The sequence below is a fragment of the Micromonospora sp. NPDC005173 genome, from assembly GCF_040608515.1.
Lineage (GTDB): Bacteria > Actinomycetota > Actinomycetes > Mycobacteriales > Micromonosporaceae > Micromonospora.
Genome location: NZ_JBEXIK010000022.1, coordinates 1 through 54,589, shown reverse-complemented (window position 1 = coordinate 54,589; position 54,589 = coordinate 1). Strand labels below are relative to the sequence as shown.

The window sequence follows — 54,589 nt, the reverse complement described above, 5'->3', positions numbered from 1 at the left end:
GATGACGCAGCGGAACGTGGAGCTGCTCCGCGAGCCGGAGGATCATATCGGCGCTCGGTCTGGACTTGCCGGTCTCGACCAGGCTGACGTGACGAGCCGAGACGTCCGCGGCAATCGCGAGGTCAAGTTGGCTGAGCCCCCGGCGCTGACGCCACTGCCGCAGGAGTTCCCCCACCGTGTACACGATCATGGAGCGTACTCATCTTCGAGCCGGACGCCATGAAGTCCGATGTCATCGACAACCGAAGCGGCCGCGGAAACACTGCGTTCATGACCACCGAGAACAAGAGCATCGTCCAACGGGCGCTGGCAGGACTGATCGAGACCGGCGACGTCGACGCGCTCGCACCGTTCCTCAGCGACGACTTCATCCACCACCGACCGGGCACGACCACCTCGACCAAGTCGGAGTGGCTCGCCGCCGTCGACGCCGCGCTGGTGCCGCTCGCCGGCATGCAGGTCGAGATTCATCAGGTGCTGGCCGACGGTGATCACGTCGTGGTGTACTCGCGGCGGTGGCTTCCCGACGCGGGACCGGAGATCGCGGTCGTCGACATCTGGCGGATTGGCGACGGGCTGATCGTCGAGGGGTGGGAGATCATCGAGCCCGTCGCTCAGGTGGCCGCCAACCTGGTGTGGTGGGAACCTGCTCAGCACTGAACATGCGTGAGCCACCTGCGATGCGGGCCTCGCTGAACGACAGGCCAGGTCCGCATTCCTGCCATGATCGGATATCTGGAGCGAAGCGCCGTAAACCCCTCCGTGGCGGTGCGAGAACCGAGGGCAGCGCCACCGATGTTGGCGGAGCAGCGACGGCAGCCGGTCACCGCCCAGGCCATCATGATCCACGAGTGGTGGTTAGGTGACCGGGGCCGCAGCGCCGATGCTGCACGCGGATCGGATCAGTCTGACGGCGCTGCGGCGGGTGACCAGCCAAACCGGTCAGGGCATGCGTCGGCGTACGGCCGCTAGCGTCACGATCGGGCCCTGAACAGGGTGAATGCGGTTCGGGTTCTGCCACATCTGGTCCACCAAGCAAAATCCCTTGTCAGCCATGCTGCCGACGACCCGGACGAACCGCATCAAGATTCGGACCGAGGCCCTCAGTCCGTACTGAGTCCGCAGTAGCACGACCCGCCGCCCGGTCGAGGCGGTCCGCCACCTGGTCCAGGTCGTCCTCGAACAGGTCCCCGTACACGTCCAGCGTCATCGCCGCCACCGCCAGACTGGCCGCAGTATGCCGCAGCTCGTGTGGTGTCAGGCCGGCGAGCCCGATCGACTCCGCAGCCCGATCGAAGACCCGGCGACGGAAGTTGTTGTTCCGCAACACCTCGCCAGCCGGGGACGTGAACACCAGCTCGTCGCCATTGCGGCCGGCGACCTGCGCGGACATCGGTTCTACCAGGCACCGGGGGAGCGGCACCGACCGGCGTTGATGCGTCTTCGGCGTATCGAACACCACCCGACGGTTGACCTCGGTCACCGACTCCGCCACCAGCGGCCGACGCTTCACCAGGTCCACGCGCCGCACCCGCAGCGCCGCCAGCTCGCCCAGGAGATCCGCTCTCATGGAATCGACGGGCCACGCACTAGCATCCGTTCTCGTGACTACGGGGAATTCCACGACGGAGGTGACCCGGCGACGAATGTCCACCCTCGTCGTCGTCGGGTCCAGCCTGCTGCTAGCGCTGAGCGGCCTGGCACGGCTGGGGCAGGTGGCCGCGGAGGCGGTCAACCAGGACGCGTACTTGACGGCGCACGAGCGGGTAGGCGCGCCGAGTACGTTCGCCGCCCTGCCGATGATGTTCCTCATCGGCGTCGGCCTGGTCGTGTCGCTGGTCGCGCTCGCCATCCTGCTGCTGGCGTTGGTCAACCTCGTCGGCAGGAACTGGACCCGGATCGTCACCTGGATCGTCGGCGGCGTGACGCTGGCGGTGGCGGGGTGCTGGCGGGCCCTGGCCCTCATCCCGGCCCCTTCAGGAGAGGTCCCGGAGGTGACCGAGTGGGACAGCGTCAAAGCGGTCGCCGGTCAGCTGATACCCGCGTGGGTTGAGCCCGTAGCCACCGTTACGGGGTTCGTGGCGTCGCCCTCGCTGCTGGTCGCCCTCGTGCTGCTCGCGCTGCCGCCCGCCAACGCCTTTTACCGGCGGCGCCACGTGCTCACCGACTGACCGAGGCTGCCCTTTCAAACGGCGGCTAGCCACCGGCGGCGCTGGTCCCATCGCCTCCATTGCAGCCCAGGTCGCGGGCAAGTTCGCCGATCAGCACCTTGGGCCGGCGCCGCAGCCACCATGGGTCAGTCACGCCGAACGGCCAAAAGGCCGCACCGTCGTCGACGGTTACCTCGCGGAACTTCTCGTCCAGTTGATCCACAATGACTTGCCAGTTCGCCCGCACGGGCTCGGTGAGCAAGGGCAGCGCCTGATCAAGCCATTCGCGGCAGACCAGGTCGTTCCTGTACTCGTCGGTACACCAGTCATAGCCTTCACGGATTTCCTCGATCAGTCCGGACCACCCTTCCACCATCTGCGGAAGGCTGAAGGCCCTTCGCCAACCCCGTTCGCGCAGCACTTCCCCTACGTGTAAGGCAGATTGGTAATCCTCGCGGCTGAGGTTCTGGCTCTCCATCGGCCCATCATGCATCCACGGGTCACCTGACCCCGGTCTGACCCAGCAGCACGCGCAGCGGCTATCCCCACCAGGAACAGCGACTCGTCCACAGCGCGAGGTGAACAGCTACCGGGATCGCGCCGCCCGTTCTTCCGGATCAGGGTGACGTGCCAGCCACGTGCCAGTAGCCGGTACCCCGAATGGGCACGAGCGGGCACGACCTGTGACCAGTCCCCCGTCCACGAGCAGGCGTTTCGGGCATCCGGGCCGGTGATCTTCGTCCTTCCAGACTGAAGGTGTGAGTATGCGGTTGATCGACTTGGTGGAGCGCCTAGACCAGTTCCCCGATGAGGCGACGATCTGCGCCGGCCGACCCTGGTCCCCGGAGGCACGCGCGGAGGCTCTGGTGGACGATGAGAACCCGCGGTCTGACTACCTGCTTGAAGTCCCAGACATCTGACGGCGGCTGGACGCCGTCGGTCACCATGGCGGCATGGGTAGATGGCAACGCCCGTACTCTCTCGACGCCGCGACCGGCTTCGCGATGCTGGGGCTGGTCGGGGTGGCTGGTTTCACCACGTTCCTCGCGATCGTGTATGTGCGCGAGCGGGCGGTGCCTGCGCCGGTTGCGGTCCTTTTCGGGGCGTGGCTGGCCGTTTGCTTCGCCGTCGCCGTACGGCAGACGATGCTTGGCGTCTACGTCAGCGCCGGCGGCATCCGGTCCCGGACCCTTCTGCGCACGACCACGGTGCCCTGGGAATCGGTGGCGGCTATCCACAGCGGTATCGCCACCATCGCAGGTCTGGACATGGGCCGCGCCGCGATCATCATTGAGCGAACAGACGGGGTGTCGGTCCAGACTGCGCTCCAGCGCGGTGACATGCTCCGGCCGTTCACGTTCCGGCCCGAGTTTGGGCGGCTGGCCACCTGGCCAGAGCACTATGACGAAATCCTGGCGACACTGCGGGCACACCACCGCGACGCGCAGCCCCAGCATCGTGCGCAGACCGGTGGGCCTGCGGGGCCCTCCACCGCCGGTGCCGGGACGACGAGCCCATCCGCCGGAGTCGGCTGGCGCCGCATCACCCGTGGTGGTCCAACTGCTGACCAGCGGCGGAACATCCACGCGCTGACCCGGCAACACCAGCGTGGTGCGCTCACCGACGCCGAGTTCGCCGCGGCACTGGCGAAGATCCAGCGCACCAGCGGTACCTAGCAGGCGCAACGGAGGCGGTTGGCCCGGTACCACGAGCAGACCTTCGTGACATCGTGCGACCCCGCAAATTGGTGCTGGAGCTGCTCCTGCCCGTCGGTTTAGAGGTCCGGCTGGAACTCGACCACACGTGGCAGCAAGTTCCGCCATTGGGTACCGACCGGGTGGAGCAACGCGGCGACGCCGTTCTTTAGGATCCACAGTCTTGGCGGCGATGAGGCTCTTCGTCGGCCTCTAACCGGTGGTTGTGGAGCACAGGGTGATGATCGAGATAGAGCGGCCAAGCACCCTCTGCTGTTCCTCACCAGCGGATGCGGCCGGTGGTCAAAGCGTGCAGGACGTCGCCAGTGGGACAGTCGGCACCGCGCTTTATCGGCGGCAGAAGAGCGCACGTGATCTTGGACGCGAGGTCCGCTGATCCAGTCGAATGCAAAGGGGCGCCGGGATTGGCGAGAGCGTTCGTACGCGGAGGATCGCGGTTCGTATTGTGCCTTTGCTTTGTGCGGTGCGAGCACGCCAAACCGTTTTGTGGCCGCGGACCACTGTGGCCCTGCTGTTGTATCGGCGCCGGGACAGTGCCCATGTCGATGCCGGGCCGGCGGCCACCGTTCAGTAGGCGGCAAGCTGCGGGGCCAGCGCGATCGCTACGAAGCGGATCGCTCGGCCCAGCAGGCACGTCGCAGCGAAGGCGACCGGGCGCATGGGTGTGCGGCCCAAGTAGACGCTGGCGGCCAGCAGCGGTGGAAATCCGGTGACGGCGCTGACCAGCAGCACCCCGGTCGCCTGGCGGGGGCGTTCCATCACCTCGACGAGTCGCGCACCGGCCGCCTTCGGACGCGCGAGCATCGTGCCCAGTCGGCCCGGTGGCTCCGGCGCGGTGGGCGGGCGTCTGCTGAGCCGGCGTTGCAGCCAGGTCGAGCGGATCGCGCCGCGCGCACCGAGGAAGATCAGGACCTTGCCGGCAGTCTGACCGGCTGCGGCGGCTACGCCGAGCGCCACGGGCGGCGTGCCGGTCGTCGCTACGACCGCGATCAGGTACGGCTCGGCCGGGGTGAACGGCAGGAAAGCCGACAGGAGCCCGACGGCCGCAGCCGCACAGGACGGCGATCATGGCCGGGTGTGCGGCAGGCCTGCCGGCAACTTGGCGGCGCAGACCAACGAGACGACCTTCACCGCGGCGACCCCGAGGGCGAACGTGACGGCCGCGGCCATCGGCGCGAAGATCGCCAGGATCACCACCGCGGCGGTGTTCAGCGCCTTTGCCGGCGGAGACCAGTTCCACCGGTAGATGCGGCGATCGACGCGGGCGAAGTAGCTCGGGCTCAGCAGCGGCCAGCGCAGGAACATCAGGCTCAGCAACTGGTCGATGACCATGAACTGGACGAGGAACACCGCGACCGGCAGGGCGGTGGCGGGCCGCAGCACGACCAGTGCGGCGGCACAGGCCGACGTGCAGGCACGGTCCGCGACGATGTCGAAGACCGCGCCGGTGCGCGTCTCCTGTCCCAGCCCCCGGGCGGCGACACCGTCGAGGATGTCACCGATCCAGTAGATCAGGTACGCGGCGACGAGCAGGTGGGCGCTGCGGTGGGTCAGCGCTGCCACGGCGAGCCCGACGGAGCTGGCCGTTCGTACGGCGGTGATGGCGTTGGGAACGTTGAGTAGCGTGACCGGCGGACTGAGGCCGAGGGCGGTCATTCGGCGTCCTTGAGGATGCGTTGCATGTCCGCGGTGCGCCGGTTCAGATCGTCCAGCTGCGCGCTCACGTCGGTGAGCAGGCGCCGTGTTTCGGCGGCCTGCTCGGCGTACTGCCGCTGCAGTTCGTTCGACACCGTAGCCCGCTTGCGGACGCCCGCATACCAGACAACCGAGATGAGCAGGGCGGCGATGACGACGAGGAAGACCGAGCCGACGTCCATCTAAATTTTTCCTTTCGGTACGGCGTCGCCGTCTCCGGCGTTGCTCAGGGTCGTGGCGGCAGCCGCCACCACGTCGGGCGTGAGGTGCAGCGAGAACGGCGTGGCCTCGTAGTACTTGAGTGCCTTGCCGTCCTCGGACAACTCCAGATGCGCGGTGACCAGCCCGGCCTTTTCCAACTTCTTGAGGTGCACCTGCAGCAGTGCGCGGCTGATGCCCAGATCGCGGGCGAGCTGTGAGACGTAGGCGCGTCCGCCGGTCAGTGCGGCGAGCACACGCAGTCTGTGCGGACTGGCCAGAGTGGCAAGGACCTCGATCAGCCGATCGCCGCTCAGCTCTCCCATAGCTCACCTTGGCTCATGCCAACTATTATTGGCACGAGCAAGCGCGTCCGTCAACTCCGAAGCGGGCCGACGCGCGAGGCGCAAGACCTCACCGACCCATGTGCGAGATCCGTGCTCCGTTCGGAGTCTTTCCTGCTCCCTGCGCCACGGCCCACACTGAGTGCATGGGCACGACTCAGGACCCGAATCCAGACCGCGACTGGTTGCAATGCAGCTACGTGGATACGAGCACCAACCCGTACTCCATCGACGCGCGGACGGAGATGATGGGCCGCCTTGCTCAGGGCACCGGAGGCAGCCGAGCCACCCGGACAGTCATGCGCGCCGTCGCCGGCATCACGCTGGTCGCGATCGCTTTGTCGATTGTCCTGGGGGTCCTGAACCTGGTGGGGTGAGCCGCCCGGGCCATCGACGGGCCAGTAGCAATCGGGTCGACCGGTTACTGGCGGGCACGAGAGGTGAGCGGGCGACGGTCAACGATGAGGGCTGACCGGGGGTGTCGTCGGCGATCGGGAAGGTCTCCACCCCGGCCCGGATGCCGTGCCGGGCAGCGAAGGCAAGCATGTCGCGGGAGTCTCGGTGCTCGTGCGGGTCGGCTACGGCACGGTGACCTTCGCGCGGCTGTAGCCGTCCTTGGTGATGGGCTCACCAGGCAGCGACATCGGTTGGGCGGTGAACGCTCCGACGGAGAAGTTGATGTCCGCGTGAGCGTTGTGGATGCGGACAACTCCTTCGGAGGGTTCGGTGGCGCCGGGCGCGGTGATCGTGAGGTCGGCGTTGGTTGGGTCGCCGACATAAGACTATGTGGACAGCCGGGAGGTCTGTGAGGCGGTCGTGGCCCTGCTGGTGACCGTGGAGTTGCCGAGGCCCTGGGCAGATGAAGAGGTGCTGACGTTCCATCGCTGGAGCCGCTGAGCATTGCACCGGCCTCGTTGCCCTGACGAGGCTGGTCTCTGCCCTTTGCTCGGCGGGTAGCATCGCGCGATGCAACCGACCTATGTGACGTTCGCCCAGAAACCGGCGTCGACCGCGAATGCCGTCCTGAGCATCAACCGCGGCATCGAGGCCGGGGGACATCTCAAGCTGGACGCCGACGGCTCCGTGGAGCTGACGTTCGACGTTCCGGCGGCGGACGCCAACGGGGAAGCCACCCTGGGGATCGTGGCGCTGGTGTCGAAGCTGGGCAGTGCGGTCGGGTTCGCGCCGCTCGACATCACCGTCAACGATCGGTGCCTGGTGCACGGCTGGCACATCCCGGGCGGGGGAGACCTCTTTCAGCAGATGGACTTTGCCGTACCCGCCGGCCGGCTGCGGCCGGGTGCGAACAAGCTCCGGCTGGCCAGTGCCGTTGACGCCCGCAGCATGCTCTGGCTCAACCGGATCACCATCGACGCGGTGTTCGACCGGGGCCGGTCCGCGCGGGCCATGGACCAGCGCGAGGCCGAGGAACCGGTGCTCCGGTACTCGACCCGCACACTGCAGGCCATGGGCGGCGCGTGGCAGCCCGGCCCGACGGTCATCGCGTACGTGGACCGCGGCGAGCAGAGCCTGCTCGCAGACCTCGCCTGGGCAGACGCTTCCGGCGCGGAGTACGCGGTCACCTTCACCGCCGAACTAGACGGCTTCTACGGCTGGTGCCGTCCGGCTGGTGCGGAGTCGCCGCACGAGTTGCGCGGCTCGCTGACCGGGCGGTGGCGGGCCGATCACCCCGACGCCGGCATGGCGAAACACTGGTACCACACGGAGGAGGGATGGGGCGGCGGCTGGTACCGCTCGAACGGGATCACCTTCGCGATCGGTGCCGACTCTTTGCCATTGGCCAGGGCGAGCTGGCGGGACAAGCGCGGCAACACCGGGACGGTCGCGTTCACCGGCCCCGGCGACGCATTCGTCGGCACCTACCAGCGGGTGGGCGAAGGCGCCATCGGCTACCGCGGCCGCTCGCCCGCACCGACCAAGGGCGAATAGCACCAGGCTGCTACCCGGGACGCCCACGTGTCACTCCTTGGCGGCGTCCATGAGGGCGTCGATCAGCGCGCGCAGTGCCGGCTGGGCCAGTGAGATCTCCCGGACCGCGGCGTAGATCCTCCTGATCGGCTCCGGGCGGCGGACCGGGCGGGTGGCGACGCCGGGATGGCGGGTGCCGAGCCCGAGTCGGGGGATCAGGCTGACTCCGAGGCCGGCTGCGACGAATCCCTGGGCCGTGGCGTAGTCCTCCGACCTCACGACAAAATCCGGACTGAAGCCTGCTGCGGCGCAGGCGTCGGTGATTGGCTCCAGGCAGGGGCCGGGCGGTTCGCTGCCGACCCAGGGTTCGCCGGCGAGGTCGGCCAGGTCGATCACCTGTTGTGCGGCGAGCGGGTGTTCGGTGGGCAACACAGCCTGATACGCGTCGTCGAGCAGGTGCACCACACGGATGCCCTGGCGGATTTCGTCGCTCGGCCGGCGGACCACAATGGCCAGGTCGGCGTTGCCCTGCTCCACCTCCGGCAGTGGATCATCCGGATCGGTGAGCTTGGGGTCTATCGCCACGCCCGGATGCTCGCGCCGGAGTCGGGCGAGGGCGGGTGCCAGCAGGGTCGGGCCGACCGAGGCGAAATAGCGGACGGTCAGCCGGCCCGTCCGCCCCGTGCGCAGGTCGGCCAGCGCGGTCTCCGCTTCGGCCACGCGCTGGCTGATGACGGCCGCGTGCCCGACGAGCAGTTGACCGGCCGCTGTGGGCCGCACACCCCGGCCGACCCGTTCGAGCAGCGCGATCCCGGCCTCCTTTTCCAGGGCCGCCACCTGCTGGCTGACGGCGGAGGGGGTGTAGCCGAGGTGCGCTGCCGCCGCGGTCACCGACCCGCTGGTGACCACCGCCCGCAGCACCTGCATGCGTCTCACATCAAGCATGTAGCACAACTTAACGTAAGTGCAGAATCTTTTGCTTGTCCTTACGGGTTGGGGTGCGGCACCGTTCATGGGGGCCGATCAAGGAGATCAGGGGTGACGGTGTCGTGGGCAGGACATGGGCGTGGGCGCGGGTGGGCGTGCTCGCCCTGCTGTGGGGATCGACCTTTCTCTGGATCGAGCTGGCCCTGGACGCACTGACTCCGGTCCAGGTCACCCTCAGCCGTTGCGTACTCGGATCGGCCACTCTGCTGGTCGCATGCCTGGCCTCGGGCCGGCGGTTGCCCCGGGGCCGGGGGACCTGGGGTCACATCGTCGTGGCCGCCCTGTTCTGCAACGCACTGCCGTTCGCCATGTTCAGCGTCGGCCAGCAGACCATCGACTCGGGGGTGGCCGGCGCACTGAACGCGACGACCCCGCTGTGGTCGCTGCTGATCGGCGTCGTCATCGGAACCGAGCGCGGACTCCGGCCGGCCCGGCTGGGCGGGCTCCTCCTCGGGTTCAGCGGGGTCGTGCTGATCTTCGCTCCGTGGGAGACGACCGGGCCGATCGGCTGGGGCGCCCTCGCCATCGTCGCTGCGGCGGCCAGCTACGCCGTCGGCTTCGCGTACATCGGCCGCAACCTGGTCGGCAAGGGCGTCCCCACCATCTCGCTGTCCGCGGCGCAGCTCATCGCGGCGACCGGCCTGACCGCGGTGACCTTGCCGGCCGGCGGTCTGACGTCGATCGAGATCGGCCCGAAGGCCCTGATCGCCGTCGTGATCCTGGGCGTCGTCGCCACCGGAGTCACCTTCCACCTCACCTACCGGAACATCGCCGCCGAGGGCGCCACCAACACGGCGACCGTCGGCTATCTGCTGCCGGTGGTCTCGGTGGCGTTGGGGGTCATCGTGCTCGACGAGGACTTCGGCCTCCGGATCGCCATCGGGATGGTGGTCGTGCTCGTCGGGGTCGGTCTGACCCGCCTACACGGCCGGCCGCCGGCACCGACAGACGTGATCCGTCGCCTTCCGCGACAGGAACAGGACGTACGCCAGTGACCGCATCCAGATGGCGTTCGCCGGCGACCTGACGGAAAGCCTTACATGGGCCAGTTGCTGGCGGCCAGCGTGCCCAGCAGCCGAAGCGCCTCAGCGCTTCGGCTGCGCGGCTCCGCGCGGTACACGATCAACTGCTGGCCGGGGGCGCCCCGCACGTCGAACGTGTGATACGACAGCGTCATTTCGCCCACCGCGCCGTGCCGGAACGTCTTCGTCTCGTGCGTCTTGCCCTGCACGTCGTTGCGCGCCCACAGCCGGCGGAACTCCGGGCTGGCCGCACCCGCCTCCTGGACCAGCTCCCGCACCCGCCGGTCGTGCGGGTCATGGCCGAGGGCCAGGCGCAGGTTCGCCACGCACGCCTCGGCGGCTCGCTGCCAGTCGACGAAGAACGTGCCGCCAGCCGGGTCCAGGAAGGTCATCCGGACGATGCTGTCCGCCTCGGCGAAGTCCGCGTAGAACGCATCCGCCAGCGCGTTGCGGGCCAGCAGGTCGAGCCGCCGGTCGATGACGATCGCCGGAGTGTCCGGCCAGGCGTCGAGCAGTTCCCGCAGGCTCTGCTCGACCCGGGGCCGGGCGGGACCCGGCGCGCTGCCGGGCGATATGTCCGCCAGTCGGAAGAGATGGTCGCGGGCGTCCGGTCCGAGGTCCAGCGCCCGGGCCACGGCGTCCAGCACCGAAGCTGACGGGTTGCGCTCCCGTCCCTGCTCCAGACGGGTGTAGTAGTCGACGCTCACCCCGGCCAGCACCGCGACCTCCTCGCGGCGCAGCCCCGCGACCCGCCGGACGCCGCTGGACACGAGGCCGACGTCGCCCGGCGTGAGCCGGGCACGCCGAGCGGTGAGGAACGTCCCGAGCGCGGTGGTTGGCATGCCACCAACGGTAACCAGGCTGGCTTCGACCAGGCAGGGTGCGCCGCACCCCGGTTACGCCCGGTCTGGTTGCCGGCCCCGATATCTCCGACGGTGGGAGGACAAACCCCAACCCCTTTCGGAGGTACGTCGTGAGCATCCCGATGCTCGACGAGGCGGTGCTGGCGAGGATCACCGCGAATACCGGTGACCGGCGTCGCCCACTGATGTTCGTCAACGCCACCATCCACACGCTCGACCCGGCGATTGGTGACCTTTCTGCCGTCGACCTGCTGCTCGACGGCGAGGTGATCGTCGGAGTCGGGCCGGGCCTGCACACTGCGGCCGAGGACGACGGCGCGATCGTCGTCGACTGCACCGGACTGACCATCGTGCCGGCGGTCATCGACGGTGTCGCCGTCGCCGGCCTGCGCGCCCGCCCCGCCGACCGGGTCGGCGCGCTCACGCCCGGTAACCCTGCCACCTTCGCCGTGGTCGCCGACCGGACCTCGGGCGCGTCCGTCCTGGAGATGATCGTCTGGTGGCCGGAACAGGCAGCCGCGATCGTCGTCGACGGTGAGATCGCGCTCTTCAACGGCCGCCGGCTCACGCCCGCCCCGATCGAGCCCGACGTCCGCCCGCGGTCGGAGCAGAGCCCGTACCTCGGCATGTGGATCGACGAGAGCGGCTTCGTGCACCAGGAACTCACCGCCGACGGCCGGTACGACGAGACACGGGGTGGTCGGCCACACGCGTACCAGGGGTCGTTCTGGATCGACGGCGACCGGATCGTCTACCACGACGACCTGGGCTTCTGGGCGTACGGCCTGTTCACCGACGGCGTGCTGCACCACGCCGGATACGTGTTCCACCAGCAGTGACCACACGTAGCGAAGGAGACACCCCAATGTTGTTGTTCACCGGAGGCACGGTCGTCACGATGGACCCGCGAATCGGCGACCTGGAGCGAGGTGACGTGCTGGTACGCGGGGACCGGATCGTCGCGGTCGGCCCCGACCTTCGGTCGCATCCGGAAGCGGCGGGCGCCACCGTGATCAACACGGCCGGGCGGATCGTCAGCCCCGGATTCGTCGACACCCACCGGCACGCCTGGCAGGCGCAGTTGCGCCGCAGCATCCCCGACGTGACCGACCTGGGGGAGTACGTGATGTCGACGCTGGCCAGGGTCGCGCCCGCATACACGCCGCACGACATGTACGTGGGCACCCGCCTCGCCGCGCTCACCGCCCTCGATGCCGGCATCACCACGATGCTGGACTTCTCGCACAACTCCCGCACGGCGGCGCATTCGGACGCGGCGATCCAGGCGCTGGTCGACACCGGCATCCGGGGCGTGCACGCATCGATGGGGCCACACTTCGGCGACTGGGACCGCCAGTGGCCCGGCGACCTGGAACGCCTGCGTGGGGCGTACCACGGGGTTAACGACGGCCTGGTGACGCTGCGCCTCGCAGCGCTGGCCACCGATGAGATCGCCGGCCCGGCACTGGCCTACGGGCGGGAACTGGCGGCCGTCGCCCGCGATCTCGGCCTCGGTGTCAGTATCGACGCGGTGTTCGGCGCGCCGTCCTCCGCGGCGATCCTGCGCTGGGCCGCCGACGGCCTGCTCGACCCGGGCCTGACCCTTATCCACGCCACCGGCCTCACTGCGGACGCGTGGCGGGCGATGGGCGACGCCGGGGTCACCGTGTCGCTGGCGCCGACCTCCGACGCGCAGATCGGTCTGGAGACGGCGGTGCCCGCGATCGAGGAGGCGCTGGCCGCCGGTATCCGGCCCGGGCTCAGCATCGACGTGGAGGTCGCACTGGCCAGCGACATGTTCACCCAGATGCGAGCACTGCACGCGATCCAGCGCATGCGTGCGGTAAACGCCGCCTACGGCACGGACACCGTGCCGCACCGGATCACCACCCGCGACGTGCTGGACTTCGCCACGCTGCAGGGGGCCCGTACCAACGGACTCGGCGACCTGACCGGCTCCCTCACCCCAGGCAAGCAGGCGGACCTGCTGGTGGTCAGGGCCGATGACATCAACACGATGCCGCTCAACGACGCGGTCGGCACCCTGGTGCTCGGGGCGGACCCCCGCAACATCGAGACCGTCGTGGTGGCCGGACGGATTCGCAAGGCGGACGGGCACCTGGTCGGCGTGGACCTGGACGAGCTGCGCCGGGAGGTGACCGCGTCCCGCGACGCGATCCTGAAGGCCGTCGCCTCGGGGTGATCCGCGACTCGCGGCGGATGCGCCCGGCCGCGGAACGACGGCGCCGCGGGCCGGGCCACCGCCCGACCCGCGGCGCGCGCGGAGTCGGCCGCCGCTGACGCCCAGACGCTCGAAGCGGCGAAAGAAATGCAATCGGCTAGGTTCATGACCTGCGCCTCCGAGGTTCGGCGGGCGGCTGCACGGCGTCGCGTCGGCGCTACGGCGGCCGCCGGGACCGGTGACGACGGGGGTACGTGATGCAGGGCCGGGCGGCCGAGCGCGACCAGATCGACCGGATGCTGGACGCTGCCGTGGACGGCGCGAGCAGCACTCTGCTGATCCACGGCGAAGCCGGCATCGGCAAGACCGCGCTGCTCGACTACGCCGCCGCTCGCGCGTCCGGGATGCGGGTGCTGCGGATCGATGGCCTGGAGTCGGAGACCGAGCTGGCCTTCGCCGGCCTGCACCAGTTGTTCCTGCCGGTCATGGACCTCGTCGACCAGCTGCCCGGCCCCCAGGCCAGGGCACTGCGGGCGGTCTTCGGGCTCACCGACGACACGGTGCGGGACCGCTTCATCATCGGCCTGGCCGGGCTCACCATGCTGGCGGAGGCCGCCGGTGAGGGGACGCTGCTCTGCCTGGTGGACGACGTGCAGTGGCTCGACCGGGCATCGGTGGACGCGTTGACGTTCGCCGCCCGCCGGTTGCAGGTCGAGGGCGTCGTGCTGATCTTCGCTGCCCGGGACACCGCCGGCGTGGCCGGGGTCGTCGGGCTTCCCACGCTGCACCTCGCGGGGCTCGACCAGGAGGCCGCCGCGGCACTGGTCGTGGACCTGCCGCCGTACGTCCGGGAGAGGATCCTGGACGAGGCGCAGGGCAACCCGCTCGCGCTGCGGGAACTCTCCGCCGCACTGACTCCGACACAGCGCGCCGGTCAGCTCAGCCCGTTGACGTTGTCCGCGCCCTCGAACCGGGTCCTGGACGCCTTCCAGGATCAGATCCGCCGGCTCCCCGAGGCCACCCGGGCGCTGCTGCTGATGGCAGCCGCGGACGACACCGGAACACTCGACCTGATCCTGCGGGCCGCGGGCGCGACGGTCGGTGACCTGGAGCCTGCCGAGCGCGCCGATCTCATCGTGCTGACCGGCGGTGTGCTGCGCTTCCGGCATCCGCTGATCCGGTACGCGGCGTACCAGGGCAGCCCGTTCGCCGGCCGGGTCGCCGCGCACCAGGCGATGGCAGCGGTACTCGTCGCACCCGAGCACGCGCATCGGCGCGCCTGGCAGTTGGCCGCCGCGGCGACCGGGCCGGACGACCGGGTCGCCGACGAGTTGGAGCGGGTCGCGGTCTGGGCCGGCGGCCGGCAGGCGCTCGCGTCGGCTTCCGCGGCGTACGAGCGGGCAGCCCAGCTCACGGCCGAGCCGGAGGACCGGGCGCGCCGGTTCATCGCCGCCGCGCAGGCCGCCGCCGACGCGGGCCAGGACGAGCGGGGCGGTCGGCTCGCGGCGATGGTCGAGGTGGCGTCGCAGGACCCCGGCCTGGCCGCGGACCTCGCGCGGGTCTGGGCGGTGGTAGAGCTCGGGTACGGCAGCCCGGACGTCGCCGGCCGCATACTGCTCGACTGCGCCAACCAGATCGGTCCCCGCCGGCCGGACAAACTTCCCGCGCTGCTGGTGGACGCCCTGCACGCCGCGTTCTCCTCCGGGAACGCCGACCTGATCGCGGCGGTAGCGGCCCAGGCCCCCGCGGAGCCGGTGCTGGCCGTGCCCGGCCGCCTGTTCGCCGGCGATGTGCCCGGGGCGCTGCGCGCGCTCCGACCACTCGTGGCGGCGCGCGGTCGCACCGACCCCGGGTTCATGGACCGCCTGATGACCGGGATCTACTGCCACCTGACCGCCGATGACGAGGCCGCGTACGAGATCGCGGCCGAGGCCGTCGACCACTGCCGGGACAGCGGCATGGGTGGGTGGCTGCCCACCGCGCTGCACCTGCTCGCCCGGGTGGAGATGACCCTCGGGCAGCACGACGCCGCGTCCATGCACGCAGCCGAGGGACTCCGGCTGGCCGAGGGGTACGACCTGACGCACCGGGCCGCCCACCTGCGCGCCGTCCTGGCGACCCTGGCGGCGGTACGCGGGGAGGAGGAGCAGGCCCGTCGGCTGGCGCGGGACGCGATGTCGTACACCCAGCCACGTGGAATCGGCCGGGCAACGGCGGACGCACTGTGGGCGCTGGGCCTGCTCGACCTCGGCCTCGGCCGCGCGGACGCTGCACTGCAGCGGTTCGAGGCGGCGCGGGCGGCATCCGGTCATCCGCTGTTCGGCGCCTTCCTGCTGCCCGATCTCGTCGAAGCGGCGGTGCGAGCCGGGCGACCCGAGCGGGCCGCCGAACCGGAGCGTCTCCTCGACGAGTGGGCCGAGACGACCGGTCGCCCGGCGCTCGCCGCGCTGGCCCACCGCTGTCGTGCCCTGACCGCATCGGACGGCGAGGCGGAGCAGCATTTTGGGTCGGCCGTCCGGCTGCACCGGGGCGGCAGCGCTGTCGACCAGGCCCGGACCGGGCTGCTCTACGGGGAGTGGCTGCGCCGCGCACGCCGGAAACTCGAAGCGCGCGGCCACCTGCGGGACGCACTCGACACCTTCACGGCGCTCGGCGCCGAGCCGTGGGCCCACCGGGCCAGGGCGGAACTGCGGGCCAGCGGCGACGCGGCGGAACCGTCCCTGGGCGGACCGCTCAGCCGGCTGAGCCCTCAGGAACGCGAGGTCGTCCGGTTGGCCGCGACGGGCGCGACCAACCGGGAGATCGCCGCGCAGTTGTTCCTGAGCCCACGAACCGTCGGGCACCACCTGTACCGGGCGTTCCCCAAGCTCGGTGTCACCTCCCGCACCGACCTCGCCACGGTGCTCGCCTCATGACTCCGGGGCCGAGTAGAGCAGCCGGATCTGGGCGGTGCGGTAACCGGCCCGCGCGAACGCCGCGGCCATCGGCACGTTCGTCGTGTCGGTGGTGGCGGTGATCAGCTCGGCCCCCTGCTCGGCGTGGAACCGGGTGATCTCGGCGAGGACGTCGTCGATGTAGCGGTGCCCGCGCAGCTCGGGCACCACGCCGAGGTACCCGACATTGCGGTTGTACGGTGTCGCGGACGGGATCGCCAGCCCGGCGAGCGTCCCATCGGCGGTGTGTGCCAGCCGCCACCACGCCCGCTCGCCCGGGCAGTCCAGGTAGAAGTCCATCTCCTCCCGGGCGGTGAGCTCCGGGCCCTTGACCGCAAGGTTCCGGCGGGTCTCGGTGTCCAGGCTGCCCACCGCGATCCGACGGAACACGTCCAGGAACTCCTCGTCGGAGCCCGTCGAGAAGACGAGCCTGCCGCTGGCCGAGGGCACCCCGACCTCCGGCGTCCACTCCAGCCGCAGCCGCTCCACCTCGTCGGTCAGCCCGACCGCCAGCGCCGCTCTGCGCCGCCAGGCCACCGCCGCGGAGACGGACTCATCGGCGCGCCAGTCGTTGGGCAGCGTCAGGTTGTACAGCGGCGGCTTCGGCGCACCCTGCTGCGCGAAGGCCCCCAGCCCCGCGCCGAGGAGGTCGGCCGCGACGGCCGCACGGTCGTCGACAGACGCCTCGACGTGCAGGCAGTCCAGGGCGACCGGGTGCGCGCTGGACGCCTGCCCCCACCACAGCGCGCGGCCCACCACCCGCTGGTCGACCTCGGCGATCCAGGTCCACTCCGGCCGGTACATCCCCTGGCCCAACTCGTCCAGGTAGCGGTCGGCGTCGATCGCGCTGACCGCGTCGTCGATGGAGAAGCCGGTGACCCGGTCGAGATCGGCCCCGGTGGTGGCGCGGAACAACATCGGCCCTCTTTCAGTGCTTGACATAGGTGGAAATGGTCGCGCCGGTGTTGAACACCCGGGTGTCGGCCAGCGCGAAGCCCGTCACGGCGAAGGGCGCCCGGAACAGGGGAATGCCGGAGCCGAGGACCACGGGGTAACGCTTGATGATCAGCTCGTCGATCTCATCGACCAGTTGGCCGGCGAGCGTCGCGCCGCCGCAGAGCCAGATGCCCATCCCGTCCAGGTGCTTGAGCTCGCGGACGAACTCCACCGGATCGCCGGCGACGATCTCCACCGCCGCATCACGCTGCTCCAGCGTCCGGGAGAACACGTACTGCCGCAGGTGGCCGTACGGGCTCGTGACGCCGATGGCCAGGGCCGGTTCGTAGGTCGCGCGGCCCATCAGGACGGTGTCGAACCTGTTGTTCGCCGCTGTGGCGATCCCCAGCGGCTCCCGCGCGTGGGTTGGCATGGTCTCGGGGTAGTCGGCCAGGATGGCGGCCGCCAGATCTCCCTCGAACGCGAAGAAGTCGAACTCCCCGTCCGGCCCGGCGATGAAACCGTCCAGGCTGGTGGCGATGTAGTAGGTCAGTTTTCGCACGTCAGAAGCTGCTTCCCAAAGATGATGTTGACTGCTGGAACGTTAGTCTGGTCAGCCGCGCCCGGCATCGGTAGCAGCGACGTAACGTGACCGGCGGCAACCGACGCAACGGGGGAGTCTGATCGTGAGACCGGGCGAGGTGGCGTGCACGGCCGACCCGGATGTGCTGCCGACGGCCACCGGCCGACTCGGCGTCGGCACCGCGTTCGGCACCTTCGGTGAGCTGTTGCAGGGCGTGCTACCCGATGCCGACCGGGATTTCCTGGTGACGTTCCCGATGGCGCAGTGGGCGACCGCCACCTTCTGGCCGTCCAGCGAGCTGGCCCGGGTCCGGGTCTTCCCGCAACACAAGCGGAAGTCGGCCCGGCTGGCCGCCACGATGATGGAGCTGTTCGGCCTTCCCGGCGGTGGGGTGCTGGAGCTGGGCGGCGGGTTGGCCGAGGGGAAGGGCTACGCCAGTTCGTCGGCGGACCTGGTGGCCACCGCCCGAGCGGTCGGCGACGCGTTCGGCAGGACGTTGAGCGAGCGCACCATTGAGTCGCTGCTGCGCCGGATCGAGCCCTCCGACGGTGTGATGTACGACGGGATCGTCGCCTTTCACCACCGGGAGGTGCGGCTGCGGGAACGGATCGGCGTGCTGCCCCCGCTCACCGTGGTGGCGCACGACGAGGGCGGCGCGGTGGACACCGTCCGCTTCAACCGCATCCCCAAGCCGTTCGACGAGGCCGACAAGCGGGAGTACGCGCGGCTGCTCGCCGCGCTCACCGCGGCCGTACGCGCAGGCGACCTTCCTGCCGTTGGCGAGGTGACCACCCGCAGCGCCGTGCTGAACGGCAAACTGCGCCCGCGCCGGCACTTCGACGTGCTGCACCGGCTCTGCCGCGAGGTGGACGGCTACGGCCTGGTCATCGCGCACAGCGGCACCGCCCTCGGCGTCCTGCTCGACCGGGACGACCCGGAACGCGCCGCGAAGATCGACCACGTGCGCGCGGCGTGCGTCGCGTTGCCCGGCACGGTGACCGTGCACCGGTCGCTCGGCACCGGTGAACTCGCCGGGTAGAGCTGACACACCAGGCCGGCCCGGGACCCCGTCCACGGGGTACGAGGGCGGTGTCGCAAACCGGACAAGACGGTAAAGCCCCTGGTAGAGCACTGTTGGGGCAGGTGGAGAGGCGAACGGATGGCGGGCCACATCCCAGTCCTCCGGCCCGGTGGGACAGCATCGTCCACGCCGGCGCCGCCCTCACCCAGCCCGGCCCCGTCGCCGCGGCGGACACGGCGCAGCCGCCGGCCCGACCCACGCGTACGGCCCACCCGTGGCTGCCGTCCACGCCGCTCCGGGCGCCCGCAGCGGTGACACCGCCCATCGGGACAAGGACGTCATCACCCGCCGGCAGCCGCGCGCCGCCGCCCACCGGCTGCGCCACCGCGCCCGTGCCCCCGCCGGCCTCTTCGCACTGAGGACCCCGCCCGGTCCGGCGTCGCTCATCCGCACTCCGGCCGGCGACCGAACCAGAGAGAAGGCCCGACATGGCCGCTCCCACCGCGATCGCAGCCCTGAACGCACCCGTGTACGCACCGGGCGAGCAGATGCTGCTGACCGTCACCTACTCCGACGCCGACACCAAACCGCTGACCGTCACCATCGTGGTCACCGACGCGCAGGGCAACAGCAGCGCCCCCGTCAAGGTCACCGCAGTCATCGACCCGCTCTCCCTGACCGTCACCGACAACTCCGGGCGCGCTTGGACCCGGGTTTCCGACAACGGCGCGGTGGCCGTGTACCGGGCGGTGGCGTGATGCCCCGGGTCACCGTTCAGGTCCGTGACGCCGCCGGGAACACCGCGACCGCCACCGCCGACTACGCCCTGAGCCAGCCGGTGCTCGGCGGCTACTACCTCTCCGGAGGCGCCGACCCGACCGCCGACATCGCCGGCGGCAACTTCCGCTCGCTCACCCAGTACCGCAGCTTCGCCGACGGCTACATCTTCCCCGGCTACAACCGGCCCTGGCTGATCAATCTGGGCAAGGCCGGGGTGCAGATGAACATGGTCCTCGAGTTGAAGCACTACGGCGCCCCGAACAACGGGCCGCAGAGCTTCACCGTCGATGGCACCAACTACACCGTCCCGGCGCCGTCGATGACCATCCAGCAGCGCCCCGGCACCGCCTGGCCGAGGGCGTACGGGTACAGCCAGGTGATCAACGGCCAGTGCGACGGGTTGTTCCACCGCGCCCTGGCGCAGTACCGCACGCTCGGGTTCGCGGTGAACATCCAGCTCGCCTCGGAGCTGGACACCGACCACGAGTTCGGCACCACCGAGGACGGCAAGGCGTACACCTGGGCCGAGTCGGACGCGCGGGCGGTGCAGGCGATGAACTACATCCTCACCTGGTTCAAGGCGCGGACGCTGCCCGCCGGCACGACGTTCTCCATTGGTCTCGGCGGCTTCGACCGGGCCTGCTTCCAGCGCACCCACCCGGAGTCGCTGATGTCCCGGCTGGACTTCCTTCAATGGAATGCCTACGCCACCAACGCCAACGACACCGCGCTGTCCCGGTTTCGCCGCACGAAGGACTGGGCGGTGGCGGACCTCGGCCCGGTGGCGCTGTCCCGGGCCGTGATCATCGCGGAGTGGGGGGTGCGGTCGGCCGAGATCCCGAACCAACCCGCCTGGATCGCCACCGTCCCGGCGGCCATAGCCAAGCTCAACGCCGAGCGTGGGCCACGGATCGCCCGGACCAACTACTTCAACTCCGGGTGGGGCACCCTGTCGCCGAAAGCGGCCGGGTTGGCGGCGCTCCGGACCGCGTACGCCACCCGGCCGTACGTCTGACCGGGCCGCCGGCCCGGCGGCTCAGCCCCGGTCGAGTCGTTCGGCGTACGCGTCGCGCAGCTCGGGCCAGCCGAAGTCCTTGGCCTCGGCACCCCGGATCGGGCCGACCGGGTCGCCGTCGAGCAGCCGGTCGGCCACGTCGAGGCAGAGGTGCCAGCCGGCCGCGACCATCGGCAGCATGCCCGGGTCGGCGACCGTGTGCCGCAGGGTGAGTCGGGTGCCGGCGGCCAGCGGGCTCAGCTCCCAGCGCAGCAGGTCGTCGCCCCAGGTGTACTCCAGCAGGTGCGGCGGCTCGGCCCGGCGTACCGTCGCCGTGGTCGGCGTGGTGGTCTCGCCGTCGATCAGGGTGAGCACGGCGGAACCGGGGGAGCCGAGGTCCCGGTCGGCGAGGAAAGGTGCCCACTCGGCGAGCCGGGCCGGATCGGTCAGCGCCGCCCAGACGGTGGCCGGCGGATGCCGAAGGTCGCGGACGAAGACCAGGGTGGCGCCGCCGTCGGCGGGCTCGGCGCGCACCTCGGCGGGTGGGCTGGGGCGGAACGCGTCGCGGTCCATTCACTGCTCCTGACTGTCGAGGTGCCGTTCCAGGGCGTCCAGATGCCGGTTCCACAGCCGGCGGTACGGGTCCAGCCACCCGTCGACCGCCCGCAGCGGGCCCGGGTCGAGGCGGTAGATCCGCTGCCGGGCGGCGATCCGGCAGGAGACGAAGCCGGCCTCGCGGAGCACCCGCAGGTGTTTGGAGACGGCCGGCTGGCTGACCCCCAGGCTGTCCACCAGCTGGCCGACGCTGTGCTCGGCGTCGCGGAGCTGGTCGAGGATCCGGCGCCGGGTGGGCTCGGCGAGGATCGTGAACGCGTCGAGGGTCACGGACCGAATATGCCTCTCACAGCATATGACTGTCAAGGCATATGAGTGGGTGCTTGCCGTCCCGGAGCGGCACCGAAGCCCGGTCCCTATGCTCGGATCATGGAACTGCGGATCTTCACCGAACCTCAGCAGGGGCGCCAGCTACGACCAGGTGCTCGCCGTGGCCCGCTGCGCCGAGGACGCCGGTTACGGTGCGTTCTTCCGGTCCGACCACTACCTCATGATGGGGGCGGTGACCGGCGAACCGGGCCCCACCGACGCGTGGACCACGCTGGCCGGGCTCGCTCGGGACACCAGCCGGATCAGGCTCGGCACCCTGATGACCGCCGCCACCTTCCGCCTGCCCGGCCCGCTGGCGATCACCGTGGCGCAGGTCGACCAGATGAGCGGCGGCCGGGTGGAGCTGGGCATCGGCACCGGCTGGTACGCCGACGAGCACACCGCGTACGGCATCCCGTTCCCGCCCCTCGGCGAGCGGTTCGACCGGCTGGAGGAGCAGCTCGAGGTCATCACCGGGCTCTGGGCCACCCCGGCGGGGGAGCGGTTCGACCACGCCGGCCGGTACTACCCGATCAGTGACTCGCCCGCCCTGCCCAAGCCGGTGCAGCAGCCCCGCCCGCCAATCCTGCTCGGCGGGATGGGCCCGAGGCGCACCCCGCGGCTGGCCGCCCGCTACGCCGACGAGTTCAACCTGCCGTTCGCCTCACCGGCGGACACGACGGCCCAGTTCGACCGGGTCCGGGCGGCCTGCACCGAGATCGGCCGGGACCCGGCCGGGCTGGTCTGGTCCAACGCCCTGGTGCTCTGCTGCGGGCGCGACGATGCCGAGGTGGCCCGCCGGGCCGCCGCCATCGGCCGCGAACCGGACGAACTGCGGGCCAACGGCCTGGCCGGTACGCCCGCCGAGGTCCTCGACACCGTCGGCCGGTACGCGGACATCGGCAGCCAGCGGATCTACCTCCAGGTCCTGGACCTCGCCGATCTGGAACACCTCGAGCTGGTCGCCAGCGAGGTGATGGCGAAGCTCTGAGCCCGGCGGCCGGGCACGCTCGCGGAACGCGGTCTCACGCCTCCCGGTGCGTCCCGCCGCCCGTCCCGACCAGGCCCGGGTCGCGCAGCACGGTGTCCAGCCGGCCGTCGTGATCACTGTCCACATAGGTGACGTCTGTTGTCCCGTCACCATTGAGGTCGACCTGCACGATGTCGGCGACGCCGTCACCGTCGAGGTCGGTGACCACCTCCACCGAGCCGTCCAGGTGCCGGGTCACGATCGACTGCGCCCCGGCGCCGGGGGCACGCGGCGGCGGTCCGGGTGCCGGCACCGGCGTCGGGGCCGGCGCGGGTGCCGGCGTGGGTCGGGGACCGGGCGTTGGCGCCGGATGGCCCGGCAACGCGCCGACCGTGGGCGCGCTGGCCGGCTCGACCCCACTGCCGGTCGGGTCCAACTCCTCTTCGGAAGGGAAGACGTCGCCCCGCGGGGCCGGATCACGGTAAGTGCTCATGGGCGTAGGGTTCCCCGACGATGGCGAGAACAACCGTGCCCGATCGTCCGGTATCCGTGGAGCCCGGTCTGTCAGAGGATGCTGGGACCGACGCCACGGTCATGAACGGGGGTCCGAGCGTGGAACTGCGCCGGAGTCGGGGAGCCCGGGTGCTCGCCCTGGCCTGCGTACTTGGTGGGGTGGTGTTGCTGGCCCTGCCCCACGAAGGCGCCCTGCTACGGACGATCGTCGCGGTGGGGGCCGTCGTGCTCGGCGTCGTGGCGCTGGGCAGCGCGCTGCGGCCGTTCCGGTTCGGGATCGGCGCGGACGGGCTGACCATCCGGCGGCCGGGCCTGCGCCGGACGATCCGGTGGGCCGAGGTCGACGCGCTGGTCCTCGACGAGCCGCCCCGGCGGGACGGCCGTCCGGAGCCGCCGCGACTGCTGCTGGTGCCCGCGCCGGGTGTGACGCTGGGGCCACCGGTGACCGCCCGCCATCCGCTCGACGGCCGGCCCGCTGTCGAGCTGCTCGTCCTCGATCAGGTCCGGGAGCAGCCGGAGCAGGTGTCCGCCGCGCTCAGCCAGTACGCCGGCGACCGGTTCGTGGATCTGCCCGCGCTGCGCCGCGCCGCCTTCGCCGACCCGGACCTCACCGCGAGCCTGCGCGGCTACCGGATGGACCAGGTCGACCAGTTGATCCGGCGCGGCCAGGACGCCCTGGTGTCCGGGGACGTGCCGACCCGGCAGGAGGCCCGGGCGGAGATCGAACGGGTCTCCGCGGCCGGCCTGCCGGTCGCCCAGCGGGGTTACGCCCGGCTCCAGGTCGATGCGGCGCTGGACGCCCTCGTCGCCGCGTTGGCCGACCACCCGTCCACCGATCGGGAGACCGCCACGTGACCGCGCCGGAACAGGTTGGCCCGCCGGCTACCGCTGCCGGCGTCCCACGCCGCAACTGGGCCGGCAACGTGCGCTACGCCGCACGGGCCTTCCACCGACCCACCTCCACCGACGAGCTGCGCCGGCTGGTCGCCGGCAGCGCCCGGATCCGGGCGGTGGGCACCGGGCACTCCTTCAACCGGTTCGGCGACACCGAAGGGGACCTGGTCACCCTGGCCGGGCTGCCCCCGGTGATCGACGTGGACGCCGAGCGCGCGCGGGTCACCGTCACCGGATCCCTGCGCTACGGCGACGTCGCCCGACAGTTGCACGCCCAGGGGTACGCCCTGGCCAACCTCGCCTCACTGCCACACATCTCGGTGGCCGGCGCGGTGGCCACAGCCACCCACGGCTCCGGCCAGACTCACGGCAACCTGGCCACCTCGGTCGCCGCCCTGGAGCTGGTCACCGCCGACGGCGACCTGCTGCACGTCGACCGCGACACCGACGGCGACACGTTCGGCGGCATGGTGGTCGGGCTCGGCGCGCTCGGCCTGGTCACCCGGGTCACCCTGGACGTGGTGCCGTCCTTCGAGGTGCGCCAGTACGTGCGGCTCGACCTGCCCCGGGAAGCGCTGGACGAGGCGCTCGGCTCGGCGTACAGCGTGAGCGCGTTCACCGACTGGCGGGGGCCGCGACTGCGCGAGGTGTGGCGCAAGCAGTTGGCGGACCAACCGCCGCCCCCGGCGGACTGGCTCGGCACCACGGCCGCCGACCAGCCGCGGCACCCGGTGCTCGGGATGCCGCCGGAGAACTGCACCCCGCAGCTCGGCGTGCCGGGCCCGTGGCACGAGCGGCTGCCGCACTTCAAGCTCGGCTTCACCCCGAGCAACGGCGACGAACTCCAGTCCGAGTACCACGTGCCGCGCGCGGCGGCGGCCGACGCGCTCGCCGCCCTGGACGACGTGGCGCACCTGATCGCCCCGGTACTGCAGGTCTGCGAGCTGCGTACGGTCGCGGCGGACGAGCTGTGGCTCAGCCCGAACCACCAGCGGGACAGCTTCGTTCTGCACTTCACCTGGATCGCCGACACCGCCGCGGTGCTACCGGTGCTGGCTGCCATGGAGGAGCGGTTGGACCCGTTCGCCTTCCGCCCACACTGGGGCAAGGTCTTCGTCACCGACCCGACCGCGCTGGCCGCCCGCTACCCCCGCCACACCGACTTCACCACCCTCCTGACCTACCTGGACCCATCCAGCAAATTCCGCACCACCCTCCTGGACCACTACTTCCCCCACTGACCCCTCCCCTCTCCCGCCCCCGCCGCACCCCGGTGATCATGAAGTTAGCGGTGTCGATGTCGGCGTGTCGTGACGCTAACTTCATGATCACCGGGGCGTTGGGCGGGGTGGGTGGGTGGGTTAGCGGGGTGGTGCGGTGGGGGTGGGTTGGTTGGTGCGGAGGCTGCCTCGTTGGACGGCTCGGCTGATGTCGCTGGGCGAGATGATTCCGGCGAGTTGGCCGTTGTCGGTCACCACCAGGGCGCGGCCGTCGGCGCACTCACTGAGCCGGGGGAGCAGGTCGTTGAGCTGTTCACCGGGCTGGGCGAGGACCAGTTGGTCGGCCCGGCAGGCCACCTCGGCCAGCGTGGTCGACGCCCGTCGGTCGGCCGGTACGCCCCGCACCCGATCCAGGGTCACCAGGCCGGTCGGCCGGCCCTCCGCGGTCAGCGGCAGCGCCGAATGCCGGTACGCGAACAGGTAGTGGTCCACGAAGTCGGCGACCGTCATGTCCGCCGAGGCGGTCTGCGGCTGCGGAGTCATCACGTCGCCGACCCGGATCCCGCGTAGCGCGCTGCCGGCGCGGGCCTGCCGTTCCTCCACTCCGGCGGCTCCGATCAGGAACCAGCCGATCAGCGCCAGCCAGAGCCCGCCGAAGCCGACTCCGGACAGGAACTGCCAGAGCCCGAGGCCGATCAACAGCGCGCCGAGGACCCAGCCGGCCCGGGCGGCGACCACCGACGCCCGGGTCCGGTCACCGGTCGCCTTCCACACCGCGGCGCGCAGCAACCGACCGCCGTCCAGCGGCGCGGCCGGCAGCACGTTGAAGACCGCCAGCAGCACGTTGATGCCGGCCAGCCAGGCCATCACCCCGAGCAGCAGCCCACCCTGCCCGGCCAGCGCCAGCACTACCGCGATGGCGCCGAAGAACGCCCCGATCAGCAGGCTGACCAGCGGGCCGATCCCGGAGATCCGCAGCTCCGCGCCCGGGTCGCGGGGCTCGCCCTTCAGCTCGGCCACCCCGCCGAACAGCCAGAGCGTGATGCCGTCGACCGTCAGCCCGTTGCGCTTGGCCACCACGGCGTGCGACACCTCGTGGGCGAGCAGGCCGACGAAGAAGACCACCGCCGCAGCCAGCCCGGCCAGGGTGTACGCCACCGGGGAGCGGTCGGGGTACGAGCGGGGGAACTGGTTGGCGGCCAGCCCCCAGGCGATCAGGGCGAAGATGACCAGAACACTCCAGTTGACACCGACCGGTACCCCCGCGATCCGGCCAAGCCGGAAGCTCGCCTTCATCCCTCCCCGTTACCCCCGGTCGGTCCGCTCATGCCACGGTTCAGCGACGCGGGGTCTCGCTGGCGATGGTCGCCTCGCGGGGCAGCGCCGCCGCACGCAGCGCCCAGTCCAACGCGTAGTCGGCGATTTCCTCCCAGCCGTCCTGCCCGACGGTGAAGTGTGAGCGTCCGGGGAACTCCTCGTATGCGGTGAGCGCCCGGGACTTCTGGTAGAGCCCGGCGTTCGAGCGGACCACCGACGGCGGCACCACGTGGTCGAGCTCCCCGGCCATCAGCAGCAGCGGCGCGCGGTCGTTGCGGCCGTTGTCCACCTTCGTCGGCGACGTCGGGTCGAGGTTGGCGAAGGCACCCTCGAAGAGCACCCGCCCGGCGCCCGGGACGGCGTAGCGCCGCCAGGCCCGATCGGAGTCGGCGCGGGTCATCGTGTTACCGAAGGCGTAGTGGAAGTCCTCCGGTGTGAACGGGACGGCCCGGTGCCGGTTTGCGGGGTTGCGCAGGATCGAGAACGTGGAGCGCAGCGTGCTCAGCGGCAACTTCAGCACCCCCTTGACCTGCGCGGGGTGTACCCCCACGGCTGCCGCGCCGAGGCCCCGGTCAACCAGAAGCTGCGTGATCAGGCCACCGAACGAGTGCCCCATGATGATCGGCGGTTGGGGCAGCCCTCGGATGATCTGGTCGTAGTGCGCGACGATCGTCGCGACGCTCTGCTGAGCGATCGGGGTGGGATCGTCGCGCAACTGCTCGACCTCCCGGTCCATTCCGGGCCAGGCGGGCGCGAGCACTCGCAGACCCCGGGCGGCATACCGTTGCGCCCACCCCTCCCAGCTGCGCGGGGTCATCCAGAGCCCGTGGATCAGCACGACCGTGTCGGCCCGGCCCTGCGGCGTGGAACCCATCGCGTCCTCCCGGTGTCGCGGCGTCCCGGCCCGGCGGGTACCCGCTGCCGCGCGCGGAAATCCTCCGCTGGCAGGACGGCTGCGGTGTTCGCCCCAATGGACGTCACGCTCCGTGTACCCAGGCCGTGACCGCCGGGACGGCCCCTGACAAATGTCACGGCCGGAACGTGACGACCGCTCCGGGTACCGGCCCCCGCGCCGCCGGAGCATCAATGCCATGACCAGTACGCATCCGGCCGTCGAGCTGAACGGCCTCACCAAGACCTTCGGCGCGGTCACCGCGGTCGACGGGCTGAGCCTGCGGGTGCAGCCCGGCGAGGTGGTGGCGTTCCTCGGCCCCAACGGCGCGGGCAAGACCACCACCATCGACATGCTGCTCGGCCTGGCCCGCCCGGACACGGGCACGGTCCGCATCCTCGGCGGCACCCCGGACGACGCGGTGGCCCGGGGCCGGGTCGCCGCCGTGCTCCAGACCGGTGGCCTGCTCAAGGACCTCACCGTCGGCGAGACGGTCCGGATGACCGCCCACTTCTACCGGCACACCCGCCCGGCCGCGGAGGTGCTGGAGCGGGCCGGCATCGCCGACCTCGCCGACCGGGCGGTCGGGCGCTGCTCCGGCGGCCAGCAGCAGCGGCTGCGTTTCGCGCTGGCCCTGCTGCCCGACCCGGACCTGATGGTGCTCGACGAGCCGACCACCGGGATGGACGTGGAGGGTCGGCGGGACTTCTGGCAGGCGCTGCGCCGCGACGCGCGGGCCGGACGGACCGTCATCTTCGCCACCCACTACCTGGACGAGGCGGACGCGTACGCCGACCGGATCGTGCTGGTGCGGCAGGGGCGCGTCGTTGCCGACGGCACCACCGCGGAGATCAAGAACCTGGCCGCCGGCCGTACGGTCCGGGCCACCCTGCCCGGCGCCGACCAGGCCGCGCTCGCCGCACTGCCCGACGTGGACGCCGTCGAGGTACGCGGCGACAGCGTGCTGGTGCGCACCGGCGACTCGGACGCGATCGCCCGACACCTGCTCACCCGGACCGCCGCCCGGGACGTGGAGATCACCTCCCGCAACCTTGAGGACGCCTTCCTCGCCCTGACCAGCGAGCACACCGGAGTCTGAGATGACCACCCTGCCGGCCACCCCCGCCGCCACCCGTACCGACCGGCCCGACCAGCCGGACCGCCGGCTGCCCGCCCTGGGCGGCTTCGCCCCGGCCGTCCTGGGCATCGAGCTGCGCCGGGTGCTGCGCAACCGCCGCACCCTCGCCTTCACGCTGATCATGCCGGGCGCCTTCTTCCTCATCTTCGGTCTGCCCCAGGGCGGGCAGACGCTGGACAACGGCCGCCCGGTGACGGCGTACGTCATGATCAGCCTGGCGGTGTACGCGGCCATGGTGGCGACCACCAGCGCCGGCGGCGCGGTGGCCACCGAGCGGGCGTTGGGTTGGAGCCGGCAGTTGCGGCTCACCCCGCTGCGTCCGACCGCGTACGTGGCCACCAAGCTGATCACCGCGATGGCCCTCGGCCTGCTGGCGGTCGTCGTCGAGTTCCTGGTCGGCGCCGCCGCCGGCGTCCGCATCCCGGCGCACGTCTGGCTGCTCGCCGGGCTCGCCGCCTGGCTCGGCTCGCTGGTCTTCGCCGCATTCGGGCTCTTCATCGGCTACCTGGTGCCGGCCGAGAACGTCATGCAGTTCATCGGCCCGATCCTGGCGGTGCTGGCCATGTTCGGCGGGCTCTTCGTCCCGGTCGAGGTGCTGCCGGACGTGCTCCAGCAGGTCGCCAGGTTCACCCCGGTGTACGGCATGGGCGAGCTGTCCCGCGCCCCGCTGACCGGGGACGGGGTGAGCATGGCCGGGGTGGCCAACATCGCCTTCTGGGCACTGGTCTTCGGCATCGGCGCGGCCCGGCTGTTCCGCCGGGACACCGCTCGGGTCTGACCACTCCGACCGTTAGCGTGGACGCGATGGACCTCTCGATGGGTCAGCCCCGGCCGGTGAGCCGCCACTGGCGGTTCACCGGCTGGCTGCTGGCCGCAGTGTGGCTGTTCTTCCTCAACGTGCCGCTCGCCACCGCGCTGCACCAGCCACATCTGTGGCGACGGGTGCTCGGCGTGGCCGCCCTGGTTGCCTTCGGCGTCGGCTACGTGCTGCTGTTCCAGTGGGCCCGCCAGCTACGCCAGGCGCTGCGGCCGATCCCGGTACGCCGGGCGCGGGCCGGGTTGTTGCTGCTGCTCGCGGTGGGCCTGGTCAGCATCCCGGGCACCGACGGGGACTGGCTGGCCACCCTGGTGTACGTGGCCGCCGCGGCGGTGTTCCTGCTGCCGTCACGGGAGGCGTTGGCGTCCGTGGTGGTCTGCGCGGTGACCCCGTTGGTGGCGTCCTCGCTGGTGCCGGGTTGGGAGGCGGAGAGCACCATCGTGTTCGCGGTGCTGCTCGCCTCGTTCGCCATGTTCGGGGTGTCCCGGCTGGCCCAGCGCAACGGTGAACTCCAGGCCGCCCAGCAGGAGATCGGCCGGCTCGCGGTCGCCGAGGAGCGGGCCCGTGCCGCCCGCGACCTGCACGACATCCTGGGGCACTCGCTGACCGTGGTGGCGATCAAGGCCGAACTGGCCGGCCGGCTGATCGAGGTGGACCGGGAGCGGGCCGCCATCGAGATCGCCGAGGTGGAGGCGCTGGCCCGGGCGGCGTTGTCCGACGTACGGCAGACCGTCGGGGCGTACCGCGAGGTGACCCTCGTCGGTGAGTTGGCCGGCGCCCGTTCGGCGCTGGCCGCGGCGGGCATCGCGGCGGAGTTGCCGGCCGAGGTGCCGGCGTTGCCGGACGAGTGGGACCGGTTGTTCGGCTGGGCGGTACGGGAAGGGGTGACGAACGTGGTCCGGCACAGCGGGGCGCGATGCTGCACGATCCGGGTGTACCCGGATCGGGTCGAGGTGAGTGACGACGGCCGGGGTCCGTCCACTCCCGACGCCGACGCTGCCGGACACGGCCTGGTCGGTCTGCGCGAGCGGGCGCGGCAGCTGGACGCCGCGGTGACGGTGGGTCGCCGTCCGGACGGTACGGGCTTCCTGCTGCGGGTGCACGCGCCAGGGGAGGCCCGGTGACCGGCCCCGCTGGCGAGCAGTCCGTGCCGATCCGGCTGCTGCTCGCCGACGATCAGGCACTGGTCCGTGGCGCGTTGGCCGCGCTGCTCTCGCTGGAGCCCGACCTGACCGTGGTGGCCGAGGTCGGCCGGGGCGACGAGGTGGTGCCCGAGGCCCGCCGGACCGTGCCCGACGTGGCCCTGCTGGACGTGGAGATGCCCGGCCTGGACGGGATTGCGGCGGCCGCCGCGCTGCGGGCCGCTCTGCCGGCCTGCCGGGTGCTGGTGGTGACCACCTTCGGCCGGCCCGGGTACCTGCGCCGGGCGATGGAGGCCGGCGCGAACGGCTTCGTGGTCAAGGACACCCCGGCCCGGCAACTCGCCGACGCGGTCCGCCGGGTGCACGCCGGCCTGCGGGTGGTCGACCCGACGCTGGCCGCGGAGACACTGGCCACCGGGGCCAGCCCGCTCACCGAGCGGGAGACCGCGGTGCTGCGGACGGCCCGGGGCGGCGGCACGGTCGCGGACCTGGCCGGGGCGCTGCACCTGTCCGAGGGGACGGTGCGCAACCACCTGTCGGCGGCGATCGGCAAGACCGGCGCCCGCAACCGGGCCGAGGCGGTCCGGATCGCCGAGCAGAACGGCTGGCTGCTCGGCGAGTGACGGCTGCCGTTCAGGCGGTCGGGGGCGGGGTGGGCAGTCGGTCGACCACCACCAGGCTGCTGCCGGGGCGGACCTCGGCGAGCAGTTCCCGCTGGCCGCTGGGGGTCACCCGGATGCAGCCGTTGGTGGTGTTCTCGCCCAGGTCGTCGTCGTTGTACCAGGTGTGCAGCCCGATGTGCGCGCCGCGCAGCCCGGTCGGCACCGACTCCGGGTCGTCGGGCACCGAGCCGAGGGCGTAGATGTCCACGCCGCCGTAGACGTCCTGCGGCGGCGGGGTGCGGCCCAGGATGAAGGTCCGACCGAGCGGGGTTTCCTGCCCACGCTGGCCGAGGCTGGTCTGCCAGGTGCGCATCGCCTTGCCGGCTCGGTACCAGGTGAGCCGGTGCGTCTTGCGCTCCACCACGATCTGGTCGCGCAGCGCCACGGTGTCGAACCCGCCGGGCGGCAGCCAGGCGAGCCGCCGGTTGGCCGAGGGCAGCAGGACGGCCGTCCAGCCGGCCCGCCGTTGGGCGATCGGCACGGTCAGCTCGACACCGGCGAGCGTCGGTTCGAGGAAGGCCAGCGGGCGCCCGCCGGGCGCGTTGTACGCGGCGATCCGCCGCGTCGGGTGTGCGCCCTCGGTCAGCGGCGTGGTGTCCATGGTGGCCGGATCGGCCGAGAATCCCCGGGGAGCGGGGTCGTAGTCGATCACCGGTAGCCCGGCCGGGGCGGGCGCGGCCGGCAGCACCTGCTCCTCGGGGCTCTGCTCGACGCTGCTCGGCGTCGGGTCGGGCGCGGCGGCGGCCGGTCGGTCGGGGGTGGCCGAACGGGGGGTGAGGGCCTGGCCGACCAGCAGCGCGGCGATGAGCAACGCGGCCACGGCGACGGCGGCGGCTACCCATGCGCCTCGGCGGCGGTACGGAGTCAATCGGTCAAACGGCACCAAACCACTCTACGGTGGAGGGCAGTCCGGGGCCCCCGGTTCGGCGATACCGGCCGGGGGCCCCGGCGGCTCAGACCCGCGCGCCGATGTGGATGGCCACGGCGTCGTGTGCCGGCACGTTGGCGGGGAACCAGCCGTTACCGTCCACCGTGATCACCGGGCCGCTGCACGTGCCGCCCGCGTACGTGCCGTGGATGACGTCGCAGTACCGGCCGGCGGGCAGCCCGGTGTAGTACGAGCGACCGTTCACCGCGGAGTCCTCGTCGTTGACCGTGATGAAGCCCTTGCCGCTGCGGCTGAACGCGATGTGGTTGTTGCCGTTGTCGTACCAGTTGGCCACGCCGGCGCCCTCGGTGGCGTTGCGGAAGCCGACCATGTTGGCGATCACCGGCCAGCGGTGCTCGCACTCCCAGCCGGAGTAGCAGGTGGTGTTCAGCGTCTTGTTGGCGCCGTCCGACGGCGGGCCGGCGTCCCGGTTGCTGAAGGTGTAGCTGGACATCACCGTCGGCGAGCCGTACGGCCAGGCCAGCATGAAGGCGTTCGCCAGGGCGTAGATCCCGCGATCCTTGTAGGTGAGCACCCCACCGGCGTCGCGCTGGGTGTCGTGGTTGTCCACGAACACCGAGGAGGGCCCGCTGGGCAGGTGCCCCCAGCCCGTGCCGAAGTTCTGTAGGTAGGCCAGCCGCTCGGAGCGGAAGACCCGGGCCAGGTCCTTGCCGTAGCGGAACTCGTGCACGTCACCGATGCCGGTGTACTCGGTCGGCTGGACCGGCTCGCCGGCGCCGTAGATGACCTCCTGCACGATGTACGCGGAGCGGGAGAGCTTGCCCTTGATGGCGGCGATGTCGGCGGCCGGCATGTGCTTGCTGGCATCCATCCGGAAGCCGTCCACGCCCAGCGAGAGCAGGTCGTTGAGGTACGAGGCGATCTTCGTGCGGACGTAGTCCGACTCGGTCTTCAGGTCCGAGAGGTTGACCAGCTCACAGTTCTGCACCTCGTACCGGTCGTTGTAGTTGGCGATGTCGTCGCCGCCGTTGCGCCCGCAGTGGTGGAAGTCCTGCGTCTGGTAGATGCCCGGGTAGTCGTAGTGGGAGTACGACGAGCCGGCCCAGCCGGTGCCGCCGTTGTCCTGGCCGGACATGTGGTTGACCACCGCGTCGACGATCACCTTGACCCCGGCCGCGTGGCAGGTGTTCACCATCGACTGGAACTGGGCGCGGGTGCCCTTGCGGGACTCGACCCGGTAGCTGACCGGCTGGTACGCCAGCCACCACTGGTTGCCCCGCACGTGCTCCTGCGGGGGTGACACCTGGACGTAGCCGTAGCCCTTGGGGCCCAGCGTGCTCTGGCACTCGCTGGCCACCGAGGGCCAGTTCCACTCGAAGAGCTGGACGATGACCTTCTTGCCGCCGGACGGGGCGGCGACGGCCGGGGGAGCCGTCACGGTGAGGGGGACGAGCAGGCTGGCGACCAGGCCGAGGGCGAGGATCGCCGAGCCGCGTCGACGTCGGTGCATCGGGACTCCTGACGGGGGCGGGGGTGGGTGGTGGCGCGGCGGGGGAGAGCCTGCTTGCCGGGTTCTTGCAAGTCAGGCTGAAATTTTCCGAAAGGTTACAAGCGTGTTGCAGTGACTGTCAATGCATGGACATCTGTCACTGTCCATTTCGGCCGATGGTGCGCTTACCCGCGCCGCCGCTACACGCGTCCCGGCGTCGGTTGGTTCGATCCGCCCGAGAAATTTCCACCCCGGGGTGATCCGCGAGCCTCGCCGTTCCGTACTGGATGGGGGAGCAGGGGTCGGCCGGTGGTACGCCGCCGCGAGACGATCGAGGAGCAGATGGCCCGGGCAAAGCAGAACCAGAAGGCGGCCACCGTCCGGACCGGCGCCAGCAGTCGGGGGGTACGCACCCGGTCGCGGTCGGCGACCGCCATGCTGATCGCGTCGCTGCTCGCCGCGCTCTGGGCGGCGATCATGCTGACCGGGGCTGGGCAGACGGCGTACGCGTACGGGTTCTTCTTCACGGAGTTCTTCGCCGGCGTCATCGCGCTGGTGGCGCTGAGCCTCACCGTGATGCTCGGCCTGCTCGCCACGGACCGGCTGGTGCTGCGCATCTCGCACCGGGTGCTGTTGCAGTCGGCGCACCGGGCCTTCGGTGTGCTGGGCGTGGCCGGGCTGGCCTTCCACGTGCTCACCAAGATCGCCACCGGTCGGGCGGCGCCGACCGACGCCCTGGTGCCCTTCGTGGGCGGCGGAGGGCTCTACGTCGGGCTCGGCACGGTGGCCGCCCTGCTGATGGTCAGCGTGATCTGGACCGGCATCATCCGGGCCCGCTTCGCCGGCATCGGTCCGAAGTGGCTGTGGCGCGCGCTGCACTCCACGGCGTACGTCGCCTGGCCGTTCGCTGTGCTGCACGGCCTCAACGCCGGCCGGGTCGCGAAGTCCTGGGTGGTGCTCAGCTACCTCGGCTGCATCCTGCTGGTCGTGCTGGCGCTGCTGGTCCGGCTCTCGGTCACCGTCGGCCGACGCAGCCGCGAGCAGCACCAGGCCGCGGTGCGGAACACGGCGATGGCTGGCCGGGCTGGCGAGGAGGGCCGCGGCCGATCGCTGCTGGCCGGGCTGGGCCGCCGCCGCGAGAGCGGCGAGGAGAAGCGTCCCGCCTGGGCGGAGGCCACCACCGCCTCGTGGACCGCGCCGGCCGGCGCGCGGCGGCGCGACCCCGAGCGGTTCACGGTGCCGGTGGTGCCCGAGCCGGGCTCGCTCACCGAGCCGGTCCGGCCCAGCCGGCGCCGGCGGGACGAGGAGCCGGCGGCCCGGCGGGACACCGAACGGGCTGCGCGCGGCCGGCGCGACGAGCGGGAGCCGTCGACCCGCCGGTCGGGCCGCCGAGGCGCGGAGGAGCCGGTCACCCGTCGGCGCGACGAGGAGGAGTTCGAGCCGGTGGCCCGGCGGCGCGGCGAGCGTACCCGGGACCGGGACGAGGCCCCGGCCAGGCGGCGGCGGGGTGGCGCGCCGGTCGACGAGCGGTCCGCCCGCCGGTCCCGGACCGACGACGACGGCAGCAGGTACTCGGCGCCGCCGCAGCGGCTGGTCGACGAGCCCGAGGAGCCGTGGGACAGCCCGCTCCGGTGGCAGGACGCCGAGCCGATCTCGGCCGGCCCGGTCTCCGCCGAGCCGATCTCCGCGGGCCCGATCTCGGCGGCGCCGCGCAGCGGCAGCGGCCGGCACAGCGTCGAGGACGAACTGCCGGAGGAGCCGGACTACTGGCGCCCGCCGGCCCGGTACGTGCCGGAGGAGGTGCCGCCGCCCGTCGACGACACCCCCACCCTGGTCGACCTGGCGTCGCGGCGGGCACGGCGGGCCGCCGGCGAGGGTCGGTCCAAGCGCCGCAAGGCCAGCGCCGACGCCGTGGACGGGGCGTACTGGGCCGGGTTGCGGGGTGAGGCGAAGTGATGCGTACGACCGTGCCCCCGGTGGCCTGCGTGGGTGAGCCACGGCTGACCGCCGGCTTCGCGGAGTTCGGCCGGCTGGACCTGGCCGCCCACGAGGAGGTGCACGGGCCGATCGGCCCGATGGAACCGGCCCAGCTTCTCCGGCTCGCCGAGGGCATGCAGCTCAAGGGCAAGGGCGGGGCGGGTTTCCCGTTCGCCCGCAAGCTGCGCGCGGTGCTGGAGTCCTGCGAGCGGCAGGACCTCGCTGCCGTCGTGGTGGTCAACGCCAGCGAGGGGGAGCCGGCCAGTTGGAAGGACAAGGTGCTGCTGACCCGCGCCCCGCACCTGATCCTGGACGGCGCGGCGCTGGCCGCGTACGCGCTGGACGCCGAGGAGATCGTGATCGGCGTGGCCGACGACGGGGTGGGCCGGGACTCGCTGATGGAGGCGCTGGCGGAGCGGCGGATGCCGGTGCCGGCCACCATCGTCACCGTGCCGCACCGGTTCATCTCCGGCGAGGGCGGCGCGCTGGTCAACGGGATCAACGGGCTGCCGCACATCCCGCCCGGCACCAAGAAGCGCTCCAGCGACTCCGGCGTCGGCGGCCTGCCCACCCTGCTCTCCAACGCCGAGACGTACGCCCAGCTCGCCGTCGCCGCCCGGCTCGGCCCGTACGAGTACGCGGCGCTCGGCACCGACGACGAGCCGGGCACCGTGCTGCTCACCGTGACCGGCGCGGCGGCCCGGCCCGCGGTCGTGGAGTGCGCGGCCGGCACCCCGCTGCGCGAGATCCTCGACCTGTGTGAGGTCCCGGACGGCCCGGGCATCCTGATGGGCGGCTACCACGGCAAGTGGATCACCCCGGAGGCGGCGGACCGGGCGGAGGTCTCCCGTAAGGGCCTGGCCGCGGTCGGCGGCACCCTCGGCGCGGGCATCATCGTTCCGCTCGGCGTCGACACCTGCCCGCTCGGCGAGGCCGCCCAGGTGGTGCGCTACCTGGCTGGCGAGTCCGCCGGACAGTGCGGACCGTGCAAGATGGGCCTGCCGGACCTGGCCCGCGCGGTGGACCTGGCGGTCGCCGGGAGCCAACCCGCGGACGTGGTGCGGGCCGCCGCCGGCGAGGTGAAGGGCCGGGGAGCGTGCAGCCACCCGGACGGCACCGCCCGGTTCGCCCTCTCCGCGATCGAGGTCTTTGCCGACGATCTGCGGCTGCACAGCACCGGCGACGGCTGCGGCCGGCGGGTCAAGGGCGTGATGGGGCTGCCGGGCGCACCCGACTCCAACCCGCAGAAGCTCACCCTGGACTGGTCCCGCTGCGACGGGCACGGGCTCTGCGCGCACGTGGTGCCGGACTTCATCCGGCTCGACGGCAACGGATATCCCGCCTTCCCGACCACCCCGGTGCCGACCTGGCTGCGGGAGGGCGCGCTGAAGGCCGTCAAGGTCTGCCCGGAGCTCGCCCTCCGGCTCGCCAAGGCCGAGTAGGGCACCTGCACGCCTCGTGCAGCCGGGTCCCTTCCGGACAACTGTCGAATGGAGATGCGGATGGGCATGGGGCGAACAACGGCTGGGCGGGTACCCCGGGCCGCCGCTGCCGGGGCGCTCGTCGTCGCCCTGCTCGGCACGGCATCCTGCACCGGCACGGTGCCGTCCGGAGCGGCAGCCGCCGGATCCGTGCCGGCCTCGACCACGTCTCCGGGCGCGCCGGCAAGTGCCCCGGCCATCGCGCCGACCGCCGCTCCGGCGCGGGTGCCGGACACCCTGCGCTTCACCGGGACCACCCTCGCCGGCACCGCGTTCGACGCCGCGCAGCTGGCCGGCCGGCCCGTCGTGCTGTGGTTCTGGGCGCCGTGGTGCGCCACCTGCGCCAGTCAGGCCTGGACGGTGGCCGAGATCGCGCCCCGGTACCGGGACACCGTGCCGATCGTCGGCGTCGCCGGGCTCGGCGAGCGGCGGGCCATGCAGGAGTTCGTCACCGAGTTCGACCTCGCCGGGACGCCGCAGATCGAGGACCGTGCCGGTGCGCTCTGGCGCCGGTTCAAGGTGACCGAGCAGAGCATCTTCGTGATCATCGACCGGGACGGCAAGATCGTCCACCAGGGCTTCCTGGACGGCGAGGCACTCACCGCCCGGGTCGCCGCGCTGGCCGGGGCGTGACCGCCCCGCTGCTGCTCGCGCTGACCGCCGGCATGCTCGGCGCGGTCAACCCGTGCGGCTTCGCGTTGCTGCCCGCGTACCTCTCGCTGCTGGTCGCCGGGGCCACCGACACCCGCGGCGCGGTCGGTCGCGCGCTGACCGCCGCGGTGGGGTTGACCCTGGGGTACGTACTGGTCTTCGGCGCCGTCGGCCTGGCCCTCGCGCCGCTGGCCGGCTGGCTGCGGCCACGGTTGCCGTGGCTGACCGTGGTGCTGGGGCTGCTGCTGGTGGTGGCCGGGTGCTGGCTGCTCGCCGGCCGGCGACTGCCTGCCCCCGGCTGGTCCGCCCGGGCGCCCCGGCTGACCCGGTCCTGGCCGTCGATGGCGCTGTTCGGCGCGGCGTATGCCCTGGCCTCGCTCGGCTGCGCCATCGCACCGTTCCTGGCCATCGTGGTGACCAGCCTCCAGTCCGGTTCGACCGGGCGCGGGCTGGCCCTGTTCGGCGCGTACGCCCTCGGGATGGGGCTGGTGGTCGCGGTCGCCGCGCTCGGCGTGGCGCTGCTGCGCGACGGGCTGGTGGCCCGGCTGCGGGTTGCCGGCGCGCTGGTGCCCCGGCTCAGCGGCCTGGTGCTGCTGGTCGCCGGCGGCTACGTCGCCTGGTACGGCTGGTACGAACTGCGGCTGGCCGCCGGCCACCGCAACGCACTACAAGACCCGGTGATCCAGACGGCGTCCCGGGTCCAGCACGCCCTCGCGGACACCCTCGACACCACCGGCCCCGCCGTCCTGGCCACCGCCCTCGCGGTCCTCCTGCTGGCGGCAGCCCTGACTCGCCGCGCCCGCCTCCGCGATCGTGCAGTTGCTACCCCGGCAGAAGCCGCGGAGCGCTCCATGCCGGAGACCGAAACTGCACGATCGGCGGGACGTTGACGGTTGGGGTCAGCGGGGGGTCAGCCGGTCGGTGCCCATCCGGTCGCGGAGGACCTCGGGGATCAGCACGGAGCCGTCGGCCTGCTGGTACTGCTCCAGAATGGCCGGGAAGAGCCGGCTGGTGGCCAGCGCCGAACCGTTGAGGGTGTGCACGAAGCGGGTCTGCTTGCCGCCCGGCTCCCGGTAGCGGATGGCCGCCCGGCGGGCCTGGTAGTCGCCGGCCCAGGAGACCGACGAGACCTCCTTGTACTTGCCGGTGCTCGGCATCCACACCTCGATGTCGAGGGTCTTCTTCATCGACGCGCTGGCGTCACCGGCGGAGAGCAGCGTGCGCTGGTAGTGCAGGCCCAGCCCCTCGACCAGGCTCTCGGCGTGGGCGAGCATTTCCTCCAACGCCGTGTCGGCCTGCTCCGGCAGCGTGAACTGGAAGATCTCCACCTTGTTGAACTGGTGCCCGCGCACCGTGCCACGCTCGTCGGAGTGCGAGCCGGCCGACTCCCGCCGATAGCACGGGGTGTAGGCGAACGCCTTCAGCGGCAGCTTCGAGGTCTCCAGGATCTCGTCCTGGTACGCGCCGAGGATCGCCGTCTCCGACGTGGGCAGCAGGAATTGCCCGCGCGGGGCGGACTCCCTGTCCAGGTGGTAGACGTCGTCGTAGAACTTCGGGAACTGCCCGGCGGCGAAGCCGGCCGAGTCCAGCAGCAGGTGCGGCGGGAGCAGGAACTCGTACCCGGCCTTGATGTGCTGGTCGATGAAGTAGTTGAGCAGCGCCCACTCCAGCCGCGCGCCGACTCCGGTGTAGATCCAGAAGCCGGAGCCACCGAGCTTGACGCCGCGCTCGTAGTCGACCAGGCCCAGCGCGCGGGACAGCTCGACGTGGTCGCGGACCTTCTCGATGGCCGGCGGCTCACCGAAGGTCTTGACGACCCGGTTGGCCTCCTTGCCGCCGGGGAGGACGTCATCGCTGGGCAGGTTGGGCAGCTCGCTCATCGCGTCACGCAGCCGGGCCTGCACCTCGTCCAACTGGGACTCCAGCTCGGCGAGCTGCTTGCGCTCGGCCTCCGGCGCGGTGGCCTGCGGTTCGGTGCCGGCGCGCTTCGCCTGCGCGTACGCCCGGGCCTCCGCCTTGCGGCGCTGCCGCTCGGCGTCGATCTCCGTGATCAGGGCGCGCCGCTCCTGGTCGAGCCGCTGAATCTCGTCCAGGGTCCGTTCGACCTCGGCGGGATCCAGTCGCTTCGCCAGCGCGGTCGCCACCGCCTCGCGATCCTTCCGGATCAACTCCATGTCGAGCATGCTGCTCCGTACGCCTCCGTCCGGGGTCAGGTGGACCACCAGATGCTACCGTCGCGCCCCCGTCGGGCCGGGACGGGGAGCGCGAGCCCACCGCCCGCGAGCACAGGGGGCGGTTCAGAGCCGGATCGGCATCAGCACGGAGAAGGTGTCCGCGTCGTCCGGGCGGCGTACGGCCAGCGGCGCGATCGGCCCGTCCAGCTCCAGCACCAGCTGCGATGCGCCGGCCGCGTCGAGCGCGTCCAGCAGGTAGCCACTGTTCACCCCGACCCGCAGCTCGCCCGCCGGGTCGGGGCCCGCCAGTGGGTCCGGGGACAGGCCGGCGGCGGACAGGTCGGCGGCGCGGATGTCGGCGGCGGGGAGCAGGCGCAGGCCGCCCCGGTCATCGAGGCCGAGCACGGTGACCGCCAGCGGCTCACCGCCGTACTCGCGGGCCACCGTGGGGGCCGCCGGGTCGGTCAGCGCCGCCCGCAGCGCCGCCACGTCCACCGGGATCCGGTACGCGCTCGGCCGCTCACCGACGGCCTCGCGCAGCAGCCGGCGGTAGTCGGGGAAGTCGTGGGGCAGGGCCGTGCCCGCGAGCGTCCGGCCGGCCACCGTGACCCGCAGGTCCGCGCCGGCCACGGTCAGCCGCACCGGCCCGGCGTCGGCGGCGTCGAGCAGCGTGCGGAGCCGATCGACCAGGTCCACTCCGACGAGCACCCGCAGCGGCGGCCCGTCGACGCTGGCCCCGGCCCGGGCCAGCGCGAGCCGGTGCCGGTCGGTGGCGACCAGCCGGACGCCGTCCGGCTCGACGTCGAGCAGCACGCCGGAGAGCATCGGCAACTCCGGGTCGGCGCCGACGGCGAAGCGGACCGCGTCGACGGCGGCGGCCAGCTCGGCGGGGGAGAGCAGCAGCGTGGTGGTCGCCGGCGGCACCGGGTCGACCAGCGCCCGGAGCCGGGTGATCTCCCGCCGGGCGTCGGCGAGCCCGTCCGACAGCCGGCGCAGGTGCGTGTCGAGCAGCCGGTGCACCGTCGCCGGCTCGGCGCGTACCGCCGCGGCGATCTCCGGCACCGGCATACCGACCCGGCGTAGCCCGGCCACCAGCCGGGCCGGGGCGATCTGCTCGTCGGTGTACCAGCGGTAGCCGGTGACCGGGTCGACCAGGGCCGGCGCCAGCACGCCCGCGGAGTCGTAGAAGCGCAGCGCGCTGACGGTCAGGCCGCTGGCCCGGGCCAGCTCGCCGATGCTGTGCAGGTCGCTCTCCACGCCGGGCATCCTGCCCCCTCGACCCGGTCGAGGGTCAAGCCGGCGCCCCGGCCCCCGGCTTCGGCGCCGCCTCCGGCCCCGGCGTCGTCGCCCCCTGCTTCAGCACCCGGAAGGTGAGCCCGGCGCGGATGAGCCGGTCGAGCAGCGCATCGCCCATCGCGGCGACCGGAGTGAGCTGGCCGGTGGTTGGCGGCAGCTCGTCCAGCGCCAGGCAGAGCGCCGACTCGGCGAGCATCTTCGCCGTCTCGTCGTACCCCGGGTCGCCGCCGGCCACCTCGGTGACCACCCGTTGCCCGCCTCCGGCGCCGACGAACCGGACCCGGAACCAGGACGCCGCCCGCTGCTGCGCGGTGGGCCCCTGCCCGGAGGCGAGCCGGCCGAGCAGCCAGCGCCGGGTGGGCGGCAACTTCACGAGCCCGACCAGCGCGCCGAGCCCTACCGCGCTGGCCAGCACCGTCGGCAGCCGCTTCACCGCGGCGAAGTGCCGGTAGCGGAAGTCCGGGCCGTACTCCGGGCGGGCCGCCGCCGAGCGGCGGACCACCTGCGGGTCGATGGTGGGCAGCGGCACGGTCCAGATGCGCAGCTCCGCTGAGCGGGCCAGCCGGCCGGGCACCGCCCGGACCCGACGGTCGGTGGGGCGCGGCTCGACCGCCCGGCGGTCCCGGGCCGCCCGGCTGGCCTGCCCGGTGCGGGAGAAGGCGGTGAGCGCGGAGTGGTACGTGCCGGCGGAGAACCGGCCGCCGGCGCGCACGTAGCCGTCCACGGTGATCGGCACGTCGGCCGGCAACTGCTTGACGGTGAACCAGACGCCCAGGTCGTGCGGGATGGAGTCGAACCCGCAGGTGTGCACCAGCCGCGCGCCGGTGCGGGTCGCCTCTGCGTGATGGCGGACGTACATCAGATCGACGAACTCCGACTCGCCGGTGATGTCCAGGTAGTCGGTGCCGGCGCGGGCGCAGGCGGCGACGAGCGGCTCCCCGTGGTGGATGTACGGGCCGACCGTGCTGGCCACCACCCGGGCGCTCTCCGCCACCGCGCGCAGCGAGTCGGCGTCGGTCGCGTCGGCGGTGAGCAGCGGCAACTCGGCCAGCGCCGGGTCGATCGTGGCGAGCCGGCCCCGCACGGCGGCGAGGCGATCCGGGTTGCGCCCGGCCAGCGCCCAGCGCAGCCCGGGTGGCGCGTGCCGGGCCAGGTATTCGGCGGTCAGCCCTCCGGTGAACCCGGTGGCGCCGAACAGCACCACGTCGTACGTCCGCTCGCCAGCCATCCCCAGAGTCTGCCACCCAGCGCCCCGGACGGAAGATCATGACAGAGGTGAATCTGGGGGGCGTCCTCACCCGGCGTGTGGGGGGCGGTCCAGGGCGGACCGGTCCGCGCGCAGCACCTCGCCGGTCTCGATGTGCTGCTTGACCTGACGCAGCGTCCGGCGGACCAGCAGCCCCGGATCATCGCCGACCAGGTGCGCGGCCAGCCCCACGGTCGGGGTGGCGCCGGCCAGTGGGCGGGCGGCCAGCTCGGTGCCCCGGTCGCCCGGCGCCGGCCGCATGTGCACCTCGACCGCGCCGTCGAGGCGGCGCAGCGGCTCGGGCCACCTGCCGCCAGGTAGCACCCGCTCCGGCGGCCGGCCCACCGTCACGACCTCCCAACGGGCCCGCGCGGCGGGGTCGCCGTCCGCGCCGGTCCGGCCGCGCCACCGGGGTACGCGGAGCAGCCGCGCCGCCCCGACCAGCGCCGCGCCGCCGAGGGCGGATCCCGCCCGCACCAGCCGTCCCATCGGCCCCACCCGTCCTTCCGGTCCACGTCCCTCGACCGTCGGTCGGCACCGGGTGAAGCGGGCTCGCCCGGAAGGGGTGAACCGGTGCGGGTCGGGTAACCGCTCGCCGACCGGGGGGTGGAACGCGTCGATGGGGGTGGGTGTCGGGTGCCGGAACAGCAGGATCGCGCGCGGGTGGGCACGGTGCCGGGGCGCCCAGCCGACCCGCCGCTGCTGGCGTCCCGGCTGACCCCGGCCGTGCCGCCCGAACCGGTGGTGGCCCGGCCCCGCCTGCTGCGCAGGCTCGACGAGGGCAGCGCAGGACCCGTCACCCTGGTTGCGGCCCCCGCCGGCTGGGGCAAGACCACTCTGCTCGCCTCCTGGGTACGGCTGGCCGCTGGCACGCCCGAGGCCGGACCGGGGCCGGCGTGGGTGTCGGTGGAGGCTGGCGACGACGGCGACCGGCTCTGGGCGTACCTGGCGGCGGCGCTGCGCGCGGCGACCGGGCCGGCGGACGACGGCCCGTTGGCGCCGGTGCCCGACCGGGCGCCGCGCCCCGACCAGTTGGAAGTACTGGCCGCCGCGCTCGCCGCCGCCGACCGACCGGTGCTGCTGGTCCTGGACGACCTGCACCGGGTCGCCGACCCGGCGGCGCTGACCGGGCTGGAGTTCCTGCTTCGGCACGCCGACCAGCGGTTGCACCTGGTGGTCGGTGCCCGGGCCGGGCTGCCACTGGCCCTGCACCGGCTGCGCCTCGCCGGCGAGCTGACCGAGATCGGCCCCGACGAGCTGGCCTTCACCGACGACGAGGTGGCCGACCTGCTCACCGCGCACGGCGCGCCGCTGCCGGCCACCGCCGTGCACCGTCTGCGCGAGCGCACCGGTGGCTGGCCGGCAGCGCTGCGCATCGCCGCGTTGGCGTTGCGTGGGCAGCCGGACCCGGAGCGCTGGGTGGGGCAGTTCGGTGGCGACCAACCGGAAATCGCCGGTTACCTGCACGAGGAGGTGCTCGCCGAGATCGAGCCGGCCGACCGGGACCTGCTGCGCCGCACCGCCCTCGCCGAGACGGTCTGCGCCGACCTGGCCGAGGCGTTGACCGGCCGCGCCGACGCCGGGCGGGTGCTGGCCGACCTGGCCGGGGCTGGCGGTCTGCTCCACCGGGAGGACAGCCGGCCGCCCTGGTACCGCTGCGACCCGCTGCTGGCCGACCTCCTCCGGGCCGAGCTGGCCCGGCTGCCCGTCGACGAGCTGCGCGAGCTGCACGCGCGGGCGGCCGACTGGTACGCCGGTGACGGGCGCCCGGCCGACGGGCTCTGGCATGCGCTGGCCGCCGGCCGGTGGGATCGGGCCGGCGACCTGTTCGTCGCGCACTGGCCGGAGCTGACCCGGTACGACCGCGAGCCGGTGAGCGGCCCGGCGCCCGGGTCCCCACCGCCGGAGGTCGTCCGCGTCGATCCGGAGGTGGCCCTGGCCTGCGCCGCCGAGCGGGCGTACGCCGGTGACCTGCCAGCGGCCACCGGTCACCTGCGTACCGCCGCCGCGTACGCCGGTGGCCTGCCGATGCCGCGCCGGGACCGGTTCCTGCGGCTGGCCACCGCGCTGGAGTTGACCGTGGCCCGGCTCGCCGACGATCCGGTGGAGGTCCGGGCCGCCGCCGCCCGGCTGCTGCGGACCCGTCCGCCCGGAGCGACGCCGACCGGTGTGCCGAACCCCGCGCAGGCCGTCGTGGGAGGCAGCGCTGCCGAGGACGCGGACCTGCGGGCCTTCACGGGTACCGCGCTGGGGTTGGTCGAGCTGGCCGGCGGTGCGCTGCCCCACGCCCGGTTCGTCCGGGCCCGGGCGGCGGCCCGGGAGGCCGGTCGGCCCCGTACGGAGCTGGTCGCCGCGAGCCGCTCCGCGCTGCTTCTCGCGGTGCGCGGCGAGTTGCGCGCGGCCGAGCAGGCCGCCCGGGACGTGCTGGGCACGCCGCCCCGCCAGGGCTGGTCCTGCCGGCTCGACTGTGGCTACGCCTACCTGGCGCTGGCCCTCGTGGCGCTGCATCGTGACCAGTCCGAGGAGGCCGCGGCCAACCTCGCCCTGGCTGCCCCGGCGACCGGCCCGGCCGGCTCCGCCCAGGCGGAGTCGGGGGACGACTGGTCGGCGGGACCGCCCGGCGAGCCGGTGGCCGCGGTGGTGGCCGCGCTGTGTCGGGCCCAACTGCACCGCGACGCCGGCGACCCGGCCGCTGGCCAGCGGCTGCTCGTCCGGGCCCGGGAGTCGTTGACCGGCCGGCCGGCCGCCGCCGAGTTGGCGAGCCTGCTGCGCGCCGCCGAGGCCGACCTGCGTGCCGAGCGGGGCGACCTGGACACCGCCCGCGACCTGCTGGCGGGTGCCACCGAGGACGCGGCCGCTCCGGCACTCGCGGTCACGCTGGCCCGGGTGGAGCTGCGGGCCGGGGACGCGGGCGCCGCCGGGCGGGCGTTGCCGGACTGGCAGGCGCTGCCGGCCGCGGCCTGGCCCCTGCCGGTACGCCTGGACGCCGGACTGCTGGACGCGGTGCTGGCCGAGCGGGGTGGGGACGGGCGTCGGGCCGGCCGGATCCTGGAGCATGTGCTCGACCTGGCCGGTCCGCAGGGCTGCCGGCGGGTCTTCACCCGTGCCGAGCCGCCGGTGCGGGACTTGTTGGCCGCGCACCTCGATGCGGGCACCGCACACTTCTCACTGGTCAGCGACCTGATCCGGGGCGCCGAGCAGACCACGGCCCGGCCGGCGGCCGAACCGGGGGGCACGCTCGACGAGCCACTCACCGAGCGGGAGTTGACCATCCTGCGCTACCTGCAGAGCATCCTGTCCAACGTCGAGATCGCCAGCGAGCTGTCGCTCTCGGTCAACACGGTGAAGACCCACGTGCGCAACATCTACCGCAAGCTCGACGCGACCCGCCGGCGTGAGGCGGTCCGGCGGGCGCGTGAGCTGCGGCTGATCTGAGCGGCGGGCGGGTCGTCGGCCGCCGCGTCCGGGGTCAGGGATTGGCGGCAGCGTCCACCGCGGCCAGCAGGTCGGGCAGGTCGTATCCACCCTCGTGCCGGACCTCGTTGACGAAGAGGGTGGGAGTGCCGTTCACCCCGCTGCGGATCCCGCCGACGAAGTCCCGGCGTACCCGGTCGGCGTGCACCCGGTTCTCCACCTCCGCGTTCAGCTCGTCCGGCGGCAGCCCGAGCTGCTCGACGCCGAGCGAGAGGTGCACCGGGTCCAGCTGGTCCTGGTGCTCGTAGAGCCAGTCGTGCATCTCCCAGAACCTGCCCCGGGCCGCGGCGGCCTCGGCCGTCTCGGCGGCGCGTTCGGCGTACGGGTGCACGTTGGCGATCGGGAAGTAGCGGTACACCATCCGCACCGTGTCGGCCCGCTGCCGCAGCATCTCGTGCAGGTTGGGGTACGCGGCGCCACAGAACTGGCACTGGAAGTCGCCGTACTCGACGATGGTCACCGCCGCGTCTGCCGGCCCCCGGACGTGGTCATCTTCGGTCACCGGGTCGCGGAGTCGGGCGGTGACCTGCAGTGGCGTGGTCATCCGGCGGCCACCTTCCGATCGGCGGTGAGCCGGTCCAGGGCGTCGATGATGCCGTCCGCGCCCGGGTTGACGTCGGGCGGGGACAGGTGGCTCCAGGCCACCGTCCCGGCCGGGTCGAGCACCACCAGTGCCCGGGCCGCCTCGCCCTGCGGGGTGTACGCGCCGTACCGGCGGGCCACCTCGCCCTTGGGCTCGAAGTCGGACAGCAGCGGGAACGTGATGCCCCGGCTCTCCGCGAACGCCCGGTGTGACCAGATGCTGTCCACCGAGAGGCCGAGCACCACCGCCTGGTACTGGTCGAACACCGGTGCCGCCGCCTGGTAGAGCGACATCTGGTCGCCGCAGACCGGGCTCCAGTCGGCGGGGTAGAAGGCGAGCACGACTGGCCGTCCGAGGAACTGCTCGGGACCGGTCAGACGCCCGTCCGGTGTGCCCGGCACGGTGAAGCGGGGCGCGGGGCGCCCCGGTTGGATCAGCCCGTTCGGATCACTCATGCCCCGAGCCTGCTCCCGGGGCGGGTGAGTCCGGCTCACCCGCCCCGGGTGGTTCCGCGCTTGCGCTCAACCCAGCCCCGGGGCGACCGCGATGTGGTTCTGCACCTCCCGGATGCCCGGCGCGGACCAGACCACCTGCTCCACCTCGGCCCGCTCTGGCATCGAGTGCACCAGCCCGGCGAGTATCGCCGTGTCGCCGTGCACCCGGACGCTGATCCGCTCGACCTCGGTGGCCCCGGCCCGGGCGAGCGCGTCGACGATCCGGTCGGCCACGTTTCGGCCGTCCGGCGGGGCGGCCGGGCGGACGGTGATGCCGTTACTCACCCCGCGTACGCCGTTCAGCCGGCAGACTGCCCGCTCGGCGGCCCGCCGCTGGTACTCCCACTCGACCTCGCCGTGCAGCGTCACCCAGCCGGCCGAGACGGTGACCTGGAGTTTCTCGATGGGTACGAACGCGTCCCATTCCAGCGCGTTACCGGCCGCTGCGGCCAGATCGGGGTCGGCGCGTTCGGCGCCGCCGGGCAGCCGCACGGCCAGGTCGTTGGCGACCGCCCGGACCCGGACGACCCTGTGCGCGGCCCGCTCGGCGGCCCACTTCTTCGCGTAGCTGTCCACCCGCCCGGTCAGCGTGACGACGCCCTCGGCGACGGTCACGCCGATCTCGTGCGGCTGCACCCGTGGTTCCCAGGTCAGCTCGTCGAGTACGGCGGACTGGATGTCCTGGTCGGTGCGGCTGATCGTCGCGATGGCCATCTGTCCCTCCTCGGGTGCGTGGGTGGCGGACCGGGCGACGGCCGGGGCCGGAGGTCCGCCGTTGGTAGAGCCTGCCGCCGCCCGGGGTGACTCGGCCTCGCCCTGAGCGGGTGACGGCACGGCCGGGTGCCCGTGCAGGGGCATGGGCATCGATGGTGGGAGCGCTTCCAAAGTGGTCAGGGATCGGTTACGGTAAGCGCGTTCCTCGATCGCGGGAGCCGTCGCGTCGGGTGGCGGGAGCCAGGGCAGCTCCAGCCCGTTCCCAGCGTCGTGCCCGTCCCCCCGGGCGACGGCGTCACCACCCGGTCGACCCCGTCCCCGGGCGTCCATCCCGAGAGGAACCGCAGATGCGGAGAAGTCTCGCCGGTGCGGTCGTGTCCGCGCTGGCTGTCGCCACGGCCGTCGTGGCGATCCCGTTCACCGCCGCCGGTTCGGCCCCGGTCGCCGGTTCAGCCCCGGCCGCCGCGGAGGCATACACCTGGCGCAACGTCCGGATCGACGGCGGCGGCTTCGTGCCCGGCATCGTCTTCAACCCCACCGAGAAGAACCTGATCTACGCCCGGACGGACATCGGCGGGGCGTACCGCTGGGAGCAGGCCAGCCAGTCGTGGACGCCGCTGCTCGACTGGGTGGGCGCCGACCGGTGGGGTTACAACGGGGTCGTCAGCATCGCCACCGACCCCGTACAGACCAACCGGGTGTACGCGGCGGTCGGCATGTACACCAACGGCTGGGACCCGAACAACGGCGCGATCCTGCGCTCGGCCGACAAGGGCGCCACCTGGCAGGTCACCGAGTTGCCGTTCAAGAACGGCGGCAACATGCCGGGCCGGGGGATGGGGGAGCGGCTGGCCGTCGACCCCAACCGGAACAACATCGTCTACTACGGCGCCGAGGGCGGCAACGGGCTGTGGCGCAGCACCGACCACGGCGCGACCTGGGCCCGGGTCACCGCCTTCCCGAACGCCGGCAACTACCGGGCCGACCCCAGCGACCCGAACGGCTACAACGGGCAGAACCAGGGCCTGACCTGGGTCAGCTTCGACAAGAGCACGGGCACCGCCGGCTCCGCCACGCAGACCATCTACGTGGGCGTGGCGGACAAGGAGAACCCCGTCTACCGCAGCACCGACGGGGGCGTCAGCTGGACGCGCATCCCCGGCCAGCCCACCGGCTACCTGGCGCACAAGGGCGTCGTCGACCCGGTCGGCGGCCACCTCTACGTCGCCACCAGCGACACCGGCGGCCCGTACGACGGCGGCAAGGGTGACGTCTGGAAGTTCACCCGGTCCACCGGGGTCTGGACGCGGATCAGCCCGGTGCCGTCCACCAGCGCGGACGCCTACTTCGGCTACAGCGGCCTGACCATCGACCGGCAGCACCCGAACACGCTGCTGGTGGCCACCCAGGTCTCCTGGTGGCCGGACGCGATCTTCTTCCGCAGCACCGACGGCGGGGCGACCTGGAGCCGGATCTGGGAGTTCAGCAACTACCCGGAGAAGACCCGTCGCTACACGATGGACGTCAGCTCGGTGCCCTGGTTGACCTTCGGCACGAACCCGGCCCCGCCGGAGGAGGCACCCAAGCTCGGCTGGATGAACGAGTCGATGGAGATCGACCCGCACGACCCCAACCGGATGATGTACGGCACCGGCGCCACCATCTACGGCACCACGGACCTCACCAGGTGGGACACCGGCGGCCAGTTCACGATCCGGCCGATGGCCCGTGGGCTGGAGGAGACCGCCGTGCTCGATCTGGTCAGCCCGCCCAGCGGCGCACCGCTGATCAGCGCGCTCGGCGACATCGGCGGATTCCGGCACACCGACCTGGACGCGGTCCCGTCGATGCTCTTCACCCAGCCGGTCTTCACGACCACCACCAGCCTCGACTACGCCGAGACCAGACCGGCCGTGCTGGTCCGGGCCGGCAACTTCACCGACGCCGACCGACCCGCCGACAGCCACGTCGCCTTCTCCACCGACGGCGGCGCCAACTGGTTCCAGGGCACCGAGCCGGCGGGGGTCAACGCCGGCGGCACGGTCGCCGCCGCGGCCGATGGCAGCCGGTTCGTCTGGGCGCCGGGCGACGCCGGCCAGCCGGTGGTCCACTCGGTCGGGTTCGGCACCTCGTGGACGCCGTCCGCCGGTATCCCGGCCAACGCGACGGTCGAGTCCGACCGGGTCGACCCGAACCGCTTCTACGGCTTCAGCGGCGGGCGGGTCTACCTGAGCACCGACGGCGGGGCGAGCTTCGCCGCCACGGCGGCGACCGGGCTGCCCACCTCCGACGTGCGGTTCAAGGCGCTGCCGGGCCGGGCGGGCGAGCTGTGGCTGGCCGGGCCGGGCGGGCTCTGGCGGTCCACCGACGCCGGTGCCAGCCTCACCAAGCTGGCTGGCGTCAGCGCCGCCGGCAACGTCGGCTTCGGCAAGGCGGCGCCCGGGCGGACCAACCCCGCCGTCTTCCTGTACGGCACGGTGGACGGTCAGCCCGGCGTGCACCGCTCCGACGACGGCGGCGCGAGTTGGGTACGGATCAACGACGACCGGCACCAGTACGGCAACCCGACCGAGGCGCTGACCGGGGATCCGCGCGTCTACGGCCGGGTCTACCTCGGCACCAACGGGCGCGGCATCCTGGTCGCCGACCGCACCGGGGGCCCTGGGCCAACCCCGACACCGACCACTCCACCACCGACCACTCCACCACCGACCACTCCTCCGCCGACCACGCCACCGCCCACCGGTGGATGCGCGGCGACGTACCGGGTGACCGGCTCGTGGTCGGGTGGTTTCCAGGCCGAGCTGGTGGTGCGCAATCCGGGCAGCGCGCCCATCGCCGGTTGGACGCTGGGCTGGACCTTCGCGGACGGCCAGCGGGTCACCCAACTCTGGGGCGGCACGTACACCCAGACCGGCGCGGTCGTCTCCGTCCGGGACAGCGGTTGGAACGGCGGGCTCGGTGCCGGGGCCAGCACCACTGCCGGCTTCCTCGGCTCGTGGACCGGCGGCAACACGCCACCGGCCACCATCACCTGCACGAGTCGCTGACCGGGTGGTCCGGGCGCGGTCGGCGGCGCCCGGATCACCCCCTGCACCGGTCCGCCGGGGCTGCCTGAGGGGTCCGGCACCCCGGCGGACCGGCCCCACCCCGGCCGGGGCTGGGAATGGAAATGGGCTCCGCTCGACCGGTGGTCGAGCGGAGCCCATGGCGTGCGTGGTGGGTCAGCCGTCCAGGCCGATGGGGGTGTTGGGGCGGTCGACGTCGACGAACTCGACGTCGTCCACCGCGCGGTCGTCCCGGCTGCCGGCGGCCCGGGCGGCGGAGCCGACGGCCCAGCCAACCGCCGCGCCGACCAGCGCCGCGCCGATCAGCAGAGTCCAGGGCAGTGCCGGCTGGCGGCCGGCGAGCGCGTCGAAGGCCAGCGAGGCCCGGCGCCGCGCCTCGTCGGCGGCGGAGCCCACCAGGTCACCCGCCTCGTCGGCCAGGCCGCTGCTGCTGCGACGGGCCGAGCGGGCGGTGTCCCGCACGCTGTCTCCCGCGGAGCTGACGGCGGAGACCAGGTGCTCCCACGCCTGGTCCGCGATCCGCTCCGGCTTGCTGCGGCGGTCCAGCAGGTTGGTTCCGAACATCGTGGTTACCTCCTCGGGTGCCGGAGCCGCCGGCCAGGTGGGACTTCGGCGTCTGTCCAGCGCATCACGGCTCGCTCACCCGGCAGTGCCCCGTGCCGGCCGGGCGCAAACCCGCCGGCACAGCTCACTGGCCGCCTCAGTGCAGCACCACCACCGCGACGCCTCGGGCGAAGTCATCGTCATCGTCGTCGTCATCATCGCCTCCGCCACCGAAACCGCAGGCCAGTACGAGGGCGAGCAGGACGCCGACGCCGGCCAGCCCAGCCAGTCTCTTGATCATCGATGATCCTCTCCGTCGCGACGGGTGTCCGGATCGATGCTAGGCGGCGTCGGCAACCGCAGGGCGGATCCGAGTCGCATGGACGAGGCACGACACGCCGGTGTCACACGGGGCCGGCACGGCCGGCAGGCCGGTTGTCGGCTGTGTCGGGCCGGGACCGCTACCCTGGTCCGGCGACGCGTCGGCTCCGACCGGTCGTCGAGTGATCAGATAACGAAAAATTGTGGAGATGAGCGACTTCATGTGCTCGAATCCGCGAATTGCTCATCCCGAGGGGTGGCGACCGAGGCCGTCGGAGGAATACTCTCGGTCGCGGCCCGCGTACTGATGAGGCGCCCGGGGGACGGGCGGGTGGAGGTGCTCGTGAGCCTGTCGATCGTGAAGTCGGTTCTGTCCGGTGGTGTCGTGGAGATCGCCCCCCGGGGCGAGATCGACGTCGATACCGCGTACGAGGTGCGCGAGGCGATCGCCGAGGTGCTGGCCAAGGGTCGCCCTCTCCGCATCGAGCTGAACATGAGGCTGGTTACGTTCATCGACTCGGTCGGCATCAGCGCGATGGTCGCCGGCTTCCAGACCGCCGAGGTCAGCGGCGTCAAGCTGGTGGTCACCGAGCCGAGCCGGTTCGTGCACCGGCAGCTCTGGGTTACCGGCCTGCTCGGTCTCTTCGGCGCCCCGGAGCCCTACTTCGCCGGCACCGCCACTCCCGAGGTGCTCCCCGGCGCGTGAGAGCGCCGCTCCCGGCGCCTGAGAGCTCCGGGGCATCGCCCGCGTCAGGGCTGTTCCTCCAGACCGGTCAGGTCGACGTCGGTCATCTCGGTGACCGCCCGGATGGCCGTCACCGAGGCGTACCCGGCGGCCAGCAGCGCCACATCCGTGCCGGGCTGTGCGGCCTGCCCCGGCTCCTCCAGCGAGGTGCGGACGAAGCCGTGCCCGGCTTCGGCCACCGTCATCTGCACCTGACCGAAACTGGCCAGCGTGCCCCGGCGCACCCCGCGCAGCCGCCCGTGCGGCAGGTCCGGGGTGTTGACGTTGAGCACGCTCTCCAGCGGCGCGGCGGTCAGCCGGGGGAGCAGGTCCAGGGCGACCCGCGCGGCGGTGCTCCAGTGCCGCTCGGCGTCGCGTACCAGGGCGGCGGCGTCCACGGCGGCACCACCGCTGGCGGCCGTCGCCTCGCCCGCGGAGAGCACGTCCAGCGAGACCGCCATCGCCCGGCAGCCGTTCGTGGCGGCGGTGAAGGCGGCACCCACCGTGCCGGAGTGCAGCACGGCGCGGCCGGCGTTGGCGCCCCGGTTGATGCCCGAGAGCACCACCGACGGCGGCGGGCCGAACGCGCCGTGCAGCGCGATCAGCGTGATGAAGCCGGGGGAGCCGCCGACCCCGTACGCGGGCACACCCGCCAACTCCGGCAGCGGGTGGTCGTGCACCACCACCCGACCGTCCTGCTCCATGGCGCTCATCGCGGCACTGGTGCCACTCGCCTCCTCCAGCGGCGCCGCCACCACCACGTCCAGGCCCCGCTGCGCCGCCGCCAAGGCCAGCGCCTGGATGCCCGGTGCGGCGATCCCGTCGTCGTTGGTGACCAGCACCCGCAGCGTCATCGCTCGACCGCCCGGTCGGCCAGCTCGTCGGGGGTGGTCCGCTCCTGCTGACGGCTGTCCGCCGGAACCAGCCGCACCCGCTCCACCAGGCCCGTGATCGAGTCCAACCGCCCGGTGCCCAGGCCGTGCCGGGTCACGTTCAGCGCGCCAGCGGCAGCGCCGGTGCGGATGGCGGTCCGGATGTCTCCGCCGCCGGCCACCACGGCAGCCACCCCGGCAGTCATCGAGTCGCCCGCTCCACGCGGGTCGGCGGCCTCCAACCGGGGCATCTCCACCTCGAACAGCTCCCCGTCGATGAGCGCCAGCGCCGGCTCGTCGGCCCGGCTCACCACCACCGTCTCGGCGCCGGAGGCGTGCAGGTCGTACATCACCCGGCTCAACTCCGTACGGTCCTCGTTGCGAGCACGGCCGTCGCGGATCAGTTCCTCGTGGCTCACCTTGAGGAAGAACACCCCGCTGTCCAGCACCGCGCCGAGGTGATCGCCGGAGAGGTCGACCACCACCCGGCCGCCGTTGGCGCCGAGGTCGGCGGCGAAGCGCCGGTACAGGTCGGCCGGGACGAGCCACGGCTCGTTGGGGCCACTGAGCACGCTCACCGACGCCCGCAGGCCCTCGCCGAGGGCAAGGTTGTACAGCTCGTCGAGCTCGTGCCGGCTCAGGGGCTGCCCGGGCACGTCGACGATCTCCTGCCGGGACCCGTCCCGACGGTCGTGCACGTACCCCCCGCTGCCGGAGTCGCGGACCACCACCTTGAGGTCCACCCCCTCGCTGACCAGCAGTGGCTCCAACACCTGACCGATCTCGCCGCCGAGCGCGGCGCAGAGCACCACGTCGACGCCGAGCGACATCACCATGCGGGCCTGCCAGACACCCTGCCCGCCGGGGTGCAGGTGCAGCTCGGGATGGTCGCTCGGCTGGTCGACGGTCACCGTCAGCTGCGGTGTGGGCGCGAAGACCATCACGTGCCCGCTCACCGGTCGTAGCCGTTCATGATTTCCGCCCCTCGTCACGGCCGGTGATTACTCGCTAACCGACCCTAGTGCGACGGAAGCCCCGAACGGCATCGCATCGGCCGGTGTCCCTCCGGGCGTTGCCAGCCCGACCGGGGTACGGGACGATCGGGCGACCATCGACGGCAGGAGACGGTGTGCTCAGGAGCGATACCTTCAGCTACACCGTTCAGGCCCGCTCCTCAACCTCTGACGCGGCGGCGTTGCTCAGCGACCTGACCCGGCAGGGCGAGCTGCACCCGCTGATCGTCCGGGTCCGCAGGCTGCCGCCACGGCACGGTGCCCGGGCCAGCTACGCGATCAGCGACCGGCTGGTGGCCGGCCCGCTGCGCTTCCGCACCACCTACCAGGCGGACGTGCTGATCAGCGAGGACGACGAGATCGTCACAGTGGCCCGCCAGTGGCCGGCCACCACGGTGCACAACCACACCCGGCTGCGTGCCGAGCCGGACGGCCTGGTCCGGATCGATGTCGAGATCACCCTGACCGCACCAGCTCCGCTGTTTCGGTACGCGTTCCGCCAGGCCCGCGCGGCCCACCTGGCCCTGGCCACCCGCCTCGGCGCGGCCCTGGACCGCCCCGACAACCCCCCACCCCCCACCTGACCCCACCCCGCGCCCCCGCTCACACCGCGCCCCGCGCCCGCGCCCGCGCCCGCGCCCGCGCCATGATCGCGCTCGATCCTGGAGCTTGTCTCATCCTGTTTGGGCTGCTCAGGCGGGATTGACAGGCTGCGTGGAGAGGTTGCGGTGCTGGTCAGGGTGTGGTGATCTTCGTCGG

Annotated in this window: 55 protein-coding genes and 1 pseudogene (1 of these 56 cut by a window edge); 27 read left to right on the top strand and 29 right to left on the bottom strand. The window is 72.5% G+C overall.

Features of this window, described 5'->3' with window-relative positions; genetic code table 11:
• Positions 1–190, bottom strand: partial view of a helix-turn-helix transcriptional regulator gene (locus tag ABZV00_RS23130; protein WP_355609587.1) — the 5' end (the start) only. Its footprint begins 578 nt before the window's first position; 190 of the gene's 768 nt are visible here — the first part of the coding sequence; its start codon is at positions 188–190; the stop codon falls past the left edge of the window.
• 80 nt (positions 191–270) lie between these two features.
• On the opposite strand from ABZV00_RS23130, the gene ABZV00_RS23125 reads away from it, so the two are divergent.
• The gene (locus tag ABZV00_RS23125) at positions 271–660 is read left to right on the top strand and encodes a nuclear transport factor 2 family protein (RefSeq protein ID WP_328419196.1); all 390 of its coding nucleotides are present in this window, start codon (positions 271–273) and stop codon (positions 658–660) included.
• Between the two features lie 388 nt (positions 661–1,048).
• Here ABZV00_RS23125 and ABZV00_RS23120 read toward each other — a convergent pair whose 3' ends face one another.
• Positions 1,049–1,570, bottom strand: a complete 522-nt coding sequence (locus tag ABZV00_RS23120) for a tyrosine-type recombinase/integrase (RefSeq protein WP_355609585.1) — start codon at positions 1,568–1,570, stop codon at positions 1,049–1,051.
• A gap of 76 nt (positions 1,571–1,646) precedes the next feature.
• On the opposite strand from ABZV00_RS23120, the gene ABZV00_RS23115 reads away from it, so the two are divergent.
• Entirely contained in the window at positions 1,647–2,171 is a 525-nt protein-coding gene (locus tag ABZV00_RS23115) for a hypothetical protein (protein ID WP_355609583.1), read from the top strand.
• Between the two features lie 25 nt (positions 2,172–2,196).
• Here ABZV00_RS23115 and ABZV00_RS23110 read toward each other — a convergent pair whose 3' ends face one another.
• The gene (locus ABZV00_RS23110; RefSeq protein ID WP_355609581.1) at positions 2,197–2,628 is read right to left on the bottom strand and encodes a hypothetical protein; all 432 of its coding nucleotides are present in this window, start codon (positions 2,626–2,628) and stop codon (positions 2,197–2,199) included.
• A gap of 526 nt (positions 2,629–3,154) precedes the next feature.
• Between ABZV00_RS23110 and ABZV00_RS23105 the strand changes: the two genes are divergently transcribed.
• Positions 3,155–3,826, top strand: a complete 672-nt coding sequence (locus ABZV00_RS23105; RefSeq protein ID WP_355609579.1) for a hypothetical protein — start codon at positions 3,155–3,157, stop codon at positions 3,824–3,826.
• A gap of 606 nt (positions 3,827–4,432) precedes the next feature.
• On the opposite strand, the gene ABZV00_RS23100 is transcribed toward ABZV00_RS23105, so the two are convergent.
• The 4 genes from ABZV00_RS23100 to ABZV00_RS23085 form a co-directional block, all read right to left on the bottom strand.
• Positions 4,433–4,822, bottom strand: a complete 390-nt coding sequence (locus ABZV00_RS23100; RefSeq protein ID WP_355609577.1) for a hypothetical protein — start codon at positions 4,820–4,822, stop codon at positions 4,433–4,435.
• Positions 4,823–4,930: 108 nt separating this feature from the next.
• Complete coding sequence (locus ABZV00_RS23095; protein ID WP_355609575.1) at positions 4,931–5,521, bottom strand: CDP-alcohol phosphatidyltransferase family protein; 591 nt, start codon at positions 5,519–5,521, stop codon at positions 4,931–4,933.
• Positions 5,518–5,742, bottom strand: coding sequence for a hypothetical protein (locus ABZV00_RS23090; RefSeq protein ID WP_355609573.1), 225 nt, complete (start codon positions 5,740–5,742; stop codon positions 5,518–5,520). Before ABZV00_RS23090 ends, ABZV00_RS23095 begins: the two co-directional genes overlap by 4 nt.
• The gene (locus ABZV00_RS23085; protein WP_328419180.1) at positions 5,743–6,084 is read right to left on the bottom strand and encodes a winged helix-turn-helix domain-containing protein; all 342 of its coding nucleotides are present in this window, start codon (positions 6,082–6,084) and stop codon (positions 5,743–5,745) included. It lies immediately after the preceding gene.
• A gap of 164 nt (positions 6,085–6,248) precedes the next feature.
• Between ABZV00_RS23085 and ABZV00_RS23080 the strand changes: the two genes are divergently transcribed.
• Both ABZV00_RS23080 and ABZV00_RS23075 read left to right on the top strand, forming a co-directional pair.
• Complete coding sequence (locus ABZV00_RS23080; protein WP_355609571.1) at positions 6,249–6,479, top strand: hypothetical protein; 231 nt, start codon at positions 6,249–6,251, stop codon at positions 6,477–6,479.
• A 589-nt stretch (positions 6,480–7,068) separates the two neighbouring features.
• On the top strand, positions 7,069–8,052 hold the full coding sequence (locus tag ABZV00_RS23075) for a hypothetical protein (RefSeq protein WP_355609569.1): 984 nt from the start codon (positions 7,069–7,071) through the stop codon (positions 8,050–8,052).
• A gap of 30 nt (positions 8,053–8,082) precedes the next feature.
• On the opposite strand, the gene ABZV00_RS23070 is transcribed toward ABZV00_RS23075, so the two are convergent.
• The gene (locus tag ABZV00_RS23070; RefSeq protein ID WP_355609567.1) at positions 8,083–8,976 is read right to left on the bottom strand and encodes a LysR family transcriptional regulator; all 894 of its coding nucleotides are present in this window, start codon (positions 8,974–8,976) and stop codon (positions 8,083–8,085) included.
• Positions 8,977–9,080: 104 nt separating this feature from the next.
• Between ABZV00_RS23070 and ABZV00_RS23065 the strand changes: the two genes are divergently transcribed.
• Positions 9,081–10,013 carry a DMT family transporter gene (locus tag ABZV00_RS23065; protein ID WP_355609565.1) on the top strand — a complete coding sequence of 311 codons (933 nt, stop codon included), beginning with the start codon at positions 9,081–9,083 and terminating at the stop codon, positions 10,011–10,013.
• A gap of 41 nt (positions 10,014–10,054) precedes the next feature.
• On the opposite strand, the gene ABZV00_RS23060 is transcribed toward ABZV00_RS23065, so the two are convergent.
• On the bottom strand, positions 10,055–10,882 hold the full coding sequence (locus ABZV00_RS23060) for a helix-turn-helix transcriptional regulator (RefSeq protein WP_328419170.1): 828 nt from the start codon (positions 10,880–10,882) through the stop codon (positions 10,055–10,057).
• A gap of 131 nt (positions 10,883–11,013) precedes the next feature.
• On the opposite strand from ABZV00_RS23060, the gene ABZV00_RS23055 reads away from it, so the two are divergent.
• The 3 genes from ABZV00_RS23055 (at position 11,014) to ABZV00_RS23045 (ending at position 16,000) form a co-directional block, all read left to right on the top strand.
• Positions 11,014–11,742, top strand: coding sequence for an Atu4866 domain-containing protein (locus ABZV00_RS23055; protein WP_355609563.1), 729 nt, complete (start codon positions 11,014–11,016; stop codon positions 11,740–11,742).
• A 26-nt stretch (positions 11,743–11,768) separates the two neighbouring features.
• Positions 11,769–13,106 carry an amidohydrolase family protein gene (locus ABZV00_RS23050; protein WP_355609561.1) on the top strand — a complete coding sequence of 446 codons (1,338 nt, stop codon included), beginning with the start codon at positions 11,769–11,771 and terminating at the stop codon, positions 13,104–13,106.
• A gap of 236 nt (positions 13,107–13,342) precedes the next feature.
• Positions 13,343–16,000 carry an AAA family ATPase gene (locus tag ABZV00_RS23045; RefSeq protein ID WP_355609559.1) on the top strand — a complete coding sequence of 886 codons (2,658 nt, stop codon included), beginning with the start codon at positions 13,343–13,345 and terminating at the stop codon, positions 15,998–16,000.
• On the opposite strand, the gene ABZV00_RS23040 is transcribed toward ABZV00_RS23045, so the two are convergent.
• Complete coding sequence (locus ABZV00_RS23040) at positions 15,995–16,936, bottom strand: GNAT family N-acetyltransferase (RefSeq protein WP_355609557.1); 942 nt, start codon at positions 16,934–16,936, stop codon at positions 15,995–15,997. The genes ABZV00_RS23045 and ABZV00_RS23040 overlap by 6 nt on opposite strands.
• 10 nt (positions 16,937–16,946) lie before the next feature.
• Positions 16,947–17,516 carry a dihydrofolate reductase family protein gene (locus tag ABZV00_RS23035; protein WP_355609555.1) on the bottom strand — a complete coding sequence of 190 codons (570 nt, stop codon included), beginning with the start codon at positions 17,514–17,516 and terminating at the stop codon, positions 16,947–16,949.
• Positions 17,517–17,640: 124 nt separating this feature from the next.
• Between ABZV00_RS23035 and ABZV00_RS23030 the strand changes: the two genes are divergently transcribed.
• The 3 genes from ABZV00_RS23030 to ABZV00_RS23020 all read left to right on the top strand — a co-directional run bounded on the left by ABZV00_RS23030 (position 17,641) and on the right by ABZV00_RS23020 (position 20,353).
• Entirely contained in the window at positions 17,641–18,576 is a 936-nt protein-coding gene (locus ABZV00_RS23030; RefSeq protein WP_355609552.1) for a kinase, read from the top strand.
• A gap of 470 nt (positions 18,577–19,046) precedes the next feature.
• Positions 19,047–19,316: a hypothetical protein gene (locus ABZV00_RS23025; protein ID WP_355609549.1), complete on the top strand. Its 270-nt coding sequence runs from the start codon at positions 19,047–19,049 to the stop codon at positions 19,314–19,316.
• Positions 19,316–20,353 (top strand): hypothetical protein, encoded by a 1,038-nt coding sequence (locus ABZV00_RS23020; protein WP_355609546.1) that lies wholly within the window; start codon positions 19,316–19,318, stop codon positions 20,351–20,353. The genes ABZV00_RS23025 and ABZV00_RS23020 overlap by 1 nt, the downstream gene beginning before the upstream one ends.
• 21 nt (positions 20,354–20,374) lie before the next feature.
• Here ABZV00_RS23020 and ABZV00_RS23015 read toward each other — a convergent pair whose 3' ends face one another.
• Together ABZV00_RS23015 and ABZV00_RS23010 are read right to left on the bottom strand one after the other, a co-directional pair.
• Positions 20,375–20,905: an SRPBCC family protein gene (locus ABZV00_RS23015; RefSeq protein WP_355609543.1), complete on the bottom strand. Its 531-nt coding sequence runs from the start codon at positions 20,903–20,905 to the stop codon at positions 20,375–20,377.
• Positions 20,906–21,217, bottom strand: a complete 312-nt coding sequence (locus tag ABZV00_RS23010; protein ID WP_328419150.1) for a metalloregulator ArsR/SmtB family transcription factor — start codon at positions 21,215–21,217, stop codon at positions 20,906–20,908.
• A gap of 99 nt (positions 21,218–21,316) precedes the next feature.
• Between ABZV00_RS23010 and ABZV00_RS23005 the strand changes: the two are divergent.
• A pseudogene (locus ABZV00_RS23005) lies at positions 21,317–22,247 on the top strand (LLM class F420-dependent oxidoreductase).
• A 34-nt stretch (positions 22,248–22,281) separates the two neighbouring features.
• Here the strand turns inward: ABZV00_RS23005 and ABZV00_RS23000 are convergent.
• Entirely contained in the window at positions 22,282–22,719 is a 438-nt protein-coding gene (locus ABZV00_RS23000; RefSeq protein WP_355609539.1) for a hypothetical protein, read from the bottom strand.
• Between the two features lie 101 nt (positions 22,720–22,820).
• On the opposite strand from ABZV00_RS23000, the gene ABZV00_RS22995 reads away from it, so the two are divergent.
• Positions 22,821–23,594 (top strand): hypothetical protein, encoded by a 774-nt coding sequence (locus tag ABZV00_RS22995; RefSeq protein ID WP_355609536.1) that lies wholly within the window; start codon positions 22,821–22,823, stop codon positions 23,592–23,594.
• A complete protein-coding gene (locus ABZV00_RS22990; protein WP_355609533.1) occupies positions 23,591–24,874 on the top strand; it encodes an FAD-binding protein in 1,284 nt (427 codons plus the stop codon). The genes ABZV00_RS22995 and ABZV00_RS22990 overlap by 4 nt, the downstream gene beginning before the upstream one ends.
• A 120-nt stretch (positions 24,875–24,994) precedes the next feature.
• Here the strand turns inward: ABZV00_RS22990 and ABZV00_RS22985 are convergent, their stop codons facing one another.
• Together ABZV00_RS22985 and ABZV00_RS22980 are read right to left on the bottom strand one after the other, a co-directional pair.
• Complete coding sequence (locus ABZV00_RS22985) at positions 24,995–26,149, bottom strand: site-2 protease family protein (RefSeq protein WP_355609531.1); 1,155 nt, start codon at positions 26,147–26,149, stop codon at positions 24,995–24,997.
• A gap of 40 nt (positions 26,150–26,189) precedes the next feature.
• The gene (locus ABZV00_RS22980; RefSeq protein ID WP_355609528.1) at positions 26,190–27,044 is read right to left on the bottom strand and encodes an alpha/beta fold hydrolase; all 855 of its coding nucleotides are present in this window, start codon (positions 27,042–27,044) and stop codon (positions 26,190–26,192) included.
• 217 nt (positions 27,045–27,261) lie between these two features.
• Here ABZV00_RS22980 and ABZV00_RS22975 point away from each other — a divergent pair, with 217 nt between their 5' ends.
• From ABZV00_RS22975 to ABZV00_RS22960, 4 genes are read left to right on the top strand one after another with little or no spacing between them, the layout of a single operon-like run.
• The gene (locus ABZV00_RS22975) at positions 27,262–28,161 is read left to right on the top strand and encodes an ABC transporter ATP-binding protein (protein ID WP_355609525.1); all 900 of its coding nucleotides are present in this window, start codon (positions 27,262–27,264) and stop codon (positions 28,159–28,161) included.
• Between the two features lies 1 nt (position 28,162).
• Positions 28,163–28,978 (top strand): ABC transporter permease, encoded by an 816-nt coding sequence (locus tag ABZV00_RS22970; protein ID WP_355609522.1) that lies wholly within the window; start codon positions 28,163–28,165, stop codon positions 28,976–28,978.
• A gap of 26 nt (positions 28,979–29,004) precedes the next feature.
• Complete coding sequence (locus ABZV00_RS22965; protein WP_355609519.1) at positions 29,005–30,141, top strand: histidine kinase; 1,137 nt, start codon at positions 29,005–29,007, stop codon at positions 30,139–30,141.
• A 23-nt stretch (positions 30,142–30,164) separates the two neighbouring features.
• A complete protein-coding gene (locus ABZV00_RS22960) occupies positions 30,165–30,782 on the top strand; it encodes a response regulator transcription factor (RefSeq protein WP_355609634.1) in 618 nt (205 codons plus the stop codon).
• 10 nt (positions 30,783–30,792) lie between these two features.
• On the opposite strand, the gene ABZV00_RS22955 is transcribed toward ABZV00_RS22960, so the two are convergent.
• A complete protein-coding gene (locus ABZV00_RS22955) occupies positions 30,793–31,704 on the bottom strand; it encodes a L,D-transpeptidase (RefSeq protein ID WP_355609517.1) in 912 nt (303 codons plus the stop codon).
• A 70-nt stretch (positions 31,705–31,774) separates the two neighbouring features.
• Positions 31,775–33,220: an alpha-amylase family glycosyl hydrolase gene (locus ABZV00_RS22950; protein ID WP_355609514.1), complete on the bottom strand. Its 1,446-nt coding sequence runs from the start codon at positions 33,218–33,220 to the stop codon at positions 31,775–31,777.
• A 288-nt stretch (positions 33,221–33,508) separates the two neighbouring features.
• On the opposite strand from ABZV00_RS22950, the gene ABZV00_RS22945 reads away from it, so the two are divergent.
• The 4 genes from ABZV00_RS22945 to ABZV00_RS22930 all read left to right on the top strand — a co-directional run bounded on the left by ABZV00_RS22945 (position 33,509) and on the right by ABZV00_RS22930 (position 38,198).
• Positions 33,509–35,155 (top strand): hypothetical protein, encoded by a 1,647-nt coding sequence (locus ABZV00_RS22945; RefSeq protein ID WP_355609511.1) that lies wholly within the window; start codon positions 33,509–33,511, stop codon positions 35,153–35,155.
• Positions 35,152–36,618 (top strand): NADH-ubiquinone oxidoreductase-F iron-sulfur binding region domain-containing protein, encoded by a 1,467-nt coding sequence (locus ABZV00_RS22940; protein WP_355609508.1) that lies wholly within the window; start codon positions 35,152–35,154, stop codon positions 36,616–36,618. The genes ABZV00_RS22945 and ABZV00_RS22940 overlap by 4 nt, the downstream gene beginning before the upstream one ends.
• 66 nt (positions 36,619–36,684) lie before the next feature.
• Positions 36,685–37,290, top strand: a complete 606-nt coding sequence (locus ABZV00_RS22935; RefSeq protein WP_355609505.1) for a redoxin family protein — start codon at positions 36,685–36,687, stop codon at positions 37,288–37,290.
• A complete protein-coding gene (locus ABZV00_RS22930) occupies positions 37,287–38,198 on the top strand; it encodes a cytochrome c biogenesis protein CcdA (protein WP_355609502.1) in 912 nt (303 codons plus the stop codon). The genes ABZV00_RS22935 and ABZV00_RS22930 overlap by 4 nt, the downstream gene beginning before the upstream one ends.
• A gap of 9 nt (positions 38,199–38,207) precedes the next feature.
• On the opposite strand, the gene serS is transcribed toward ABZV00_RS22930, so the two are convergent.
• The 4 genes from serS to ABZV00_RS22910 form a co-directional block, all read right to left on the bottom strand.
• Positions 38,208–39,491 carry a serine--tRNA ligase gene (serS, locus tag ABZV00_RS22925; RefSeq protein WP_355609499.1) on the bottom strand — a complete coding sequence of 428 codons (1,284 nt, stop codon included), beginning with the start codon at positions 39,489–39,491 and terminating at the stop codon, positions 38,208–38,210.
• 114 nt (positions 39,492–39,605) lie between these two features.
• A complete protein-coding gene (locus tag ABZV00_RS22920) occupies positions 39,606–40,748 on the bottom strand; it encodes a MerR family transcriptional regulator (RefSeq protein ID WP_355609497.1) in 1,143 nt (380 codons plus the stop codon).
• A 25-nt stretch (positions 40,749–40,773) separates the two neighbouring features.
• A complete protein-coding gene (locus ABZV00_RS22915) occupies positions 40,774–42,006 on the bottom strand; it encodes a saccharopine dehydrogenase NADP-binding domain-containing protein (RefSeq protein ID WP_355609494.1) in 1,233 nt (410 codons plus the stop codon).
• Between the two features lie 66 nt (positions 42,007–42,072).
• Entirely contained in the window at positions 42,073–42,513 is a 441-nt protein-coding gene (locus ABZV00_RS22910) for a hypothetical protein (protein ID WP_355609491.1), read from the bottom strand.
• A 147-nt stretch (positions 42,514–42,660) separates the two neighbouring features.
• Between ABZV00_RS22910 and ABZV00_RS22905 the strand changes: the two genes are divergently transcribed.
• Positions 42,661–45,459, top strand: a complete 2,799-nt coding sequence (locus tag ABZV00_RS22905) for a LuxR C-terminal-related transcriptional regulator (RefSeq protein ID WP_355609488.1) — start codon at positions 42,661–42,663, stop codon at positions 45,457–45,459.
• 34 nt (positions 45,460–45,493) lie between these two features.
• Here the strand turns inward: ABZV00_RS22905 and ABZV00_RS22900 are convergent, their stop codons facing one another.
• The 3 genes from ABZV00_RS22900 to ABZV00_RS22890 all read right to left on the bottom strand — a co-directional run bounded on the left by ABZV00_RS22900 (position 45,494) and on the right by ABZV00_RS22890 (position 47,289).
• Positions 45,494–46,042 (bottom strand): thioredoxin domain-containing protein, encoded by a 549-nt coding sequence (locus tag ABZV00_RS22900; protein WP_355609486.1) that lies wholly within the window; start codon positions 46,040–46,042, stop codon positions 45,494–45,496.
• Complete coding sequence (locus ABZV00_RS22895; RefSeq protein ID WP_355609483.1) at positions 46,039–46,536, bottom strand: redoxin domain-containing protein; 498 nt, start codon at positions 46,534–46,536, stop codon at positions 46,039–46,041. The genes ABZV00_RS22900 and ABZV00_RS22895 overlap by 4 nt, the downstream gene beginning before the upstream one ends.
• Positions 46,537–46,602: 66 nt before the next feature.
• The gene (locus ABZV00_RS22890) at positions 46,603–47,289 is read right to left on the bottom strand and encodes a BON domain-containing protein (RefSeq protein WP_328419108.1); all 687 of its coding nucleotides are present in this window, start codon (positions 47,287–47,289) and stop codon (positions 46,603–46,605) included.
• Positions 47,290–47,636: 347 nt separating this feature from the next.
• Here ABZV00_RS22890 and ABZV00_RS22885 point away from each other — a divergent pair, with 347 nt between their 5' ends.
• Positions 47,637–50,339, top strand: coding sequence for a cellulose binding domain-containing protein (locus ABZV00_RS22885; protein ID WP_355609480.1), 2,703 nt, complete (start codon positions 47,637–47,639; stop codon positions 50,337–50,339).
• A gap of 174 nt (positions 50,340–50,513) precedes the next feature.
• Here the strand turns inward: ABZV00_RS22885 and ABZV00_RS22880 are convergent, their stop codons facing one another.
• Together ABZV00_RS22880 and ABZV00_RS22875 are read right to left on the bottom strand one after the other, a co-directional pair.
• Positions 50,514–50,921, bottom strand: coding sequence for a hypothetical protein (locus ABZV00_RS22880; RefSeq protein ID WP_328419103.1), 408 nt, complete (start codon positions 50,919–50,921; stop codon positions 50,514–50,516).
• Positions 50,922–51,057: 136 nt separating this feature from the next.
• Positions 51,058–51,201 carry a hypothetical protein gene (locus ABZV00_RS22875; protein ID WP_328419101.1) on the bottom strand — a complete coding sequence of 48 codons (144 nt, stop codon included), beginning with the start codon at positions 51,199–51,201 and terminating at the stop codon, positions 51,058–51,060.
• A gap of 363 nt (positions 51,202–51,564) precedes the next feature.
• On the opposite strand from ABZV00_RS22875, the gene ABZV00_RS22870 reads away from it, so the two are divergent.
• A complete protein-coding gene (locus ABZV00_RS22870; RefSeq protein WP_354965472.1) occupies positions 51,565–51,927 on the top strand; it encodes an STAS domain-containing protein in 363 nt (120 codons plus the stop codon).
• A 44-nt stretch (positions 51,928–51,971) separates the two neighbouring features.
• On the opposite strand, the gene ABZV00_RS22865 is transcribed toward ABZV00_RS22870, so the two are convergent.
• Both ABZV00_RS22865 and ABZV00_RS22860 read right to left on the bottom strand, forming a co-directional pair.
• A complete protein-coding gene (locus ABZV00_RS22865; protein ID WP_355609475.1) occupies positions 51,972–52,799 on the bottom strand; it encodes a 5'/3'-nucleotidase SurE in 828 nt (275 codons plus the stop codon).
• A complete protein-coding gene (locus ABZV00_RS22860; RefSeq protein ID WP_355609472.1) occupies positions 52,796–53,773 on the bottom strand; it encodes a PfkB family carbohydrate kinase in 978 nt (325 codons plus the stop codon). Before ABZV00_RS22860 ends, ABZV00_RS22865 begins: the two co-directional genes overlap by 4 nt.
• A 173-nt stretch (positions 53,774–53,946) precedes the next feature.
• Between ABZV00_RS22860 and ABZV00_RS22855 the strand changes: the two genes are divergently transcribed.
• Positions 53,947–54,414, top strand: coding sequence for an SRPBCC family protein (locus tag ABZV00_RS22855; RefSeq protein ID WP_355609469.1), 468 nt, complete (start codon positions 53,947–53,949; stop codon positions 54,412–54,414).
• Positions 54,415–54,589 lie beyond the last annotated feature (175 nt).

Bases quoted from the DNA above. Each gene is read 5' to 3' on its own strand.
- ABZV00_RS23125 (WP_328419196.1), top strand. From the start codon at position 271: ATGACCACCGAGAACAAGAGCATCGTCCAACGGGCGCTGGCAGGACTG.
- ABZV00_RS23120 (WP_355609585.1), bottom strand. From the start codon at position 1,570: ATGAGAGCGGATCTCCTGGGCGAGCTGGCGGCGCTGCGGGTGCGGCGC.
- ABZV00_RS23115 (WP_355609583.1), top strand. From the start codon at position 1,647: ATGTCCACCCTCGTCGTCGTCGGGTCCAGCCTGCTGCTAGCGCTGAGC.
- ABZV00_RS23110 (WP_355609581.1), bottom strand. From the start codon at position 2,628: ATGGAGAGCCAGAACCTCAGCCGCGAGGATTACCAATCTGCCTTACAC.
- ABZV00_RS23105 (WP_355609579.1), top strand. From the start codon at position 3,155: ATGCTGGGGCTGGTCGGGGTGGCTGGTTTCACCACGTTCCTCGCGATC.
- ABZV00_RS23095 (WP_355609575.1), bottom strand. From the start codon at position 5,521: ATGACCGCCCTCGGCCTCAGTCCGCCGGTCACGCTACTCAACGTTCCC.
- ABZV00_RS23090 (WP_355609573.1), bottom strand. From the start codon at position 5,742: ATGGACGTCGGCTCGGTCTTCCTCGTCGTCATCGCCGCCCTGCTCATC.
- ABZV00_RS23085 (WP_328419180.1), bottom strand. From the start codon at position 6,084: ATGGGAGAGCTGAGCGGCGATCGGCTGATCGAGGTCCTTGCCACTCTG.
- ABZV00_RS23080 (WP_355609571.1), top strand. From the start codon at position 6,249: ATGGGCACGACTCAGGACCCGAATCCAGACCGCGACTGGTTGCAATGC.
- ABZV00_RS23075 (WP_355609569.1), top strand. From the start codon at position 7,069: ATGCAACCGACCTATGTGACGTTCGCCCAGAAACCGGCGTCGACCGCG.
- ABZV00_RS23070 (WP_355609567.1), bottom strand. From the start codon at position 8,976: ATGCTTGATGTGAGACGCATGCAGGTGCTGCGGGCGGTGGTCACCAGC.
- ABZV00_RS23060 (WP_328419170.1), bottom strand. From the start codon at position 10,882: ATGCCAACCACCGCGCTCGGGACGTTCCTCACCGCTCGGCGTGCCCGG.
- ABZV00_RS23050 (WP_355609561.1), top strand. From the start codon at position 11,769: ATGTTGTTGTTCACCGGAGGCACGGTCGTCACGATGGACCCGCGAATC.
- ABZV00_RS23045 (WP_355609559.1), top strand. From the start codon at position 13,343: ATGCAGGGCCGGGCGGCCGAGCGCGACCAGATCGACCGGATGCTGGAC.
- ABZV00_RS23040 (WP_355609557.1), bottom strand. From the start codon at position 16,936: ATGTTGTTCCGCGCCACCACCGGGGCCGATCTCGACCGGGTCACCGGC.
- ABZV00_RS23025 (WP_355609549.1), top strand. From the start codon at position 19,047: ATGGCCGCTCCCACCGCGATCGCAGCCCTGAACGCACCCGTGTACGCA.
- ABZV00_RS23020 (WP_355609546.1), top strand. From the start codon at position 19,316: ATGCCCCGGGTCACCGTTCAGGTCCGTGACGCCGCCGGGAACACCGCG.
- ABZV00_RS23015 (WP_355609543.1), bottom strand. From the start codon at position 20,905: ATGGACCGCGACGCGTTCCGCCCCAGCCCACCCGCCGAGGTGCGCGCC.
- ABZV00_RS23000 (WP_355609539.1), bottom strand. From the start codon at position 22,719: ATGAGCACTTACCGTGATCCGGCCCCGCGGGGCGACGTCTTCCCTTCC.
- ABZV00_RS22995 (WP_355609536.1), top strand. From the start codon at position 22,821: ATGAACGGGGGTCCGAGCGTGGAACTGCGCCGGAGTCGGGGAGCCCGG.
- ABZV00_RS22985 (WP_355609531.1), bottom strand. From the start codon at position 26,149: ATGAAGGCGAGCTTCCGGCTTGGCCGGATCGCGGGGGTACCGGTCGGT.
- ABZV00_RS22980 (WP_355609528.1), bottom strand. From the start codon at position 27,044: ATGGGTTCCACGCCGCAGGGCCGGGCCGACACGGTCGTGCTGATCCAC.
- ABZV00_RS22975 (WP_355609525.1), top strand. From the start codon at position 27,262: ATGACCAGTACGCATCCGGCCGTCGAGCTGAACGGCCTCACCAAGACC.
- ABZV00_RS22970 (WP_355609522.1), top strand. From the start codon at position 28,163: ATGACCACCCTGCCGGCCACCCCCGCCGCCACCCGTACCGACCGGCCC.
- ABZV00_RS22965 (WP_355609519.1), top strand. From the start codon at position 29,005: ATGGACCTCTCGATGGGTCAGCCCCGGCCGGTGAGCCGCCACTGGCGG.
- ABZV00_RS22950 (WP_355609514.1), bottom strand. From the start codon at position 33,220: ATGCACCGACGTCGACGCGGCTCGGCGATCCTCGCCCTCGGCCTGGTC.
- ABZV00_RS22935 (WP_355609505.1), top strand. From the start codon at position 36,685: ATGGGGCGAACAACGGCTGGGCGGGTACCCCGGGCCGCCGCTGCCGGG.
- serS (WP_355609499.1), bottom strand. From the start codon at position 39,491: ATGCTCGACATGGAGTTGATCCGGAAGGATCGCGAGGCGGTGGCGACC.
- ABZV00_RS22920 (WP_355609497.1), bottom strand. From the start codon at position 40,748: ATGCCCGGCGTGGAGAGCGACCTGCACAGCATCGGCGAGCTGGCCCGG.
- ABZV00_RS22915 (WP_355609494.1), bottom strand. From the start codon at position 42,006: ATGGCTGGCGAGCGGACGTACGACGTGGTGCTGTTCGGCGCCACCGGG.
- ABZV00_RS22910 (WP_355609491.1), bottom strand. From the start codon at position 42,513: ATGGGACGGCTGGTGCGGGCGGGATCCGCCCTCGGCGGCGCGGCGCTG.
- ABZV00_RS22900 (WP_355609486.1), bottom strand. From the start codon at position 46,042: ATGACCACGCCACTGCAGGTCACCGCCCGACTCCGCGACCCGGTGACC.
- ABZV00_RS22895 (WP_355609483.1), bottom strand. From the start codon at position 46,536: ATGAGTGATCCGAACGGGCTGATCCAACCGGGGCGCCCCGCGCCCCGC.
- ABZV00_RS22890 (WP_328419108.1), bottom strand. From the start codon at position 47,289: ATGGCCATCGCGACGATCAGCCGCACCGACCAGGACATCCAGTCCGCC.
- ABZV00_RS22885 (WP_355609480.1), top strand. From the start codon at position 47,637: ATGCGGAGAAGTCTCGCCGGTGCGGTCGTGTCCGCGCTGGCTGTCGCC.
- ABZV00_RS22880 (WP_328419103.1), bottom strand. From the start codon at position 50,921: ATGTTCGGAACCAACCTGCTGGACCGCCGCAGCAAGCCGGAGCGGATC.
- ABZV00_RS22875 (WP_328419101.1), bottom strand. From the start codon at position 51,201: ATGATCAAGAGACTGGCTGGGCTGGCCGGCGTCGGCGTCCTGCTCGCC.
- ABZV00_RS22865 (WP_355609475.1), bottom strand. From the start codon at position 52,799: ATGACGCTGCGGGTGCTGGTCACCAACGACGACGGGATCGCCGCACCG.